Source organism: Cytobacillus sp. C11.1 (genome assembly GCF_058145115.1).
Genome location: NZ_CM176935.1, coordinates 4027916 through 4085586 on the forward strand (window position 1 = coordinate 4027916; position 57671 = coordinate 4085586).

Genomic DNA, 57671 nt, shown 5'->3' on the forward strand with positions numbered 1-57671 from the left:
TTGCTTATACAAACTCTATTATTAACGGAGGTGAACAACATGGCTAAAAATCGAAATGAATTTCAGAACAGCGACACTCATCAGGAAGTGTTAATGAATCGGGTAAATCAGACCTTTGAAAAAATGACAGCAGACGTGAAGAATATGGTGGGTGAAAATGAAAAGAGGAAGAACAATAAATGATGTAAAAAAGAAGCTGGCATAAATACCAGCTTCCGCTCATTTTTATTTTCGGGGTTATCTTAAAACCCTGATGCCCCAACAGGAACAATACCGTTATAATCCGTCCAGTAACCTGCTAAAGGATAGGCAGGTATATCATTCCAATGGTCAGGATCAACTTCATTGACCTCTCCTGTCACATATCCATAAACAAGGGATTTTAAGGCTAAATAGTTTTGTTTTGTTAAGTATCCATTCGATTTTTGGCCGAGGCTGCCATCGCTTGAATTTCCTTTTGTTTCAAAAAATACTGCCGGATGGCTGTGATGGTCAGGGTTCAAACCATTATAATTCAATCCCATCATCATGGCTGATACAACTCCGCCTTTAATATCAATATCGTAGCCAACCTGTTTTTCGCTATCTACAATCTGATAACGGTCGATATGAGTATAGCCATATCCGCTCATTTCGTCATAAACGTATGCCAGCATCTGTCTGGTTACATCATTGTAATTCTTATAACCAGGTAATGTTGGCCCATTTGGAGCAAGAGAGACTCCAAGGGAGAAAGAAGTCGCTTCATTCGTACCATAAACCTGTTTCAATCCCTGATGATGCAAGTCAATGGCGAAGTCCGGCTTCAATTCAGCCCAATAGGAATAAACCACTTCTGATTCTTTAGCTTTAAAGCCGCCTTCCACCCAATCACGATTTAAATCCAGTAATTGTCCAGTTTCCATAATCTTCGTGCCGCGGGTATTCATTTCCGCCCCATCCGGATTATACATTGGAATAAAGTATAGCGTGGACTCTTCAAGGACTGTTTGAACTTCCTTGGAATTGTTGCTTGCATAAGTTTTTAACAGCTGCAGCGCTGCCTCTGTTACCAATTTTTCGTTCCCATGGATTTGTGCCTGGATCCAGATCTTTTTTTCACCAGTACCAACCTTTGCTGCATAAATGCTTCTGCCCTGCTCTGATTTTCCGAATCGATCCAAAGTAAAAACTTCTACTTTCCCGTTGCTTGTCTGTTCGATGCTTTTGAGAGTTTTAACAACCTCCTCATAAGAAAGCATGCTGTTAATGTTTGTGTTACCTTCTGTTGATGGTCCTCCTGGAATTGTCGCGGCGAAGGAAAGCGTGGAGAACAGCAATACAAATATGGCTGTCAGCATGCTGGTTTTCCCTGCAATGTTCATCTTCTTCATATGTATTCACCCCTTTAATTTAGTCCCGTTTTTATTCGGGACTCTAAAAGAATAGTATAGAAAGACCTTGGCTTTTAATAGAGTTGAAAGTATGAATTTTCAGCTAATTAAATGGACAGGATTTATGTTTTTCTCCTATTTTTATAGTACAAATATAGGGAAATAAACGCTTTTTTCCTTTAAATCGACAAAGAATCAGAAAATATAACAACCGATCATCCTCCCTTTTTCCTATATTAAATGAATGCCTTTATTAAAAAAATAACTATTTCGCCTTCCGAAAAAGATGCTATAATACTATTTATAAAAAATTAAAAAGAAGGCGAAGATTTGAAAAAGAGATTATGGGTTACATATGGAATGCTTACATTAGCAACTGCCACCTGGGGCAGTGCGTTTATTGCCGGAAAGTTTGCCGTGCAAAGTTTTGAGCCGGCTACGGTTGCTTTTTTGCGATTTTTGGGAGCTGCTCTCCTGCTTTTCCCGCTTATGTGGATTATGGAAAAAGATCGGAAGAGACCTTCCTTAAAAGACCATGGCTTGTTTGCCGTTCTTGGCTTAACTGGAATTGCCCTGTATAATATCTGTTTCTTTTTAGCTACCAAACATGCACCGGTTATTAAAAGCTCTTTATTTATTGCTTCAAATCCAGTTCTTATCGTGCTTTTATCAGGGTTATTTTTAAAAGAGAAGATTACAAGAAACAACATCATTGGGATGGGAATTGCTCTGACAGGGGTTGCATTTATCATTACGGACGGTCATCTTCTCACCCTTTTCCAATATGGTTTTGAACCGATTGACTTTGTATTGCTGGGAGCTGTTGTGAGCTGGGCCCTGTACAGTGTCGTGGGTAAAATCGTACTCAAGAAATTTAGCTCTGTTGAATCCACCACTTATGCAGTTGCATACGGAACAGTCTTTCTGCTGCCATTTGCTTTATCTGAGACATCATGGCAGGATGTCCAGCAAGCCAGCATGACAACTTGGACTGCTATTGCCCATATGAGCATTTTCGTTACAGTCGTATCCTTTGTTATGTATTACAACGGAATTAAAGAAGTGGGTGCAGCCAAGGCTTCTATTTTCATAAATGTGATGCCAGTTTCAGCAGTTATTATGGCTACCCTCTTTTTGGGTGAAACCTTCACATTGGCTCATGCCATTGGGGCAGGCTTCGTTTTAACAGGCGTTTATGTAGGCACGAATACAACATTATTTAATAAAAAGCATCGAAATAATATCCTGAGAAATAAGACTGCTTAGATTACTAACCAAAGCTGAAAAATGTACATAATAAACGATTAAGGGGAGAACATCTATGATTCATACACTTTCAATAAAAGACCAGCATCTGCACGGTTCATTCAGCAATGTATACCAGCCTATTTTAACCATAGATTCGGGAGATTCCGTCCGGCTGCAAACGCCAGATATCCAATGGGGGTATTCAGGCACAATGGATGAAGAGCGCGTTGTTTTTCATTCAAAAGAGAATGAGGAGAAGCCGGGACATCCGATGGTAGGACCTATCGAAATCAAAAAGGCCAAGCCTGGAATGGTTTTGGAAGTAAAGCTTAATGATGTAGTGCCTGGATGGTATGGACGAAATTGGGCTGGAGGCAATAAAAGCTGGCAGAACGATCAGCTTGGTTTAACTGGCGGAGAGCGAATTCAATTGGATTGGGAACTGAATCCGGTCACCATGACGGGGACCAGCCAGATTGCTGGCCGTCCAATTCATGTAGCCCTTAATCCATTCATCGGATTGATGGGCGTTGCACCTGCAGAGCCAGGGGTTCATTCAACTTCTCCACCTCGCTATTGCGGCGGGAATATTGATTGCAAAGAGCTTGGTAGAGGAAGCACCTTGTATTTGCCGATTTCAGCAGAAGGAGCTCTTTTCTCCATTGGTGATGGCCATGCGGCACAGGGAGACGGGGAAGTATCCGGGACAGCCATCGAATGTCCAATGGATTTAGTTGATATTACGTTAACGGTTAGAGAAGATTTGCAGTTAAAGCTGCCAAGAGCCAATACTCCAGCAGGCTGGATTACATTTGGTTTTAATGAGGATTTGAATACTGCAGCAGCCGATGCTTTGAATGGAATGGTGGAATGGATCCAGGAGACACATAGGCTTGGAAAAGCTGAAGCACTAGCATTAGCAAGTGTAACGGTTGATTTAAGAATTACACAGGTGGTAAATGGGGTAAAAGGAGTCCATGCTGTGCTGCCGCATGGGGCGATAAGGTAAAATACAATAAAGGCTTGTTACCGGCTGACATCGGTGAACAAGCCTATTTTTCTAGTCATAATCATAGTAGCTTTTTTGCTTGCCAATAAACGAGCTTGCCAATTCCAATGCTTTTTGGTCGGCTCCCTTTTTAGAGTAATAATGAAATAGCTTTCTCTCGTAATGGTCGATTAAAATGCCATAGCCAATTTTCTTAAAGAAAGGAAGGGCTGATTCTTCTCTAAAGTTGATAGTAATTTTCTTCTTCATCTTTTAGCAAATGAAGATGCAGCTGAAAATTGATCAGCGTGTAAGAATCTATTTCCTTTGCCTGCTTCAGCCCTTTTTCCGCTAGTTCGATTAATGTTGCACGGGATTCCAGGCTGCCTTTATAGCAGGTATGTATATATCCATCCAAGGCTGTTAAGTAATGAGGGGCGTTTTTATCCGTTAATTTAAGTGCTTCCTTATAGAGAGCAGCTGAATCCCAATATTTCTTTCGACGAAAGTATTCAAAACCAAGATTATAATAGAGCTTGGATTTCCTGTCACCCGAATTGCAGGCATCACATAATTTAATGAGCTGTTCATATTTTTCTTTTGTCTCAATGAAATCATGCAGCTCCTTTGAGTTGAGCTGGATGATTAAAAGCATTTCTGTATCAATAATGCGCAGGATGTTTAAGGTTCGCTGAAAATATTGAAGAGCCTTTTTACCATAATAGTAGGCTGTAATATTCGAATGGATTGAATGGTAAGCAATTGCCAAATGATAATAATATTCTTCATGATGGTAATGGTCTTGGTCGATTGAGGTTAAGCTGCTGATGCAATCACGATATTGCCCGGTTAGAAAATAATAGATTCCCAAAATATGCTTTAACATATTATGGTCATAAGCTGAAAGTGCCGTATCGTTCTTTTGAAGTCTCTGTATGATCTTATAAGCTGAATCCAACTGATTCACAGATAAATAATATCTTGCTGAGAGCATGCAATATAATAGTTGAAATTCTGGCATATGGATAAGTGATTCTTCTTCCAGTTCGTTTTTAAGTGTTTCTGATTCATGAATACGCTGCATAATCATGTGTTCATGCCATTCATTCAGCCTTTTGGAAAGCTCATCATAACGATTCATTTCACCTTCGGGATTAATGTTAAGTTTCTTGGCAAGCAGATGTGTAATTTCCCCTGAATATTCTGTGATTCCCCGTTCAATTTTACTTAAATGGGTAACGGAACAAATCCCTTCCCCCAGCTGCCCCTGTGTAAGGCCTGCTTTTTCTCTGTAAAATTTAATGATTTTCCCTAATATTATGCTGCACCTCGGTTGAAATATTTCTATTATTATAGTTAAACACCAAACAACTTTCTATAGATTTTTAGAAAAAAGCAGGAGAATCATTCTCCCGCATCCAGCACTTTCTCCTTTAGGAAACCAATCATCTTTTAGATAATTGTTTGTGAGGCACCTGTTTCCTATTGACATGATTTGTGAATTAATATGAGACCCTTTTTCTGTCCCGGCTTCCGTTTTCGTCGTCCTGAAAGCTCCATGAAGACCTTTCTTCTTTCCTGACATACATTTTCTTCTTCATAAGAGCTCTATGAAGACCATTCTTCTTTCCCTGCTTCCATTTTCGTCGACATGACAACTCCATGGCGACCTTTTTCGCTTGGCTTGGATCCCTGAAATCCTTTTTAACAGCTTCACCGAGTTTTGTCTAAAACTTTAAATTATCTCCTCTACAAAAACCAAAAGAAAAGGACACTCCCCGAAATGAAGTGTCCTTCCCTTTCTATTATTTAGACGCAACACTGCCTTGAAAAATCCGATTCAATGCATCTGCCGCCTGCTCAATGGATTTTCTTCCCTGCTCCAGCACACCCGGCATCCAGAAGAAGCCGTGTATCATGCCGTCATAGCGTTTCGCTTCGACTGGTACTCCTGCTTCTTTCAGGCGTTGTGCATAGGCTTCGCCTTCATCACGGAGCGGGTCGAATTCCCCCGTGAGAACCAATGCAGGAGGTAGTCCGCTCAGGTCTTTTGCCTTCAGCGGAGAGGCATACGGATTCTTTCCGTCCTCTTCATTTCGTAAATAATGGTTCCAGAACCAGACCATGCTGTCTTTCGTTAACAGATAGCCATCTGCATTTTCAGTATAAGACTCAGTTGCATAGGAGTGATTGGTTACTGGATAGATTAGCATTTGATAGGCCAGTGAAATTTCACCTTTATCTCTGGCCATCAAGGCAACAACGGCTGCAAGGTTTCCGCCGGCACTGTCGCCGCCTACTGCAATCCGGCTCGGATCTACAGCAATGGAAGCTGCATTTTCCGCCACCCACTTGGCTGCTGCATATGAATCATCTGCCGCTGCCGGGAATTTTTGTTCTGGAGCCAATCTGTAATCCACTGAAACTACCACACAATTGGCCAGATTTGTTAATAGCCGGCATGGCACTTCGACTGTTTCCAGGTCACCAATGACCCAGCCTCCGCCATGATAGTAAACTAGTGCTGGAAATGGTCCTTCCCCTTTTGGCGTATAAATCCGGACCGGAATGTCTCCGCCTGGCCCCGAAATTTTTCTGTTTTCAACCTTTCCTACTTCCTCAGGCTCTCCTGCCAGCGCACTAAAATCTGTTGTCTGCCTTGCTTCTTCTGGTGTAAGAGAGCTCATTGGCGGTGCACCCATTGCCTCCATTTGTTCCAATAAAAATTTTGCCTGCGGATCTAATGCCATATTCTTTTTCCCCCTTAAATATTTTAATAGGTATGTGTAAGGCTAAAGCTTGCCCTATCCATGATTCCCTTAGTTCACAACGCTTTTCTCTGCGCTAGTCAAAGTGAAACCTTCATAGCCTTTTTCTGCCACTTCATCACAGATGTTCCGGTATGTCCCAACTCCGCCAAGATAGATTTGGAAGCCCCGTGCTTTTCCTTCAATATTGGCCCCCATGTACCAGGAATCTGTTTTGGTGAATAGGGTTTGGTCGGCGATTTCCCGGCAATGCTTGCTCCAGGTATTTTCCGCTTCTTCCTTAACCTCAATGACCGCCTGGTTATGATCACGCAAATAGTTAATGCAATCTGATACCCATTCCACATGCTGCTCAATGGATACCATCATATTGCTCAGAACGGATGGGCTCTCAGGTCCAGTCAGCATGAACATGTTTGGGAAGCTTGCTGTACCAAGCCCGAGGTATGTCCTTGTCTGCGATCCGCCCGCCCATTTTTCTTTCAGGGAGACGCCATCTTTTCCGCGGATATCCATTTTAAACAGCGGGCCGGTCATGGCATCAAATCCTGTTGCAAACACAATCATATCAAGCTCATATTCTGCATCTGCAGTCCTTACTCCAGAAGCAGTAATTTCCTGGATCGGCGCTTTTTTAACATCAACCAGCGATACATTATCACGGTTATAGGTTTCAAAATAATCAGTATCAATGATCGTGCGTTTCGTGCCATAATAAAATTTCGGTAGAAGTTTTTCCGCCACTTCCGGCCTTTTAACGGTTTCACGGATCTTCAAGCGAATGAACTCAGCCACAATTTCATTTGCTTCAGGAGATACGGACAAGTCATTATATGTGTAAGTCAGGGAAAGAAGTCCTCCTTTTTGCCAGGCTTCTTCAAACACCCGATGCCGTTCTTCTGGGGTTTCGTCAAACACTGAGATATTTCGAGGGGTTTCAGGAATGCCGGTTATGGAATGACGCATTTTTTCTCTGATTTCACTGTAATTTTCACGAATATCATTTAGGTATTCAGGATCGTTCGGCGCATTTCTGGCTGGGCTGCTATACTGCGGGGTTCGCTGAAATACTGTAAGGTGCTGCGCTTTCTTTGCAATGACTGGTATGGCTTGAATTCCACTGGAGCCGGTTCCAATAATGCCCACACGCTTTCCATTAAACTCAACTTTTTCATGAGGCCAGTGGCCGGTATGATACCATTCACCCTTAAATGACTCCAAACCTTTAAATTTAGGTACATTGGACGCTGACAAGCAGCCTACTGCTGTAATAAAATATTGAGCAGATACAATTTCACCGTTATTTAACTGTACATCCCATCTGTTTTTCTTTTCGTCAAATTGGGCTGAAAGTACGCGTGTATTGAACTGCACATCGCGGCGAAGATCAAACTTATCTGCTACAAAATTTATGTAGCTCAAGATTTCAGGCTGTTCTGCGTACTTGGCGGACCAGTTCCATTCCTTCATGAGTTCCTCAGAAAAAGTATAATTATAATAGATGCTTTCAACATCACAGCGTGCACCGGGATACCGGTTCCAATACCATGTTCCGCCTACATTATCGCCTGCTTCAAACACACGCGTTGAAAAACCTGCCTCACGCAGACGATAAAGCATATACAATCCTGAAAAGCCTGCCCCTACGATTACTGCATCAAGATCCGTAAGAGAGTTCGATTTTTGATTGGATGACATACTTTCTACCTCCTCATGTTTTTAAGCGAGCTTGTTTCCATCTTTAAAAACCGTACTTTATACAACCCTCACCTTTGTAAACGTTTACATTTTTTCGTGATACTTGCCAGTACCCTGCGATCCTCCTCTCGAAGAATTAATTTAACTCTAGTTAAAGCTTACTATTTAATTTTTAATTTGAATATTCATAATTTTCTATATATAATACCCCTATAAAGAAGGTGAAAATATGACAATTGACTCTACCTTTTTGGACTATATCCAGATTTTAGAAGAGGTGGACACGCATGAAGAGAAGCTGTATAAAATTCTCGAGGTTTATATGAATACCTTCCCCGTTAAAAACGCCTATTTATTCAGGTACTCCCCCTTAGGGTTCATAGGAGAAGGAATTATTGCAATAACTTCTATCGGTTTATTGCATATCAGGGATATCCGGGATGATATCCGTTCGCTGCCGCTCATCTACTCAGCTCTTTATGAGAGAAAAGCCAAATATTGTTCAGGGATTGAGTACCTCAAGCAAGTAAACATTAAATACATAACCACCTCTAATGTGAATTCATTCCTGGCCGTCCCCATATGTTTTGGCTCTGTGGCGATCGGCTATATCTGCACAAATGAGTTTCAGGATAATGTAAACATAACGGATCAGCTGGTTGCCTCTTTTACCGAATATGGGCGCCAGGTAGGAAAGATACTCGAAAAAACAAATGGCCCGGAAGGTTCCCAGCTTTTAAGCCGAAGAGAAATGGAAGTGATGAAAAGAATTTCCTGGGGTGAAAGCATAAAAGTTATGGCAGATTCCATGTTTATCAGTGAAGTTACCATCAATCAATATATTAAAACAGCCATCAAAAAGTTAGGGGCGCAAAACCGTACACAAGCAATTGCGGAGATGTTTCGGAGAGGGATAATTTCCTGACTTATATGCAATATTTCCTTTGCAAAATTAATACGGACAAGAAAGAGGCCAGCATACTCTCCCCTCCTAACAGCAGTCAGCCAGGTCCGCCCAAAAATAACTGTCAAAAATCTCATCTCCATGCATATATAGATATAGATGCATTGGTGAGGGAGATGTGATGCGAATGAATGATCGTTATATCGTTCAGCCCGGAGATTCGTTATATACAATAGCGCGAAAATACAAAACAAATGTTGATGGTATTAAATATGCTAATCGCCTACCGACAAATACGATTTATATCGGCCAGTCATTGGCGGTTCCAGTTCACAATCAGCGAAATACTTATATGGTTCAGCCTGGAGACAGTTTGTCCACAATTGCAGCTAAATTTGGTGTTTCCATCGAGGAACTAAGAAAAGCGAATCAATTGCAGTCCCATTTCGTTTATATTGGAGAACATTTCGTTATTCCAGAAGTAAAAAATGATGAGGAAAGACAAACGGAATATGTGGTGAAGGCGGGAGATTATCTCTATGAAATAGCCCGAAGATACAATACAACTGCTGAGAGCATTATGGTTTTGAATAATTTAGAAAGCCCGGATCTGTCAATCGGGCAAAGACTCAGTATCCCGGTATACTCTGATGTGGTCGTCAACGCAGATAATGCAAATATCCGGCAGCGGCCAGGCACTGCTTTTAATACAATCGCCCAGATGGACCGTGGAGCAAGGCTTCCGCTAATTGGTGTTCAGGGAGATTGGTATAAAGTTGCGTTATTCAATGGAGATCCCGGATGGATTTCCAAGACTGTATCCACCTTAAGAGCCTTTGATGGCTCTGTGCCAACTTTACAAATTTTAGGTTATTATACATTATCAGAAGGCCCTACATTGCCAAGTTCTTATGAATCCTTTGTGGCAAACACAGCGAATATCTCGCAAAATGGATTATTCCTATTTAGAATCAGCAAAGATAATCCAACAACCATTGAGAAGTTTGGGGAATTCACGGATGAAGAAGTACGGCAGCTCGTCCGAATCGGCCATCGCAATAATGTAAAAATGCTGGCTACTGTCCACAACCTTTTATATGAAGAAGGAGTTGAACTGGCAAAGCAGGTTGTTCATGAACTGGTTTCATCTGAACAGAATATGAATGCTTTTGCTTTAAATTTAGCCAGATTAGTTGAAAGATATGGCTTAGATGGTGTCGATATTGATATCGAGGATGTCCTGGAAGAGGACCGAAATCGCTTAACGCGGTTATACCAAATCATCGGCCGCGTTTTTGATGAACGGGGGTATTTCTTCTCAACCGCTGTGCCATCCAAAACAGGACCAGAGGATCCGAGTGTTTTTGCGAAGCCGTTTGATTATCCAAATCTTCATAAGCCAACTGATCAATTTGTCATTATGCTTTATAACGAGCATGGCTGGCCTGGAAGCGGGCCGGGACCGGTTGTGTCTATCGGGCGAATGGAGAGAGTCCTGCGCTATGCGATGACCGTCATGCCAAAAGAAAAAATCGTGGCGGCTGTGTCTGTATTCGGTTTTGACTTTAATCTTGAAACAGGCCGTGCTGCCTATGCATCATTTGATCGTGCGATGGCACTGGCGGAGCAATATAATAAAGAAATTATATTTGATGAAGAAACACAAACCCCGATGTTCGCCTATACAGATGCAAACGGGGTTAATCATGAGGTATGGTTTGAAAATCGGTCAAGTATTAAAGCCAAAGCTGAACTTGCAGACCGCCTTGGCATAAGAGGCCTGGCGCTTTGGAGATTAGGAATGGAAGATGAAGGCATGTGGGATATGCTTGAAAATGAAGCAGTCGTTAGAAAACATGGATTAGAACAATGATTTTTTAGCAGTACTTTATGAAAGGTGTTTTTACAAATCTTTGAGTGGTTTTTGGCCTTCAGTAACCTTATGATGGCCCTTTCTTTAACTTTTCGACTATATTTTGGCCTTCATTGACCTTGTTAAGACCTTTTCTATAACTCTTCGACTGGTTTTTGGCCTTCATTGAACTTATGATGGCCCTTTCTTTAACTTTTCGACTATATTTTGGCCTTCAGACCTTGTAAGACCTTTTCTATAACTCTTCGACTGGTTTTTGGCCTTCATTGAACTTATGATGGCCCTTTCTTTAACTCTTCGATTGGTTTTTGGCCTTCATTGACCTTGTGAAGGCCTTTTCTATAACTCTTCGACTAGTTTTTGGCCTTCATTAACCTTATGATGGCCCTTTCTTTAACTTTTCGACTATATTTTGGCCTTCATTGACTTTGTGAAGGCCTTTTCTATAACTCTTCGACTGGTTTTTGGCCTTCATTGACCTGATGATGGCCTTTTCTTTAACTCTTCGATTAGTTTTTGGCCTTCAGTAACCTTATGATGGCCCTTTCTTTAACTTTTCGACTGGTTTTTGGCCTTCATTGACCTGATGATGGCCTTTCCTTTAACTGTTTGATTAGTTTTTGGCTTTCAGTAACCTTATGAAGGCCCTTTCTTTAACTGTTTGATTAGTTTTTGGCCTTCAGTAACCTCATGAAGGCCTTTTCTATAACTCTTCGACTGGTTTTTGGCCTTCATTGACCTTGTGAAGGCCTTTTCTATAACTCTTCGACTGGTTTTTGGCCTTCATTGACCTTGTGAAGGCCTTTTCTATAACTCTTCGACTGGTTTTTTGCCTTCTTCGACCTTATGAAGGCCATTTCTGGTTTTTGTCCATCAAAAATAGATCAGCCTCATGAGTTGGCTGATCTATTTTTTGTTAGGGACTGTATGTTTCGCTGCTTTTGCTATTTCTTAAAAATCTGTAAAGGATGAGCTAAGATTTTTTAAAGTATATATTCTCCCTGTCACCATGAATAGGTCATTGTAGTTTCTTTCTATAAATTCATCGATAATGCTCAATCCTTTTCTAAATCGATCAACCAATAAATGAGTGTACTTTTCATCCCAAGTGAACCGATTAATTCTTAAAAGTTCAGCTGCAAGTATGTGAAACTTATAATCCTCAACAATAAGTTTTATTTGATACAATTTATTCCTATCCAAATTGAAGATATTGTTATCAAGATTTTTTTCAACAAAATTGATAAAATCATTTATATTTTCAGCCAGCAGATTCGCTTTCTGCATTTCGAAGTTCACGGCATCCTCTCCTCATACTCCTAAAAATCTAAACATGATTAAGAAGAATGTATGTTTTTGGCGATGCTTTAATACCGACAATTTACCAATCCTTAAATATGAACATCTGATGCCAGAATCATGGGTGATACCAAGTCAATAAATAATAAAAACCGTCCGGAAATGTTCATTCCAAACGGTTTTCTCCATTCTTATTTAAGAAATCCCTCTTTCTCTAAATACTCTCTGGCTGTCTCTTCAGGACTTGCACCATCAACATTTACTTTATAGTTCATTTCACGCATTTCGTCATCGCTTATTTTCCCGCCCAGCTGGTTTAAGGCTTTTACCAATTCCGGATAATTTTCTGCAGTTTCTTCTCTTAACATAGGTGCACCTTGATATGGCGGAAATAGATTTTTATCATCCTCTAATACAGTAAGGTTATACCTAGCAATTTCACTATCTGTAGAGTAAGCATCCACCAGGTTTATTTCACCTTTTTCAATCGCACCATAACGAAGTTTAGGTTCCATTGTCAGTACGGTTGGAAAATCAAGGCCATAAAGCTTTTGAATGCCTCGATATCCGTCCTCCCGATCGGAGAATTCAAGTGTAAAGCCTGCTTTAATATTTTGCTCGACAGTCTGGAGATCCGAAATGGTTTGAAGCTGAAACTCACTGGCCATTTGATCAGGTACTGCCAATGCATATGTATTATTAAAGGCCATTGGTTTTAGCAGTTCCATATCAAACTGTTCCTGCATTCCCTTTCTTGCCTGCTCATATACCTCTCCCCGGTCCGTGCTCACGGCTGTTTCTTTTAAAAATTCAGCAATGGCTGTTCCGGTAAACTCGGGATAAACATCGATGCTCCCAGACTTCAGAGCATTAAATACAAACGAAGTCTTCCCTAGCCCAGGCTTTAGCTCTACGTTAAGATCTGTTTCATTTTCAATCAGCAGCTTATACATATTGATAAGGATTTCCGGTTCAGATCCCATTTTTCCGCCTATGACGATATCCTCTTCAGGTTCTTTTGCCAGTAACGGCATGGCCATTACCACTATCATCGCTGCGATGAAAACACCCAATGCAGTTAGAGACTTTTTAAAGGACATATGCTCAAATCTGCGCAGAAGCATATCAAAAAGAATGGCCAGTAAGGCGGCTGGTATCGCTCCAAGAATGATAAGGGTTGTATTATTTCTGTCAATTCCAAGCAGTATGAGTTCCCCTAGGCCGCCTGCCCCAATAAGGGCTGCAAGAGTAGCCGTTCCTACAATTAACACCATAGCCGTGCGGATTCCGGCCATAATGACTGGCATGGCTAAAGGAAGCTCTACCTTCATGAGCCGTTTTCGCCTATTCATTCCCATGGCACTTGCCGCCTCTATGATGGAGGAATCAACTTCCTTAATGCCTGTGTATGTATTTCTTAAAATAGGCAGCAGCGAATATACGACCAGTGCAATAATGGCGGGCACTTTGCCAATTCCAAACAAAGGAATCAGCAGTCCAAGCAACGCTAACGAAGGAATTGTCTGTAAAACGGCTGTAACCCCAATGATCCCCTCTGCGATTTTTTTCTTTTTTGTTAGATAAATCCCAAGCGGAATTGCTATTAACACGGCGAAAAATAAAGCAATTAAAGAAATTTGAATATGCTCAATCAGAACACTAAAAAGCTGGCCTCTTCTTTCATTAAAAACAGAACTGAGGGTACCCATTTATCTCACCTCTTTTTGCATTCCGCCAGCCAGCTGGCGAATGATTGCCTGCCTGTTGATGATTCCGATTACTTTTCCATCGTCTTCAACAACAAGCTCATCATATTCTGCTAATTCTTTAAGTGTCTCATCCATTGAAGTGGATGCGGAAATTGTACGGTCAATTTGAGAAATTTCATACTCTGATGCTTGCAGAATGAGATTATGTATATTAAAACCTGACATTGCGATTCCCTGCTCTTCCCCAACGAAATTTCGGACAAATTCATTTACAGGATTGGCAAGAAGTTCCGCTGGAGTACCAATTTGTATGATTTCTCCATCCTTCATCACACATATCCTGTCACCAAGCTTTAAAGCTTCCTTCATATCATGTGTTACGAAAACGATCGTTTTTTTAATTTTCTGCTGAAGATGCAATAGGTCATCCTGAAGCTTTTCCCTGCTCAATGGATCCAGCGCACTAAAAGGCTCATCCATTAGAACAATTGCAGGATTGGCTGCTAACGCCCTCGTCACACCCACTCTTTGCTGCTGTCCTCCAGAAAGCTCGTGCGGCATGCGATTTCGATAGATTTCCGGCTCCAGTCCAACCATTTCCAGCAGCTCATCGATCCGCTTTTGAATTTTATCATGATCCCATTTTTTCAATTCCGGAACGATAGCGATATTTTCCCCAATCGTCATGTGCGGAAAAAGAGCAATTTGCTGGAGGACGTATCCGATATCCCAGCGTAATTCATGAATATCATAATCGCTTACCCTTTTGCCATTGATCAGGATTGTCCCCTCTGTTAGAGGAATAAGCCTATTGATCATTTTTAACGCAGTTGTTTTTCCCGACCCGCTTGGTCCGATAATAACAAAAAACTCTCCTTCCTTTATGTTTAAATTTATTGAATGAACAGCATGAGTACCATCAGGATACCGTTTTGACACATTTTCAAACTGAATCATTACTCCACCCCTTTTTTAAATCACTCCTGAAATATTCCCAAATAGCACTTATGGTAAAACCATTTTAGATCTATTATTTTTCACAGTTAGACGTGTAACTATAATACATATAGAAAATATGTTTTTCCACTATTAAAGGTTAGTGAATGTGCTGGCTGGCATGATATTAAATAAATGGGGTGCTTTTATGCAGAATCCCTCATGAGAAGGTGGCATTCTATATGTTTCCTTCTATAGATGAATGATAGAGCTTAGCACAAAAAAGGACAGTCTCACTAATCGAGAGACTGCCTTTTTATCCTCTTTTAAAGCTTTCTATAAAATTGACTTGTCACATTCATTTTCACTTTAAAAGCAGCCAGAGGGCAGGTGCTTATTTATTGTATAATCCTTTTCAACTGGCAAACTGAACCTTTTTAAATAAGCCCGGAAAGTCATTTACGATAATTTTGCGAATATTTCTTATGTCCTTAATAGGGTATGTTTTAACTTTTTGTAAAGTGGAATTAGAATTTCCTTTATATATATTAATGGTCCTTACAACAAAGCTCTCCTTTTGAAATAGATAATTATCTTTCGTTTCAAAGACCTTATTCTCTGTTTGTTCATAAATGATGTAATAGTCTTCCATGATCTCACCACAGAACAATTCCTTCGTTTCAATTACTTCGTATACTTTCATCGTTATCATTCTCCCTTATTTATAGACTATCAATGCTAAATGTTAATTGACGAAAGCAAGTAATCTATGTTCGTTCTGGCCTGGACACCAAGCCTAGACATCCCAACCGCGGGCAAAAAAATTTTATTATTATTGGTTTACCAAATCACTCTTTAAGATTTCCTTACTGGCAACTCCTGTTTCCTGGGCTGCCTTCACTACAGCATCTCTAACAGCTGGAACCACTCTGCTATCCAGCGGTCCCGGTATTACATAATCCGGGGACAATTCATTGCAATCAATTAAACCTGCAATAGCTTCCACAGCAGCCATCTTCATTTCATCATTAATATCGGTAGCCCTTACATCTAATGCACCTCTGAATATTCCTGGAAATGCAAGAACATTGTTTACCTGGTTAGGCAAATCAGAGCGGCCGGTTCCAACAACTTTAGCACCCGCCTCTTTGGCTTCATCTGGCATAATTTCCGGTATAGGATTGGCCATTGCAAAAATGATCGAGTCACGGTTCATCGTTTGCACCATTTCCTTTGTTAATGCCCCCGCAGAAGAAACCCCAATAAATACATCAGCACCTGCAATGACATCCTCCAGCAGCCCTTGGCGTTTCGCTTTATTTGTGATTCTGGCTACAGATTCTTTGATCGGGTTCATTCTTACTTGCCGGCCATCATAAATGGCTCCCTTTGTATCGCACATAATGATATCCTTGACACCCATTGTTATTAATAGTTTTATAATTGCAATTCCGGCAGCGCCCGCTCCATTAACTACTACTTTGATTTCGTCAGCCTTTTTATTTACCAGCTTTAACGCGTTTATTAATCCAGCGGCGGTTACGATTGCTGTTCCATGCTGATCATCATGAAAGACAGGTATGTTCATTTCTTGCTTTAGGCGTTCCTCAATATAAAAGCAATTTGGTGCAGCAATATCTTCTAGATTAATGCCACCAAATGATGGCTGCAGCAGTTTCACCGTTTTTATAATTTCATCAGGATCCTTTGTATCAAGGCAAATAGGAACAGCGTCAATCCCCGCGAAAGCTTTGAAAAGAGCAGCCTTCCCTTCCATAACAGGCATGGATGCCTCTGGGCCAATATCTCCGAGCCCCAATACGGAAGTTCCGTCAGAAACGACCGCAATTAAATTGCCTTTAATGGTATAATCATAGACTTTCTCAGGAACATTATGAATCTGCCGGCACGGTTCTGCCACTCCTGGGGAATAGGCTAAGCTTAAATCCTTCATACTATTCAGTGGCATTTTCACGTCGATAGATAATTTCCCTTTAAATTTCTCATGAAGTAATAGTGATTCTTTTTGTAAATCCATCTTAACCAGCTCCCTTTATTATTGATTTGAACATTGATAATTTTCAGTATTCTGATATTGTAGTTTATTATATAATGAGAGTTACCTATAAATGAAATACATATAATCTATATACTTTATTCCTTTTGGTTATAGGGATAACATAATTAAAGGAGAGAGTTCTGTTGGACATAAGGCATTTAGAGTATTTTGCGGAAGTCGCCCAGCATTTAAGTTTTACAAAAGCATCGCAAACACTGCATGTAACACAGCCTTCTATTAGTAAAGCCATAAAAAATCTGGAAGTCGAATTAGGAGTTCCATTGTTTTACCGCTCTTCGAAACAATTAGAATTAACCGATGCAGGTAAAGCGGTTTTAATCAATGCAAAGAAAGTACTTCACGCCTTTAAAAATCTGACTTTGGAGCTAACAGATATTATGGAGCTTAAGAGCGGAGAGATAAGGATCGGCATTCCCCCAATAGTAGGTGCGGCCTTCTTTTCTAAGTTGATCAGCCAGTATAAAGAGAAATTTCCGCTCATAACGTTTACATTAACTGAAGTAGGAACGAAAAAAATCAAAAAAGGCGTTGAAGACGGTTCTCTGGATATTGGCTTGATTTGCACAGTGCCGGCACAAGGCAGCAGTTTTGAAATCATTAATGTCTTAAAGGATCCATTAAAGTTAATTGTCCACCGAGAACACCCTTTGGCTTCACAAAAAGAAGTCCACTTCTCAGAATTAGCAAATGAGCCCTTTATTTTATACCGAAAAGACTTCACACTTTACGACCTGATTATAGAAGAATGCTTGAAAAACAACTTCCAGCCCAATATCGTATGTGAAAGCTCCCAAAAAGACTTCCTGCTGGGAATGGTCGAAGGAAAACTGGGAGTCGCATTATTGCCCAGTAAAATATGCAATGATATTAACAATAGAGAACTTATTGTGCTCCCTATCTCTGAATCTGCGGTAAATTTGGAGCTAGGCATGATTTGGAAAAAGGATAAATATTTATCGTTTGCAGTTAGGGAGTTTATAGCAGTATCTGAGGAGTATTTGGATAGTGAGGTTTAATTGATCGATCAGCCAGGGAATCGGGCTGGTTATAGTAAGAAACTATGTAACGAAGAACCACTCCCTCTTTTTTAGGTCTTTGGAACAGGTCTCTATTTCTGTTATTGGTGATATTTAACGCATTGGGGATCAGTAACATCTGATCAAGGACATGAAGCGGGTAAAAATAAAGGGCTGCCCTTCAGTCAGATTTACTAACCTTCGGGATAGCCCTTGCATCTTTAGATTACGTTAATAAGGATCAGTTTCGTGGCTTTTCTCCACAGCTTCTTTAGTTGCTTCGTTCTCAGCGATTGAACCCTGTCCATATTTCGATTTACCAGCTTCACGGCCAGGAATTTTACTTTCTGCATTCATTTCCTGCAGTTCGTTCATTACTTTTTCGATTCCTTCCTTCACACGGCGGCCATAATTTTCATCAGCCTGTGTGAAGTGCTCAATCATGGCATCTTGAATTCTTTTATCACATACTGCCAATGCTTCGGATAGGTTTTTGATTAGTTCATCGTGCTCCCAATCATCAAAGCTGCGGTATGTATGTCCCGCTTGATCGTAGTTGTTTGGACGATCAATTGGTGCACTCAAGGCTTCCGCATTATACGTTGGATGATGAGGTGAATGGCCTTCTTCAGGAGCTTCCTTAAAGCCGCCTTTCATTGATGGTTCATAGTTAATATGCGGATTCTTTCCAGACTCTTTTGGATCACGAATATCCATTTGGCCACGATGCTGGTTCGTGCGAACAGGTGCTTTCGGTGCGTTCACTGGCAGTTTCAGATAGTTAGCACCTATGCGATAGCGCTGCGTATCGGAATAAGAAAAGGTACGGCCTTGCAGCATTTTATCATCAGAGAAGTCCATTCCATCGACAAGAACCCCTGTACCGAACGCGGCCTGCTCAATTTCTGCATGGTAATCCACTGGATTGCGATCAAGGACCATACGGCCAACTGGCAGCCACGGGAACTTATCCTCCGGCCAAAGCTTAGTATCATCGAGCGGATCAAAATCAAGTTCAGGATGGTAATCATCCTCCATGATCTGCACAAAGAGCTCCCATTCCGGATAGTCTCCACGTTCAATCGCTTCAAATAAATCCTGAGTTGCATGACCGACGTTCTTGGCTTGAATAGAGTTTGCCTCTTCCTGTGTTAAGTTTCGTATCCCTTGCTTCGGCTCCCAGTGATACTTCACCAGCACTGCCTCACCTTTTTCATTTACCCATTTATATGTATTTACACCGCTGCCCTGCATGTGGCGGTAAGTTGCTGGAATTCCCCATGGTGAGAACAAGAATGTAATCATGTGCGTAGCTTCGGGTGTACGGGATACAAAGTCGAACATCCGCTCAGGATTAGGTACGTTCGAAACTGGATCGGCTTTAAACGCATGAATCATATCAGGGAATTTCATCGCATCACGGATAAAGAAAATTTTCAGGTTGTTCCCTACCAAATCCCAATTGCCATCTTCTGTATACATTTTTACTGCAAAGCCACGAGGGTCTCTTGCTGTTTCCGGTGAATCTTTCGCTCCTGCTACGGTGGAAAAACGAACCATTAACGGTGTTCTCTTCCCTGCACCAGAAAAAACTTTCGCCCGGGTGTACTTCTCAGCCGGTTCATCTCCAACTTTTCCATACGTTTCAAAATAACCAAATGCTCCAGCACCTCTTGCGTGTACCACACGCTCCGGCACTTCTTCTCGATCGAAATGGGAAATTTTTTCAATAAAATGATAATTCTCTAATGTCGCTGGGCCACGGTTTCCAATCGTACGGATGTTTTGATTATCTTTTACAGGATGACCCTGCCGCGTTGTCAGTGTTTCACGTTTCGCATCTTGTTCGTTTGAGGTATCCAAATCTTTGTTCTCTGCCATAATTAAACCTCCTTAATTTGACTATCCATATTTTCCCTCTGTTTTAGAAGTCTATACCCGGGTGCTTTCGGTTTTACCATAGCTTCCTTAATTATTTATACTTAGAAAGATCAGATGGTACGGTTGTCCATATAGACAAATAATTTCCAGTGTTATCATATCCTTTGGAATGGTAATTAAACAAAGGCCCTTTTCGCAAACTTTGTTGCTTTTCGAACAAGTAATATTAACAAACCTGCACCAAAAGTCACAACTTGAAAAAACCCCAGTGATTATCTTGACTATCTGAAAATGTCCCGTTATTCTTAGTCCGTTGCAAGGGACACTGCGGACTGGTTTTACGTGGGGAAGTTCGCATTTACAAGACTCGGAGGTTTATTTTGAAAAAAGTAAAAAAAATACCTTATCATCAATATTATTTGTACATTATTCTGGCACTTTGTATGGCAGCATCGGTTCTATTTGTATATCACAATGAACCTTTCTATGACAGGCCAATTGCTGAAGTGGTGGAAGCTGATCTGATTCACTCGGAAGAGGTAATAGATATTTACGATAATGAGGACTGGCTATATGAACAGAAAATAATAGCCGAATTAATGAATGGTGAAAAGAAGGGGCAGCTAATTCATTTAAAGAATCAATATTCTGCATCTAAAGCTTATGACCAGGAATTTCAAGAAGGACAAAAAATATTTGTTTCAATAAGTAAGAATAAAGAAGATCGGAAAGATTTAACTGGAACGATAATAGACCTTAAACGGGATCATTACTTACTGATGGTAGGATGGATTTTTATCCTTATCCTGCTCCTGGTTGGAAAAAAACAGGGGCTGTTTTCGATAATAAGCTTGGCAGTCAATGCCCTATTGCTCTCTTATGCATTGGATGTTTATCAGGATAATCCTGAAACAAGCCTCTTACTTATATGCAGTGTAGCGGTTATTATATTTACGGTCCTTTCCTTGCTTCTCGTAAACGGTTTTAATGAAAAGACCTATGCAGCCATTGTCGCAACCTTGCTGGCTACATTTATTTCGCTGTTGATCACCTATCTTGTCATTTGGGTAACCTCTGGAAAGGGTCTTAGATATGAAGAGCTGCAATTTATCACACGCCCCTATCAAATGGTTTTTTTAGCAGGATTATTTATCGGATCTTTGGGAGCGGTTATGGATGTAGCCATTACCATGTCTTCTTCCCTGTTTAGCTTGTATGAAAAGAATCATAACATTCCGGTAATAGCACTTAAACGGTCTGGAATGGAAGTTGGCAAAGATATTATGGGCACCATGACAAATATCTTGTTTTTTGCCTATATAAGCGGTTCCCTTCCTTTGCTTGTTTTGTATATAAAGAATGATTCACCATTAGGGTTTACGCTTTCCATGAACCTTTCATTGGAATTAGCCCGGGCGCTGGCTGGCGGCATCGGAATCGTACTAACCATTCCAATAGGCCTTTATATTTCTATATTTTTTATTAATAGAAAGAGGTCAAGTATATGAATGCATTAGTTTTGCTGGCTGCCATATTATTTGTTTTGATGACCCTGATCGGCGGAAAAAAAGGAGCAAGATCCTTTTTTGCTATATTCTTCAACTTTGGCATGATTATTTTTGTCCTGTTTTTTATGAACGACCCAAAGATCAATCCGATTATCGTCACATTGATTGCATGTGCTGTGATTAGCTGCATCAATCTTTTTTATATAAACGAAGTGAACATTAAAACCAAAACAGCATTTATGTCTTCGATCATCACTATTTTAATCTTGATCCTGTTTATTGTCATCGTTACTGAAAAGGCGATGATCCAGGGATTTGGTGAAGAGGAAGCAGAAGAACTGAGTGTGTTTTCCCTTTATATTGGAGTCGATTTTGTTAAAATTGCCGCTTCTGTCATCATCATGAGTACAATCGGAGCCATTACCGATGCTGCCATGGCCATCTCCTCTCCGATGCGGGAAATCCATTATCATCATCCGGACATTAGCAGGAAAGACTTATTTCAAGCTGGCTTAAGCATTGGAAAGGATATCTTGGGAACAAGTACGAACACGTTATTTTTTGCTTTTTTCGGCGGATACCTGGCACTGCTTATTTGGTTTAAAGATCTATCCTATTCTGCCGGAGAAATCGTTAATTCAAAAATCTTTAGTGCCGAGATGCTTACAATCCTTTGTGCAGGAATTGGGGTAACGCTGGTTATTCCAGTCACTGCCTGGATTACTGCAGCATTTTTAGTGAAAAATAGAAATAAAAATGGAACCGTTGAATAGACTTATGAATAACTACAAACATCCCTTATTTCCTTAGTTGAAATAGGGGATGTTTTTTATTCTAGTTCGATTAAGTGTCTCTCTGACGCCTGTCTACTGTCCTTTCTATATACCAATTAAATGTGGACCTGCCCTCTTTACGCCACTCCCAGCAATCTCCGGCAACCATCCGGGAGTTATTAGTATGTTTATATGCCGCTCAAACTTTCCTCTATTTATCTGGGTTAAATTCGGAAATTATAGTCCAGTCATTGCATTTGCATTTTCCCTGATTTGAAGGACATCATGTTCGCAATTAAATTAGACATTCTAACTTTTTTAATAGTTTAGAAAGATTTTGTTCATAGTTTGTTAATATTTACGCATTATAATAAGGTTTGTACCCAAAACATCATACAGCCCTTTTTCTTTACCCCTTCAGGTCCGGCCGTGTATTTGGCCGGATTTTTTATTTTCCCTTTTTCTTTATCCAGGTTTTGTCCTTCCAGAAGCAAAAACAAAAAGTAATGCCAACCTCTATTTGATAGAGATTGGCACTTCTTTAATTCGTTATATGTTTAGCGCGACGCTTTTGGCGGTTGGCACACGTCACATTTGCGTTGATTATTATTTTTAAATTTTGTAAATGTTTTTTCAAAATTGCTGCCACATGCACATTTAAATAATAACTTTTGAGAAAAACCGTGATATTCGGTCGTAAGTAATTTACTTTCCGAATTTTTCTCAACAAACTCATTAATTTTGCCGATTGTCCATCGTTTATTCATTCTCTTACACCTCAATTTTTTATCGCTAGGCGGAGGCTTTTCTTGGCATCCGTTTCAAATATGGGCTAAAGTCGAAATTCACTAAGTTTCTCATTATAACATGCATTAGCACACAATTAAACAGATTGTTATTTTGAACGCTTACCAGGTTATTTCAAACTAGCATGTTCGATCTACCTATTCTTTTTTTGAATCACATGAAATACTTTTAAAAAAGGGTTTGTAACAGTTATAAAAATAGCATTTATCTTAAAGGAATTATTTCCCTTTACCTGTTTTAACGTTGCCACAATAAGAAAGCTAACAATCACTAATAAGAGCCACGAACTCACCTTTCCTAGATGAACGAGACTCCATGCATCGGTTTGGTTTGGATATTCCCAGGCTCCAAAGAACGTTGCGATATTTTCGGCTATCCATATAAAGAATCCGATGAGCGCAAAAGAAAGTGCAATTGGCATACGGTAACTAGTCCCATCAACCTTGTATTTGACCCATGATTGCCAAAAGACGATGATGACTAGTCCAGATAACCACCAGCGAACATCAATCCAATAATGGTGGGTGAAAAAATTCAAATAAATCGCAGCTGCAAGAGGTACAACCACCAAAAACGGCGGCCACTTAACCAGTTCAACCTTTAACCTCCTCCACGCCTGGCAAAGATAACTTGCTACACTTGCGTACATGAATCCACTAAACAAAGGCACTCCAAAAATCATGAAATAACCTTCTTCTGGGTAAGACCAGGAGCCCATATGTACCTTAAAAAGTTCAAGAGCAAGTCCAATAAGGTGGAATACTGTGATTACCTTTAGTTCATCCCGTGTTTCAAGCCCGGAACGGACCATCCACCACTGCATCAGAAGGCAGATGATTAGCAGCCAGTCATAACGCGGCAGGAAGGGAAGCGGCATGAATTGTGTAAAAGCCAAAGAGGCAAAAATAACGACAGGAAACAAACAGGATAGGGCCTGCTCCCAGCCAAAACGAACGAGTTGTTTTATTGCTCTCGTGATTTTTGCCTCCATTTTTTGCATGGTTACATTCATATGTAACTCCCCTTTTATCAAATATCGGAGTAAAGTTCCTTTTGCTATAAAAGTTAACTATTCCTGCTTATTCATCTTGGGCGTCACTTCGGTATTCTAAAATATCTCCGGGCTGACATTCTAATGCTTTGCAAATTGCCTCTAAAGTTGAAAACCTTATTGCTTTTGCCTTTCCATTTTTCAAAATAGAAAGGTTCGCCATTGTGATTCCAACCCTCTCCGAAAGTTCTGTTACGCTCATTTTCCTTTTAGCCAGCATCACATCAATATTGATAATAATAGCCATTGTTTTCACCTCAGACCGTTAAGTCATTTTCTGATTTTATATCAATCGCTTCTTTTAACAGTTTTTGAAGAACAGCAGCAAAGACTGCAATCACCATTGAAGCAAAAATAACGACCAATCCGATTAATATGATACCTGGGGCGTCATCTCTCTCGGCCATGAGATAGAAGAGAGGCATGCCTGCCGTATACAGGATACTGATGGTAATTGCATAGTTTTTTATATTCTTTAAAGATTTTACAGATAAGTCGGAGAAAGCTTTATTCTTGTCAATATAGCTTAAAAGTTTAAAGGCTTGATAAAGAGCTAAGTAAAAAGGGATCGCAGAGGCATACAAATCGATTAAAACGAGATATTTCATATATGCATGTTCTGGATACAGCTCTGCTGCAAAATTAGCTATTTCAGGTACAACAAAAATGCTCAAAGCAAGAATCGGAATTCCAATCAGAATAACAGCTATCTTTAAAAAGAGTGTTGTTCCTTGTTTCATAAAATGCACCTCATTCATTTATTGTACATTGATTATAAAATGGATTTTATCGTTTTTCAATAAAAAATTACTGATTATAGCTATATTTTTATCGATGCTTAAACCTCCCTTTTAATTTATGCTTTGCGATTGGTTCCAATGATTACAATGCTATTTATATTTTCTCCCCTCTAACTGAACCCGTTAACATTTTTGCAGGATTTCTTAATACACTTCTTTTAGAGGTGATAAAAAGTGCCAAGAGTACAATATACCGACAGTGACGTAGCTTTAATGGCAAGGATGATGAGGGCAGAGGCCGAAGGTGAAGGAAAACTGGGGATGCTTATGGTTGGTAATGTAATTGTAAATCGACGAAAAGCTAATTGTCTCGATTTTGAAGGGTTAAGGACAATACCACAAGTGATTTTTCAAGTGCAAGGAGGAAATTATTCTTTTGAAGCGGTACAGAAGGGTAATGTTTTTTATAACAGAGCAAGAAGTGTAGAAAAAAGATTAGCCAAACAAACCTTAGACTATTGGAGACAACATCCTTCCAAGTATGCTCTTTGGTATTTTAATCCGTATGCTCCATGTCCACCTACATGGTACGATCAGCCATTTGCAGGACAATTTAAACTACATTGTTATTATGAACCTAAGGCAAATACATGTGAGAGTGCTTATAGGTGGTAACAAAAAGAGGGTGTCCCAAAAGTCTAGACTTTTGGGACACCTTCTTTTTTCCAAGGCAAATAGCTCAATAATTGGTATGTTATCACTGTGAGACCGAGCTGTACTTGTCTACATTCTACATATATGATTTCCAAATTAAGCATAATATTGGTAGAATCTATTTAAAGGATGAACCTCAATGGAAAAAGAACGGATCGAACAATTCGATAATATTGTAAAAATGGGAAAAGAGGGGCAAAAGGCATTAAATGAATATTGGCTGGATTACTCCCTCTACACTTCTTTTGAATATTGGTTGATGGTCTCTTTTCTTGTTGTTCCGCTAATTATTCTGTTTTTCAAAATTGACAAAAGCAAAATCTTTTTTATAGGCTTTTATGGGTACAGCATTCATGTTTTATTTGGTTATATTGACTTGTACGCAAAAAATTCAGGCTTTTTGCATTACCCTATTCCAATAATTCCAATGATACCAGGATTATCCCTTGATTCGAGCTTTATTCCTGTAACCTTTATGCTTGTATACCAATGGACATTAAATCATAAAAAAAATTATTATGTTTTTATGATTTTGACATCAGCAGTTTTGGCATTTATTTTTAAGCCGCTTCTTGTTGGTCTGGGACTTTTTAGATTATATGGAAATGCAAATTATTTATATCTTTTTCTTGGGTATATCATCATAATCATCTTAGCTAAGTTCATAACTAACGTATTTTTATGGACAGAAAAATATTTTCGTAACAAAGGTACAAAAGATCCTGTTTAATGGAAAGAAGCTGCCAGTTTTACTGCTGGCTCTTTAAATCCCTTAGTTCAATTATAAAACTTATTTTTTCTAATTAACCTATATATGATTAATCCAGAAACTAAAAATAGGGCTAGACCAACCAAGATCCTAGTAAATGAAACACTAACCGCGTATGTATCATAACTGGTTTGTTCCCCTTTAAGAACACTCCACCAATCATTTTCTGCAGAAAAATAAATAGAGACGAAAAGCCAAGTGAGAAAGGTTAAAAAAGCAAAAAAAATCACACCTATTTTTCTGTTCAAATTTATCCACCTAATTCTCATGTTTTCTATTCCCTTTTTGGAAAGGAGAGGAGCGTAACCACCCAGGTATTTGCCAGTTAAGTAGAAGCTCCGACTGGAGTTTTTACCAGAAGTATTTTCTCCCATTAATTCAATCGTGTAAAGTTCTTATGAAGCTCCTTTTCATTAATCGTTATCCTGATCGATAAGTCTTTAGTACGTAAAACAAAATCTTTAATTCCAATAAATTCAGATTCAGCAATCAAATAGAATTCTGTTCCCTTTTTTAAATCTTTAAAATTATTCTTCAGCTTATATCTCTTCATTATCTTACCTAGTTACTCCAATACGTTTATTTCAATCTGGCACTTACTCAGGATTTATTGCTTTTACGATTCTGCCAGCTCCTTAGTACTGACTATTGCCAAAAATCCCGGTAAAATCCTTTACCATCAGCTTCTCATAAAAACCTTTTAAAATCTATTTAAAAAGTGTGCCGATAATAGCTGCAATTCACAACATGATCCAACTACTATACCAATCAAATGACTGAGGATGAAAACAATTTAACAAAGCCAAAAAAATAAACCGCACGAGTAAAAATCACCGTGCGGATAACTATGAAAAATAGGTGTACGCATCTAATTGACTAATGCTTTAATGAAGTTGAAGAAAGGCACCACTATAAGCTACCTGAATTAGACCGATCTCTTCTTTCCAGGACTGCCTAGTGGATATCATGCTTTCACCTATCAACAGTTCTATTTTGCATTCGCATCTGGCTGGTGAATGCCGAAAACATTTCCTTCTGTATCAATATAGTATCCCTGCCACGCCATTCCGGGCAGGGCATATTTAGGCATGGCAACTTTTCCGCCATTCTCAAGAATCTTAGCTTCCGTTGTATCGTAATCTTCCACTCCCATTGTACAAGCAAATCCATTTAAAGCTTGGTTGGCTTCAGGCGGAGGACTTTGCCGCTGCATCAAAGCACCATTGATCCCGGGTGCATTCTCATCGCCAGTCACTGCTCCAAAGTAAGGCATTCCTGCATAATCACTCCAATCTTGAAATGACCATCCGAATACCTCTCCATAAAACTTCTTTGCCCGCTCCATGTCATCCACATGAACTTCAAAATGTACCAATCTTCCCATGATTACCTCCTAGTGGTTTATTAAATATTTAATCTATATAATAGAAATTGGCATGGTAGTCGATTCTTAATTCGACAACTACTAGAAAAAACCTCCCTCCCTATTAGATGAAAAAAAGCCTTTTCCCTTCAAAAGAAATAGGGTCAGGCCATTTATGTTCCTACTTATATGAACGGTGCTGAAAAATATCCTATCCTTTCCCCGCCTGAAATCCAGGATATTGAGTCATGCCTCCATCAGCGTATAACGTTAGCCCGGTAACATAACTGGCTTCAGTCGAAGCAAGCCACACAGCGCATGCTGCAATCTCTTCCGGCTTGCCAATATACCCCATCGGAATAAGCTCAATGACACCCTTCTTCAGTTCAGGATCAGCGAACTTTTCCGCATTGATCGGCGTATCAATGGCACCTGGAGCAATGCAATTTACCCGAATACCTTGCGGCGCGAACTCAAGTGCAAGTGTTTCTGTCATCAGCTTGACACCGCCTTTGCTTGCTGCATAATGGACAAAATGCGGCCAAGGAATCTCCTGATGGACGGATGACATATTGATGATTGAGCCTTTTATTTTATGCTCGAGCATGTAATCAATCGCTTCCCTGCATCCTAAAAACTGCCCTGTCAGGTTTGTTGAAATAACTTTGTTCCAATCCTCGAGGGTCAGGTCTTCAGATGGGACTTCGTTTTCAATGCCAGCATTGTTGATCATTACATCGAGCGAACCAAAAGTTTTAACAGCGTGGGAGACCATTCTTTTAATATCCTCTTCCTTCGTTACATCCCCCTGGATGGCAGTTGCACTCCCTCCTGCTTTTTCAATGGTTTTAATAATTCCTTTAACTTCCTTTTCTTCTTTAAAATAATTTATTACTACCTTCGCTTTTTCGGCACCGAACCTCTCAGCCATCGCCTTTCCCAGGCCAGTGGCACCGCCTGTAATGACTACGACTTTCCCTTCAAGACTTGGATACATAAGATCACTCCCTTATCTTTTCGTAAAACCTAACAAAACTCCGCCTGCAATAATGAACAAACATCCAAGAAGGACCATAAAGACCTGCTTTTTGCTTTTGCGTTCATTTAAAAAGAAAAGCCCTCCAATGGTCGAGATGACAATGCCTGTTTGTGAGAGTGAAAAACTCGTGGCCACCCCAACTAACGGCAATGCCAGCAACAGACCCAGATTTCCCGTACTCCAAATAAGTCCTGTTAACATATTGCGAACCGCATATTTGTTATAAGCCTTGCGGCGCAACGTAATAAGGAAAGCACCCGTAACCATCCCAATCGCCTGTGGCAGGATCGCAGCCCACCCGTCAATATCAAACCAGCGAATTAAAACTACATATCCGACAAAGCCTGCAGTTGATAACAGCAAAACAAGAAGCCCTTTCTTGAGGCTCTTCCCCTGATCCTTATCGTCCCCCTGATTGAGCGAGGTTAGCACGGCACCCACGATAATGCAAACCAGTGAAGAGATTCCTATCATTATGCTCATCGTGGTTTGCCATTCATTAAAAATAAAAACGCCAAAAAAGGTTGTCCCAATCAGCTGCAAGCCGGTAGACATCGGCCCAGTCTTGGCAACCCCCAAATAACGGACAGCTCCAAACTGATTTTTCTGTCCAACCGACCAAAATAAACCTGATATGAATCCAACTGACCACACGACATTCGGCATATCCGGCCTCTTAAAGAGATATACCACAATGGCAAAAAACAAGGCACCAAGTGTTGTTCCAAGTGTTTGGCTGTCTTCGTCCCCGCCAAGTTTATTGCTGACAAATACGATGCTGCCCCACGAAACCGCTGCAACCAGAGCTAATAAAATTCCTGTCATTGGTGTGTACCCCATTTTTGATTTTATGTAAACGGTGAATACTTTTTAGATTGTGGCAATGGCCAAACTCTTATTCCTTATGGTTAAAAGAATGCCTTATTTTCGAACGAAAAGTTCCGCAGGCACTGAATGCATTGAAAAAAGCGAAGATTCCAGAAAATTTCTTGCTGATATCTTCGGGTATTTAACAAATATTTCAATATAATAATTAGTTATACAATTTATAATATTCGTGTTAAAATATCCATTGTTACTGTAGTAATACAGTGATGCAATTATATTCTCTTTTATGATGCACTTATCCTAAAAAGGTCGGAGGGTATTTCAATGAAAAACGCACTTCTCAAGTGGAATCAAGTAAGCCTGGTAAAACGAATACTTGTAGGTATTATTATGGGTATTGTCTTGGCTGTAACGATTCCTGATGCAGCAAAATGGGTTTCAATATTTGGTTCATTATTTGTAGGTGCTTTAAAGGCTGTTGCACCGGTATTAGTCTTCTTCTTGGTTATGCATGCCATCTCCAAACATAGGAGCGGCCATAAAACAAACATGAAATCGATCATTGCCCTTTACGGTTTAAGCACGTTCCTGGCCGGATTTGTAGCAGTTGTTGCAAGCTTCCTTTTCCCGGTTACCTTATCACTTGCACCAGGCGCGGAAGACGTGACTCCTCCTGGCGGTATTGTAGAGGTACTTAGGACTCTGCTATTTAACATTGTGGACAATCCGGTAAATGCCCTATTAAACGGCAACTATATCGGTATTCTGACTTGGGCGATCCTTCTGGGCATTGCATTAAGAAATGCTGCGGATTCAACCAAAAACATGCTGGGCAACTTCTCAGATGCCATCTCTAAATTGGTAAAATGGGTTATAAACCTTGCTCCGCTTGGAATTATGGGCCTTGTTTTTGAAGCCATTGTTACCAGCGGGCTTTCAGCTTTGCTTGACTACGGAAAATTACTTGCCGTTCTACTTGGATGTATGTTTTTTATTGCTTTGGTTATAAATCCAATCATTGTATTTATCAATATCCGTAAAAATCCTTACCCGCTCGTTTTAAGATGTTTAAGAGAAAGTGGCATTACAGCATTCTTTACACGAAGCTCAGCTGCAAACATTCCAGTAAATATGAGCTTATGTGAAAAACTAGGTTTGGATGAAGATACTTATTCAGTATCAATCCCACTAGGCGCTACCATTAACATGGCGGGTGCAGCTGTTACCATCTCTGTCTTAACACTTGCTGCTGTTCATACACTTGGCATTCAAGTGGATTTTGGCACTGCACTGATTCTTAGTGTTTTAGCAGCAGTATCTGCTGCAGGTGCTTCCGGTGTTGCAGGCGGATCTCTCCTGCTTATTCCTTTAGCATCAAGCTTATTCGGAATTCCAGATGATATTGCCATGCAGGTAGTTGGTGTTGGTTTTATTATTGGAGTGCTTCAGGATTCTTGTGAAACGGCACTTAACTCTTCTTCTGATGTAATTTTTACGGCTACTGCGGAGTATGCTAAGAAGCGTAAGGAAGGTAAGGTTGTTAAGATTAGTGCGTAGAAGAAGGTTTAAAAAGAAGGAGCGTGTTCCCTTGTAACCGGGGACAGGCTCCTTTTTTAGAGTGTTCTAATAAAAACCGCACAGTATCCCTCACTGTGCGGTAATATATTTGACTGGCTGCCTGGAACTAGAACCCGCCAGACCTTTTTTCCTATCATTATTTCTCTCTATCGAAAGATTAGATATTCTCCTCCCACCACCCGAAGGCAACGCGACCGGATGCTTGAGATTGGGGCATTTCGGGATTGGATAAAAACAGTAAAAATAAACTTCCCGGCGGGAAAATGAATTTCCCCTCTTCCTCACTATTAACCGTTGTTCCTGGTGGTATTCTTCGAACAAACGCCTTTACTCCTCCATAGGGGTCACCGATAACATTACTTGCCTGTATAATATTCACTCTGGGTTTGGGCAATGGTGAAAGAGCCATATTAGTGGAGGTAAATAGCGGCGAAATAATAGGATTACCGGGTGGTGTGCTATTGAACCAGATTTGGGCACGGATCGTTGACCCAATTATATCGCTTACCGTCCATACATTAACATATAAGTTAACTCCTGAATGGGGTGGATTATATAAACCCGCCCAGGCATTGGTGCCTCTTCCAAATTCCAAATGGTCTGCATATCCGACAAAATACTTTCCTTGCATTGATTTGAATAATGAAATGGGAATGTTCACAGTTTCCATAACATGTTTATTGTCTTTCAAATCAAACAACCTCTCTACTGCATTTTATAAACTGATAAAACAGTATATGGGCCATTATTTAGGAAAGTGCTTATCTTATAAATCACTTTCTAGAAGCCCTGTGGTGTTTATTAAAATCCTGAATATTTCCTTCATCGTAAAAGTTGGGGATGGCTATGGGTTAATTACAGCCTAATGTGATATGTGCTTAAGCAGTTTAAGGATATCTCTAGAGAATTAATAGCTACTATGGAAAGGCTAAAATCTATTATGAAATTCTCAAACGCTTATTAATGCGTAAGTTAAATGCTTCAGTTTATTAAACGCAACCTTTACCAACATATTAACAAAAAAAGGTGCCTGTCCCTAGCTCACAGCCTTTATAGCCAGCAGGAATCAGACACCTTTAATTTATATTACACCAGGGACTATAAGGATTATTATTGTTCAAGAATGGCTTTGATTTTTTTCAAATCCTTCATGTTTGCTCTTCTCATAATTGGAGCCATGAAAAGGGACATGATCCTACTAAAGCCATTTGGGTTCCCTATATTTCTTAAAGTCATGCGAGTATGGTTTTCATTGATAGCTTCCCATGTATAGATGGTCTCCATTGGAAATGGCCCATTAGCTGTTTTCATCACAAATTTCTTTTCAGGAATAAATTCGGCAATTTCATAGACATATGCTAGTTCCCGGCCTAGAAACTCCGCACCGAAAGCTATTTGGGAACCTAATTTGAGTGGTTTTGGTGTTTTCCACTCAACTGACTTTATATTTTCATACCATTCAGGAGCATGATCAGGGTTTGCTGCATATTCTGAAACTTGTGAAATAGGGCTTTTAATTGTTATTCCTGTTAAAACATCTACCATCTTGGCCTCCTATTTACTTTCCACGTATTTTTTCAGCAGGGTTCCAAGCAGATATTCCCAGCCCTTAGAATGGTCCTCTTCCCATTGCTTCTGAATAACACCAGAGGCTGTATGGGAAAGCTGGAGCAGTGTTCCTCCTTCTTTTTCAAGAAGTCGATACGTATAAGCACTGTTTACCGCTCCCTGCATGCCAAGATGGCCATGCAAGCGAATTTCTTCAGGAGCATTTACATAATAGACATTTCCCCAGATTGCCCCTTCTTTTTCTCCCCATTTTTCAATAAATTGCCCGCCCGGGACAGGATCAAAAGTAAAGTGGGATGTTACTCCATTTGGAGCTATCCGAAACTCCCACCAATCTTCCACCTTTTCGGTTAATGCTTTGAATACTTCTTCGCGTGGTGCATCAAGAAATAACTCCTGTTCAATTCGAAAATCCTTTGTTGATTCCATCGATTCTCCTCCTTTTTCTTCTACAGCCCTCCGTAAATTCAACAGCGAGCTGGCAGTGGATTGCATGTATTTACCTACCCAGCGCTCATGCATTTCCTGAAGCGGCACTGCATTAAGAAAATGCCTTTTATATTTTCCTTCACGCCGTACCACGACTAAATGACCTTCCTCTAAAATATTTAGATGTTTCATAATGGCATACCTTGTGACTTCAGGAAATTGGTCGTTTAGTTCTCCAGTCGTTTTTGGTGATATCTTTAGAATATCGAGAATTCCCCTTCTGATCGGATGTCCCAATGCTTTAAAAACGGTGGATAGTTCGTCGCCCATTACATCGACCCTTTCGTTAATATGTGACTAAAAAGTAACATGTTTTAGATGTGACCTTATGGTAACACATCGGATGTTACCGGTCAAGATTATTAGTTTTTACCTCCATAAAAAAAGGTGCCTGTCCCCTTACACGCTAACACTTTACACAGCCGGGGTCAGTCACCTTTCTTTTGTTATTTTTTCTTTTGCCGATACAAATCAACCGATTTATATCCTTGCGATAAAATATCGACCATTTGTGCTTGCCGTTTATCACGTGTTTTCTGCTGCTTAACAGAAAAGATGTAGCGAGCCCAATCCCTTTGGTAGCCTGGAGTAAGTTCCTGATAAAATGTTAATTCTTTTGGATATTCTTCTAAAACCTTTTCTATGTCCTTCACGTTATCTTCGTAATCAGCCACACATTGACTGGGAGCAGGTGACTTTTTCTCCTTCTTCTTTTCACGCTTCAATCCAACAACCGTAAAGACATCATCCATACTGACCATCCGCGAGAACTTTATATCGCTATTATCCACATACCCATCTTCGCCCACTTTCATCGCTGGGAAAATCTCATCTCTATGAACGAAGGAATCATACCGTTTATTCCCTTTCTTCGGATAGGCGAAAAATAAATATCCTTTTTCAAGCAGCTGTTCCTCATCGATCACTTTTCGGGTATGCTCTGCCATTTCATCAATGGTTTCTACAAAGATGAAGATTGCATCTTGCTCGCCTGATAACGTGGTCTTATATCCATTAAATAAATCGTAATCACTTGGCTGATTAAGCACTGCCATATTTTTATATTTACTTAGTTTTAATTTTTCAATAATTGTCATAACATACTCCTTTGGTTAACCCTTTTTTAAGATATATCACTTAAGAATTGTTAACTGATCTTAAAGCATGATTAATAGATTTTACTATCGATGTTCTTGTGTGAGCCGTCACAGTTGGGCTTTTTTTGAGATAGTCCACAAGTGCAATCCTTTAATCCCTTTCCATCGAGAATTTTCGGCATACATTTTACAATCCTTGATTCTCGCGTTTTGGATTGTTTGGGCTGAGAAAAATGAAGAATGTATGCTCTTTGCCGCCCTGGCGTCAATCCTTCAAAAGCAGTTTTCAAGGCAGGGATATCATTGAATTTATTGTGAAGTTCATCAGGAATTATGTATTCTTTATGCTCTTTAGTTTTCACTTCCAAACCGGCTTTTTCAACTTCAATGGCTTCATAAATATAGGCTTTCAAGATACTTTCCATTTCAGCTATTTCCTGGACATTGGTGAACCGAATCTGGCGCGCGGCCTGTACATTCTCCGTTTGCTGGATTAGAATCCCATGGGCATCCTTTAGCAATGCACCTTTGTGAAACAGAAGCGCACAATAATCTTTAAATCCATGAATTAAAACGATGTTTTTATTCTCAAACGTGTAACAGGGATGCATCCACTTATACTCTTCGGTCAACTCACAGTCAAGAACGATATTTCTTAACTTCTCATATTCTTCTTTCCACTTTTCGGCTTTACTTAAAAATTCATCAACCTCAGAATTCAATCTGCTGGTTGTCATCAAGAACACCCCTCTTCAATTTTTCGATCTGCTGAAAGTTAAGAATGATCATTCTCAGTTTCTCCAATTCTTTTCGTCACTTTTTGGCTTTGTTTGAGTATTCATCAACCTTGAATCATTTACCAAGATCCGCTTGGCAAGCAACGACGTTCCCCAATCTGCGAATCCCCTCTGCAATTTCCTTTTCATCCTCAAAACTAAATGAAAGCCGAAGAAATTCCGTCCCATCCGATTGGTCCAAGAAAAAGTATTTACCAGGAATAAAAGATACACCCTCCGCTAGCGCTTGTGTCAGCATTTTTGATGTATCGGTACCAGGAATTTTCATCCAAACGAAATAACCGCCTTCTGGCACATACCAGGAAGCTGATTCAGGCAGGTACTGTCCCAATGCCGAGAGTAGAACGGCACATTTGGCCCGGTATGTGTCTCTCATGGTTAAGAGTTTTTTCTCAAAATCCGTGTTTGCCAGATAGACAGCCATGGTTGCTTGAGCAAACGGATGATTCAGATCTTTTTTAAACCAGGCCGATGCATGAATGATTTCCCTTGCTCCTGCTATCCATCCAATACGCATTCCTGGTGCCACGATCTTGGATAACGAACCGACATGCAGAACTCTAGACTTTTTATCCATAGCTTTCAATGTTGGCACATTTTGATTAAATGATAATTCCCCGTAGGCATCATCCTCAACTATTAAGAAATCATAGCTGTCGGCCATATTTAATAGGTGCTGCCTGCGTTCTTCTGTCATTGTCGTTCCTGTTGGATTTTGAAACGTTGGAATCGTATATAGAAAACGCGGCAGAGCTAGCCCTCTTCGTTTCCTTTCTGCTAAAATTCCTTCCAGTACATCAGTTTGAAGTCCATGCTTATCTACAGGAATACTGATTATACGCTTCGTATAATTTTGAAAAATTTCTAAAGCCTCCATATAGGTGGGAGACTCTACTGCCACGATTGACTCCTCATCCAGGAGAATGCGGGCAATTAAATCGATCGCCTGGCAAGCGCCTGAAGTTATCAAAAGCTCTTCTTCCGAAACAAAAATATCCCGCTCTTTCAATCTTTTTAAGATCTGTTCCTTTAGCTTTAATATTTTGGGACTTCCAATATAGTGGAGCGGCAAATCCTGCTCCTCTTCGAATAAACTGGTAACAGCTGCCTTTACCTCTTCGACAGGCACAAGGGCAGGTGCTGGATAGCCGCAATGCAGTCGTATACAATCTTCAGGAATCTCCGGAATCCACTCCCCAGGAGGATTATTCTGGAGAGCCCTTTTGATATTCTCAGGAAAAAAAGAAGCAGCATTCACTTCTATCCACACCTTTCTAGTAGCTTTTACTATCGATTATAAACTTCTTGCCTGGGATGCTCCACCAATTCAACAATACCTTAATAAAGCAAGTGTTCTTCGAATTGTCTTTTTACTTTGTCCCACTCTTCCTTTATGACACTATATAGGACAGTATGACGGATAGTCCCTTCTTTTCGTATCATATGATTTCTAAGGATGCCTTCTTTAACCGCACCGATTCGTTCTATCGCTTTTTGCGAACGGATGTTTTTATGTCCGGTTTTAATTTGTACACGGTTAAGGGAAAGTTCTTCGAAGCAATATTTTAACAATAAATATTTACAGTTTGTATTAATATTTGAGCGCCAATAAATAGGGTTCACCCAAGTTGAGCCGATTTCAAGCCGTTTATGTTGGTTTGAAATATCGAGAAACCAGGTTGCACCGATGATATTCCCTGTATTTTTATTTACAATGACATAAGCAAAATCGGTGCCTTGCTCACGTTTTTGTATAGCATCCTCAACATATTGAATAACCCGGCTTTTGTCAGTTAAATCGACAGACACATGCTCCCATATTCGTTTATCCTGAGACGCTTCATAAATCCCTTCTATATGCTCAAGTCCCATTGGAATTAACTGTACAAAATTGTTTTCTAATTTTTTCATAATATCACTCTCCTTGAATCTATTAAAATTGATTTCTGGTATGATTTAAATAACCAAAAATGATTTTTAATATAATACCAGGAGTGATTATATGGAACTTCAAATTCTGCTTTCGGATCATAAAACAAAATATAAGCAAATCTATGAACAAATACAAAAAGCGATTTTAGATAGAAAATTGCCAGCTCATGCTAAACTTTCTGCAAAGCGGCGTTTGGCTGAACAATTAAACGTAAGCATCATGACTGTTCAAATGGCTTATGAACAATTGCAGAGTGAGGGATACTGTTATTCAGTGGAACGCAAAGGATATTTTGTTTCGGAAATTCAGGATGAATGGCACTATAGTGAGAATGATACAGCTGCTTTTGAGAAAAGAGTTCAGGATGAGTATCTTATCAATTTTAAAAATGGGCAGATTGATGCCTCTGCCTTCCCCTACAAACATTGGAACAGACTATATCGAAAAGAGCTTAGTGAATCCAATGGCAGCAATGCACCGTGGCAGGGAGAATATTCTTTCCGTGTACAAATTGCACAATACCTGCAACAGGCTAGAGGGCTGGCCTGCCAGCCGGAGCAAGTGTATGTATTCAGCGGTTTTCAGCAGCAATTACTAAACGTATGTTTGTTTTTTAACCGGAGAGCCATCGGAACAGAGGATCCTGGTTTTATTCGGGCAAAATCTGTTTTTGAACAATTACAGCTGCCATGTCATCCGATTTCTGTGGATGAAGAAGGATGCCGTGTGCCTAATGAGCCAGTAAAACTATTATATTTGACACCAGCTCATCAATATCCGACCGGCACGATAATGTCTATTGCTAGAAGGGCTGAGTTATTAAATTGGGCAGATAAAGAGGATGCTCATATTATCGAGGATGACTATGATTCTGAATTTCGCTACAAAGGAGCACCTATCCCGACATTATCCCATCTGGATTCAAAAGACCGTGTGCTTTACTTTGGCACCTTTTCAAAAACATTGCTGCCGTCCCTTCGAATAAGTTATCTTGTTATGCCAGCTTCTCTTCAACAAGACTTTGAAAAGTTTAATACTTATCAAAAATCGACTGTTTCAAGAATTGATCAGCGGGTTGCTGCAAATTTTATGGAAGAAGGAAATTATATATCCCATATAGCAAAAATGAGAACTCTATACCGAGCCAAAAGAAACTGTTTAATAGAAAGCCTATCAAACCATTTGGGAGAACAATTTGAAATCATAGGGGATACAGCAGGCTTACATATCATCGTGACATTACCCGAAGGATTGAATGAATCAAAAGCAATCGAACTGGCAAAGTCAAGAGGAGTTGAAATTGATGCTGTTTCACCTATGTATCTGCTTCACAAGCCAAACCATCAAGTAATGCTTGGATATGGTGCACCCACTATGCAGGAAATTCAGAGAGGGGTCCATTTAATCGCTAATGTATGGAAAGATTACGTAAGTAATTAGGATTTCTTACGATTCTTATAAAAAACCCCGAGGCATATATTCAAATATTTTCGCCCTTTTTAATTTATTAAAACCAATACCTAAGTTGAAAAGAGCGCTTATCTTACAGGATAACGCTCTTTTGTTGAAGTGGAAAACAAGCACATCTTCTCCTTAACAGCCACCATAAAATCAAACATATTCATGCCCTGAATTTGCTGGAATTTGTACAAGTCTTGATTATAGTACAAATGAATATGCTTTCCTGTGATTCCTCTTTTTTCTGAAAGGGAAGCGATATTCCTATACTCAAATTCTTCAACAAATTCCTTGTTTGTGTCTGATACCTGGATTCCACAGAATAGCAGTCTTTTGTTCGTTGCCGCAAAGAAGCCTGCCTGCGGTGCTAAACAGTAATGTGCTACTAATGAACAGCTTAAACATTCAATAACGTTTTCACCCTCATGCAGTACATGTTCAACCTGATTTTTCACAAGATTCATGAACGATCCCCCAATTCTAGTGATAATTTCATTCTATAAATTAACCCCAGTCTTAACTGCCAATATCAGCCCGGTAGACCAATCTAATTCTGTAATGTCCAGGTCAGGTCTGTCCTGCAAAGTTTTTAAGAGTTTAGTTGCTTTGATTCTATATTTTTCTGGTAATTTCGATTGCGGAAACACATCATGAATCACATAAAAACCGCCAACATTTAAATGGTCCAACGTTTTGTCCAACAGCTCGAATTTTCCCGGCCACGTATCGGCAAAAATAAAGTCAAACCGTTCTGATAGGTTTTGAATAAAGGCTGCTCCGTCCTCGCAGCAAAATGATACTCTCCTGTCATTCCCCAGGTGCCTTCTTGCGATGGACTGAACTCTTGAATCAATGTCAACCGTTGTAAGCGTGCTGATTTCATCCATTCCATCGATGATCCAGGAAGCAGACGCTCCTGTACCTGTTCCCAGCTCTAAAAAGCTGCCCCCTGGTTTTGAGGCAGCCAATCCCTTTAGTAAAAAACCTGTTTTTCTATCACATGACTGCTCAAAGCCGAGCAGTTGCGATTCCTGTAATATCTTTACGTAAGCTTCCGGTACCTGTATAACGCTGCTTTCCATTATGTCAATTCCTCCTCTTCCATAGCTCGTATCTTTATATCCCATTCATTTGATAAAAAGGCAACAAAAAAGACCTCTTATCATAAGAGGCCTTTGTACTTTATTAACGACCTCTTATCTCCCAGAGCGTTAACTCTGTTGGAATTAGCACCTTCCTGAAATAATCAGGGGTTGCTGAGGCTTCGCAGGGCCAGTCCCTCCACCTCTCTGGATAAGAATTTGATTATAGAATTATAATTAATTTCGAATAAAGTATTGCATAGTTTTAGCAAAATGGCAATACTTTAATACCTCTCTTCAAAAAACCTATTCCTTTTTAGCAGGGTACGAGGTTCTATTGAACAACTTCCTCCCCCTGATAAATACGAAACGCCGGAACAATCGTATCCGACACGACCTCTTTTCCTTTTTCCCGAATAAAGTCCAATTTATAATATGCATCAAACCTCTGGCTGATTTCTGTTTTCACCAGTTCAGGCGGCGTGACGACGATGAATTGGAACTTCAGTTTATCGGCAACAGCGAAGATTGGGTCAAGCACATGGGCCGATGCCGCTTGGCCAAACGGATTATCACAGACTAACGGAACCCAGCTTTGGTCAGTTTCACTCTTAACAGATAGAAGCATCATCATCATGACCATTCGGGCAGATAGCTTTTGGCCGCCGCTGCCATCGGATTTCGTTTTCGAACCCTGGTTGATCGTCTGCCAGGTTGAATAATGTTCGCGCTGTGGCTTTCCATACATAAAGGCATTGTCTGTACGCATGTTATAAACCAAAATCTCTGGGTATCGATTTCTGAGGGAGACAAATAAAATCTGCTCATCACTGATGAGCTGCTTGATTTCCTGATCCAGCTCCAAATTACTGTCGTCAATCAACTCGAATCGCTTCGTAATTTTGTTAATGGCTGAAACAAAATGCTGTTTCAGCAGCGGTTCGACCTCTTCCGCTTTTTTAGGCAGGATGTCTTCTTTTAGCTGAACAAGCGGGAAAGATCCCCGTTCATTTTTCAGCTTCATTTTCGCAATCATGGAACGAATCGCTTCTGCAATGCTCATCACCTTCATGCTTGCACGGCTTGCCCAGAAGTTTTGCGCTTTTTCTGCCCGTTCTTTGTCACGTTCCAACTGCTCTAAGCCGCTCTGTGAAAAACGCTTCATGTTTTGAACGACACTTTGAATATGAGCATAATGCCTTGTATCCATATGATCAAGGGTGGTTAAGACTTCATTCTTAAAGCGGACCTCCCAATCCTTTCCTTCAATTGAAAGCTTTAAATTGCGCAGGGATTGTTCAATTTTCGCGTGCTTCTCCTGGCCTTCTTCCTGAATATCCTGGTGTTTTTCACTCCAGAATATAATACTTTGCCTTCCTTGGCTCTTAATTTTCTCGACATCCTCTTCCGTAAAGGCAGCCGCTTCCTCTTTCAGGATAACGGATAGAGTTAACAAGTCGCCTTCGAAACCAGCAATGTTTTGTTCGGCTTCTTTTTTGCGCTCTTCTGTTTGCTTCATTTCTGCCTTCGCCTGTTTTGTCTGGTCCGTAATTTCAACCGTCTTTACTTCCAAATCAAGTTCTTCCCATTCTTCCGGCTGTTTGTCATGCTTGTCCACTTTTTTAGCTGACTTTTTACGCTGATCAATGGCATGCTTTAATGACGTTTCAGCAACGGTTACGGCCGTTCCCTGTTCGCGTTCCTCTTTCTCAGCTGCCTTTGTTTCCTTTGCAGCCGTCTGGACCATGTTTTCTAAAATGCTCATTGGTTCATCCGGTTCTGAAGCTTCCTTCCACTCTTCATTAAGAGCTTGAAGTTTTTTCTCCAGCTTCTTTTGCTGTTTCTGTTCGGAATCTCTTGTCGCTTGAATGGCCAGTAATTCACTGGCTTGTTCTTCTTTCGATTTTTGAAGCTGTTTTAGTTCATCGATACTTCCGTTGATCTCTTCCAACATGTGCGAGGATAAACGCGGTACCTCTTCAGAAGCTTCAGCTTTCTCGGCTGCAGGAAAGGCTGCACTTTCAATAAAAAATCTGATCTCCTTAAGATTTTGCTCGGTTGATAGCTTCCATTCCAAATACGTTTGACTCCACTTTTCCTGCAGGTCAACAATGGTTTGGTGCTCACTGCCAATCTCTTTCTGGGCGGCAGTAAATGCTTCCTTTTGTTTCTCTTTCTCTAGCTTTACCCGCTTATTTTCCTGATGCAGCGACTTTTCATGGTCAAATCCCTCTAATGTTTCCACATCTTTTGATAGTTTTTCAATCTTTTCTTTAGTCTTCTCCAACTGCTCTCTAAGTCCCAGCTGCAGTTCTTTTTCTTTTTGCTCCTGCACGATGATTGAGTGTAATTCGGTCTTCTTGGCAATCATTGCTTCCTGTTCCTGATTCAGTGCACGATCGATCTCATTGGCCAGCTCATTGGCCAGGAAGCGGTCGATTTCTTTTAAAATTCGCCGTAAAGAGGTTTCCGTTTTTTCGATCTCTGCAAGTGTATCTTTCTTTTCTTCTATTTGTTTCGCAATCTTAATTTTCCAGTTTGTGAATTGATTTTTATCTGTCAGCAATTCCTTCTCCGTGCCGGTAATCATCACAAAGGTACCCTGCTGGTTATCGCTCGTCATTTCTTCCCGCATAAAAATCGGAACCGGGCTTTTAAACATTCTTCCTGACAAAACCTGTTGATTAATTTTTTCCCATTGCGGCCTGCTAACCACTAAACCATAAGGAAGAAGCGGATGCGCAAGCAAATGATTCGCCATTTCGTCAGGTTTTAAGGATTGGATAAATTGGGACCCGTAAAACACGTCAATGCCCGTCTTCTCATCAATCCATTCTTTTAATTCCTTCACGTCATTGTTCGCAATCCAGAAGTGCTCATCATTCAAGGCATAATCCAGCTGCGTTTCCCAGAGCGATTTTTTAACTTCTTCCCCCTGCTCCCGATTCTGAACAAGGAGCTCCTCCACTTGCAGGGCATACTTTGATAAAAGTGCATTCGTGAATGGAGCTGCGACTTCATCCAATAACCCATGAAGTTTATCGGCCAGCTTCGCTTCATTACGATGCTGCTCTTCACTTTTGAGCTTTAACTCTTCACATTTTTCTTCAGAAAACTGAATGGATTGAGCGAGCGTGCCATGTGCTGATGCAAGCTGATTCTGCTTTTCATTTGATAGTTTATCCTTTGCCTGCAAATCTTCCAAACTAGCTTTTTTGACTTCAATCTGCTTTGACAAATTCTCGATAAAGCCCTGCAGATCATAGGTTAAGCGATCGCCGAATTCTTTGATGAGCTTTTCTTCTTTCGCCTCAAATTCATGAATTTGCGTATACAGAAAATCAATTTCCGTATGAAGCTGGGCGATCTCTTTTGTTTTTTGTTTATCCTGTTTCGAGAGATCGTTCGCTTTTTTCTTCAGGAATTTTTGATACCCCGCATACTGTTTAACCGCTTCCCCAATGGCTGCAGAAGACTTCTCCCATTGCAGCTTCGCTTCTTGTTTGACTTCTTCCATTCTTTGATTCACTTGCTCTAAGCCGCTGTTTTGCTCCAATTTCGCAATCTGCTGGGAAAGCGCGCGAATGCTCTGTTCCCCTTCATGCCATTCTTTTAATAAAAGCTGAAATGCCAGCTCGTCTTTTCGCTCCTGCTTTTCCTTTACAGCTTCCTGCAGGATATTATGCTTCTTCTGTTCTTCCGCTAATTTCTTCTCCCAATCCATCACTTCCCGATGGGCTTTTGCATACTCGAGGTTGTCTTTCTGAAAGCGTAAATCCACCTGCTTACCGGTTAATTTTTCGATTTCCTTTTCCAGCTCAATTAGTGTTTCTTCTTCCGTTTTCTTCAAATGTTCCAAAGCGCCAAGCAGCTGCCTTCCCACCTTGATGCTGTCCTCAACGATCTCTTTATGCTTGACACCCTTAGCCAGGCTTTCTTCAAAAGGAGGAATATCTTCCAGGAATTCCTTGTGGGCCTGCTCTCTTTTTAATAGAACAGGCAGGTCCTTCGCGATGCTTGCCTGACTTTTAAAAATCTCCACCAAATCGTTCTTTTGATGCTCTGTCCGGTGCAGGACCTGACTGACAGTAGGAATAATTCGCTTCTGAAACAGGGAATGATCATCCTCAGCGCCTTCAAAGAATTTTCCAACGCCGCCTTCATCCTTGTTAATATCTTTCATAATATCCCAGTCTTTGCGGTTAATGCCGTATGTATCAAGGATGCGGTAGTGCTTTTTTGTATCCCGGTAAACATCATACCCATTCCATTTTAAATAATCCTTCAGGCCTTCCGTTTCAGCCAGTTCATCATCTTCATAAAGTGGAATATGATCAAGCGATGCTTCTTCTTTCCGTTCAAACTCCCTTGTATAAAATGTAATATTCGGGACAATCTTCGCTTCCTGTTCAAGCGTTTTGCTTTCTCCGCTTTCCTCGTTCATGGAAATCCGCTGTTCAGCTGAAAACATCCCGCCTGTCACTAAGTGCCTGCGGTCAGCACCGTCGAGCTCCCATTGAATGAGCACATGAAAGGTATAAGGAATGAATTGCTCTTTATTATTAAAAAAGAATTGCTGATAATAGCGATTGTTCTGTTTTCCCCATGCCGTTCCAGGCTTGAGGATCTGGAAGATGGTTTGCAGGAAGACCCCTTTTCCTCCTCCATTCATCATGGAAATGAGGCCATTTGTAGAGATTTCCTCATTATGGAAGTTAAATGTGGTATCCTTATACTGTTTTTGCATGCCATCATATTTCAGGCCGGCAATTCTAATTCGATGGATTTTCGGCATGCTGATCCTCCTCTGTCTTCATTAATTCCTTGAACATTTCATATCGGTCATAATCGTGATACAGGTATTCAATCCGCTCAAATAACTCCTGTTTCGGGATCGCCTTCGGAATATCCTCCCGGTCAAGGATCACAATCAGACCCTCAGTTTCCAATAAACGCATGCTGCTTGTAATCAAGCCGATACGCGTCCGGCGGTTTGCTTTTCTGGCTCCATAATCATCGGTGTCGACCTCCATGTACTTCCACGTTGTCACGACATCCTTCATATCAATTTTTTCATCTTCTCCGTATGCGGGATTTGCCTTAAGCATGTGATCCCAGTTCATGATCACATCATTAACTTGCCGCTCCAATGAGTAGAAGCTGATTCCTTCCCGCTTCGTGCGGATTTTAGCCGCCTGGTTACGATCGATGCTTGCCAAAAAGGCCATAATGACAACGCTCATCAAGTGAAAATGTTTCTTTGTCTCAACCTGCTTATGCTTGTCCTTCATATGAGTAAAATTCGTAGCAAAAACAGAGCCGGTCGGCTGCACAACGAGCTGAATCCGTTTTGGCGACTCAATGATATAGGTACCGGATTCATCTGCCAATAAAAGAACCGTCTGCCTCACATCGGGATCAAAATACGCCTGAAAGTGCTCGCTGTTTTCGTCGATGACTTTGTCTTTTAAAAGTGTAAAATAAACAGCTGAGGCTTTTTTGATACTTTCTCCACTCATCATTTCTCCTCCTGTACACAAATTTTAAACGGGGTGATTTTCATTTGATACCAGAGGAAAGGTTCCGCCCGATGATCAAACTCGGTATAGATCTTCAGTCCTTCAAACACCTGAAATTGGGGATACTCCTGCATAAGCTTATAAAGAAGAATTTCCCGTTCATCGCTTAACGCCTCTTCCTTCCGATGCAGCACTTGAACCTTCAACGGCTTTTTATCAAACATCATCCATAAATCAATCGTTTCCGATTCTTCAAACCATAGATCCTGAACTTCGAGCGGCAGTGCTGATAAATCGGCCAATGAAAACTCTCCGTATGTCTGTAAATATTGAAACACATAGCTCCAGGCCTTTATGACAGAATCCCAGTTCGTTACCCGCTGATGGGTAATGCCCTCATCTTCCTCTTCTTCTTCGATTGTCTCTGTCAGCTGTTTTTCATCAAATTCCTGTTCGCCCCAAACCCAGTCCAAGGGCAAAATAAATTCATTCTTTGGCGAAAATAAAGGTGATAACACCTTTTCCACCGTATCGAAAGAAAAAATGCCTTCCTTCATGAACCAGTTTTCATAAATATGTTCCCGAAATGAAACCAGGCTGGTTTCCCAAAACAGCGATGGGTTTTCTGCTTTTAATTTCATTTCATAGGAGATATTTTGAATAACAAGCTTCGCAAAACGGTCATGCAGCTGCCTTGTATGGCCAATCTTCTCCTGGAGAAGGATTAATTCCTTTTGAATAAGATCATCTTCTTCATTTCTTCGTTTCGTTTTCTCAATCATGCTGGTGATGGTGCGGAAGTGATTTTTCTCTTCTTCGAATTGCTTTTCAATTTCCGCACGGTTATCAGCCCTTTGCATTTCTTCTTCCATCAATAAGATTTTGGGATTGTTAATCATTTCTTTTTGAAAGGAGAATTCTTTTGCCATTAAGCGGTTTACCCGTGAAATGAGGTGATCGAGGTTTCGAGTAGCTTTGCGGAAATTGCCGTTTTTAATCAGCTGCATACTGTAAAGCTGTTCAATCGTTATTGAAAATTCCTCTGCCATTTCCCTGCTCATAAAAATCATTTCCTGTGAGACATCGGTGAGTTTGTACACAATGGACCCGCCCATCTCCAGGTTTGTATATAATTCATCCATAGTCACGTAGCGGAAAACCTGAGTCTCCCATGACTGCCTGATTTCATCGTAATAAAGGGCCTCAAACGGTCTGCTGTACTCTTCTTTACCCTGATACAGAAGGCCGCTCGTGATCCGTTCAATCTGCTTCTCATCGGCCAAAAGCTTCATTTGCTTTATCGAATCCTCGACCATATACTTGATATCCGATTTCCTCCGATGATCATCATCATTCAATTCCCGATAAAAAATGGTGAGGAGCACCTGCATCAGAATTGTTTGGATATGAGGCTTCAGCTCTCCGACTTCCATTCCTCTCCCAAGCTCAAACAGTGGGTTTAATCGCTGCATCCGCTGGGCGAACCCTTCCCATGATTCGTTCAAATCCATCTCCTCCATGTTTCAATAGTTAAGACTTCCTGAGGAATCCGTTTATTTTCCTGCCATAATTGCCTTAATACTTCCTGCTCATCTTCCGTAAACCACTCTAAGAACGCATCGCGATATTTCAGATTTTGTATCTGGCCCGATTTCTGTTCATTCCTTTGGTCCATACAATCGAGCATTTTACGATATATTTTTAATGCAGGCTGAATGCAGCAATCCCGATATTTTTCGATCAGCCGGGTAATGATCCCGTATCCTGCCGCATCGAGATCTCCTGCATAATAGAATAAATACGATTTGGTCGGGAACATTTGAAAGAAAAACGAAAAGCTCCGTTCAATTTTAGTGCCTTCCCCATAAATGATGAGTTCAGGCTCATAATCGAGCTGATCCCTTTCCAATAATTGAATGGAAGTATGAAAGAAAGATAAATTCTCCACAATCAGTACCCTCTGAACGTCATTGATTTCTTTCCCCTGCTTCATCCAAAAAACAAAAGGCTCCCCGTACTTCATCACTTTAAGCTGCTCTTCAGATACGCCAACTCGAGCTAAAAAGCCTTTCCCTTCCGGAAAACTAATCCCATCCAGCAAGAATTTTTCATGGCCAAACAGCTCCAGGCTTCTTTCCTCGAGTGAAACAATTTCCCGCTCCTGACTGGATCGTAGGAAATCATATAAATTCTGGATCCGGTTCCATTCCTCTTTCGTCTGCCATTCCGGGTACCTTTCATAAAACGAAAAATCAAACAGATCACTTAATTTCATCATCTCGAACCGGTCCCATTTATTTGCATGAACCTTTAGATTAACCCAGTAATATAAAGGCAGAGATGGTGTCCTGCCATTGTATTGACTATTATGTATAGGCGTCAGCTGCCCTTCATTTTGCAATGATTCGATGGCTTGATAAAACAGCGAATAACCATCCATTTCGTAATAATCATCTAACAGCTTCCGCAGCTGAAATTCTAAATCGTTTATATTTAATTTCTTTCTTTGCTTCGGGTGTTGAATATCTTCTATAAAACTTCTCACCCTTGTTTCAATGATGTTGATTTTTTTCACCTTCTTAAATCTAACTGTGAATAGACTCCTGCTATTTAACTTGCGCCATCCTTAATTATAACGAATTGCGTAATTCTTGGTAAGGGAATTACGTTTAATAAAAAGGCATTTACTCTTATGCCGAACTATTGTCTTGACGCTAGCTAATCTTTCCCTCCTTTTTTTGTGACTGAGACGGTTATATGTACTATTTTAGCTAACAAATAAAGTAGGCGCATGAAAAATTACATGCGCCTCTCACAGATCCGAACGTGCAGGTCATCGCATACGGCTCCTCCATGATTATCCCCGTTGGGGATGCAGGTTCTTATAGATGTCTGTAAGAAAAATTAAATTCCTTTCTCGGAACCATTCGTTAGGCATTGCAGTGTGAAAAGGTTTAGTTAAAGAACTTCGCCAACTGGTCATCTTAGGCCTGAAGTTCTCCCTTCTATTTCTTCCTTCGCAATTCTTTGTGTAGTTTGGCCATTTTCCTCTAGCTTCTCAGCTGAATCTGTCTTAATCTTCTTTATCCATTGATCTAGATCTCTAAAAAGCCTTGCTGAACATCCAATACCAAAGTATCTTCCCCAGCCTCGAATAAGGCCATACCCAGTCTGATATCTCTCTTTTATATATCAATACTACCCGGGAGAAACAAATATTGCAGCAGAACTGTTAGACCAACGTAGAAATTGAGATTGATATATTTTTGTCTTATATAAGAAACACTTCTTTAACAAATTTAAGTTATAATAAATATGTCTTATGATTTTTCATTTAGCCGATCATTACTTAGTGGGAATCTTTTTTTGTCCCTTGAAAAATCATACTCTTTTTGAGAAGCATATACTTAATAGCTGTTATAAAATAATAATGTCGTTTAATAGATAATATAGTTGTTTGAGGAAAGTGATGGTATAAATGAAAAAATAATGACAGTAAATTAGTTTAAGGAGGAAAGTGGTGGATAAGTTATTACAAGAAATCATAAATTGGGTCAGAATGACTGAAGAGCAGATTGTTGTTTATCCGATTTGAATCCCATCCCTTTTAGCCTGTATATAGTCTTTTATCAGATCTTCTTTGGCCGATTCAATGAAGGGGTCAATGACCAGACACTCTTACTAGAGAGCTGCTAATATTATTCTAAATCTAGCAAAAATAAGTTCATTTCACTCTTTTCCAAGAAAATCCCGATTTAAAAACAAAAAATTTGAGCATCAAAAACTAATGCATCATTTTCTTGTTTGAGCTTGAAATCTTTTTAGCATTTTAAACTCCAGGTGCTGAAGCAATTGGCACAGCATTTTTATTTTTAGACAGTAGACATCTTCTCTAGTTCTTTAACCACCTCCATAACTTCTTCTATATTTTCTACTACTGGTAAAATAATTCCATTGACTTTCCCACTGAGTAAACTCAAATCATAGTTCAACATCTTAAGCTTAGGATGATTAATCCGTATAAAAAACTTTTCATTTTTGACAAAAATCTCTCAAAAGATTCTTGAATTATTTCGCGGGAGATGCTTTCGGTAAATAGCAGGGACATCTGCAATGTCCCACACTAAAGCATTCGCCCCTAAAGTTACCGATTGTAAAATCATACTTTTTTTTAGGACCAGGTACGATATGGTAAACACCATATTTCTCCTCCGTAGATAATGTCCCTTTATTCACCGCTAATGATTTGATTTTTAAGTGTACCAATCCCATCTATAGTAACCGAAACCTCATCACCGACCTTCATTGAATCGATTCCTGGGGGAGTTCCAGTGATAATCACATCACCAGGTAAAAGAGTCATAACTTGTGAAACATATTCCACTATATACGGTATATCGAAAATTAACTGACTGGTGTTTGACTTTTGTTTAATTTCTCCATTAACCTTCAATGTAATATCTAAAGAAGATGGGTCCAGCTCTTGAACAATTCCCGGGCCAATTGGACAGAAAGTGTCAAACGATTTTCCCCTGGTCCATTGTCCATCGTTAAATTGTAAATCTCTCGCAGTAATATCATTTGCACATGTATAGCCTAAAATATAGTCAGTTGCCTTACTCCGGTTTATTTTATATGCGCGCTTTTTGATAACGACTCCTAATTCACCTTCAAAATCAAGCCGTTCAGTTTGCTTCGGATAAATCACATTTTCCAGTGGTCCAATTACAGATGTAGAGGGTTTTAGGAAGATTAGTGGTTCTTCAGGTAAAGGTAAATTAACTTCCCTAGCATGATCTTTGTAATTTAAACCTATACAAACTACTTTTGACGGTACTACCGGGGACTTAAGAGTAATTTCATTAAGTTCAAATTCCTCCTCAGTGACTTCTAAAGAACCAAAGGGGTCACCTTTAAGAGGTTTAACGGTGCCATTTTCTAATAAGCCATAATTTAAACAGTCATTTTTTAAAAATCTAATAATCATTAAGTAATGTCTCCTTTCCAAGTTCTTATTTTGCAATAATCGTGCCAAATGAAAATCGAATGAGCTAAAGTGGATTTCAAATCTAAAAATAGATTTCTAGATGAGGGGCTGTTCAATTTACTTCTCTTAAAATATAGAACGGGAAAAAATTATACTCTATATTCCATCACGTTCCTAATTGCATCCAAAATTCTCGGAGCTGCAGGAAGCCAGTCGTCTTCAATTGAAGGTACAGGATATGGTGTATCATAACCTGTTACTCGCAATATGGGTGAAGCTAGCGAGAATAGGGCATGCTCACTAACAAGTGCAGCAATTTCACCTCCAACACCTCCCGTTTTGACCGCTTCATGAACGATGATTAATCTACTTGTTTTTTCGACTGAATCAACAATGGTATCAAGGTCAATCGGTTGAACGGTTCGAAGGTCGATGACTTCGATAGAAATGCCGCTTACATCCGCTTCTTCTGCTACTTTTTGAACCAAGGGTACTGTAGCTCCCCAAGTCACAATCGTAACATCTTCACCTTCTTTCAAAATATTGGCTTTTCCAATTGGTATTTCGTAAGCTTCTTCAGGAACTTCCATTCTAAAAGCCCGATAAAGTCTCATAGGTTCTAAGAATAGTACGGGGTTATTGTCTCGGATTGCTGAAATCAACAGACCTTTCGCGTCATATGGATTCGAGGGTAAGACAACTTTAAGACCTGGGGAATGAACAAATAATGCTTCTAAACTATCAGAGTGAAGTTCTGGTGTTCTCACCCCACCGCCATATGGACTCCGAACAACAATAGGCGCTGAGAATCTCCCTGCGGAACGAAAGCGTATTCTAGCAGCTTGTGCTGAAAGCTGATCCATCGTTTGGTAACTAAATCCGAGAAATTGAATCTCAGCTATGGGCAGTAGGCCGTTAACTGCTAGTCCGATTGAAGTTCCTATAATGGCGGATTCAGCTAAGGGTGTATCCATCACCCGTTCTTCACCAAATTTCATCTGCAAATTTTCAGTTGCACGAAAAACACCGCCGTTTCTGCCAACATCCTGCCCGAGGATGACAATTCGCTCATCTCTCTCCATCTCTTGTGTCAAAGCCTGATTTATAGCTTGTATCATTGTAAGTTCTGCCACTGTTATTGACCCTCCTTTTTCAAGAGATATTTCCGAACTTCAGTTTGCTGTTTAGAAAGGAGTTGGTGCGGTTGGTCATATACATAATTGAATGCTTCTTCTACTGTAGCAAGCTTAAATGCCTCAGCTTCTTTAATAGCATTATCAATTTCAATTTTGCTCTTATCAATTAGTTGGGCTTTTATTTCTTCGTTAATGAGGCCTCGATTTTCTAGAAAGACATGGAAACGATCTATGGGGTCATTCTTTGTTACCCAATCATTGACTTCTTTCTGATTTCTGTATTTTGTTGGATCATCTGCCGATGTATGCGGACCTTGACGGAAAGTAACAGCTTCAATTAATGTTGGACCCTCACCGTTTCTGGCACGGCTTAGTGCGTCTTTCATCACTTGATAAACGGCCAAAATGTCATTGCCATCCACTTGTATACCTTTCATACCATAGGCTAGAGCTTTTTGAGCAATCGTTTGGCTAGCTGTTTGTCTGTGTCGGGGGACGCTAATCGCCCATTGATTGTTTTGGCAGAAAAAAACAGCAGGCACTTTATACACTGAAGCAATATTAAGAGCTTCATGAAAATCCCCTTCAGAAGTTGCACCATCTCCAAAATAGGAAATGGATACATCACTTTCCCCCTTCAGTTTTGAAGCAAGCGCACATCCAGCCGCATGGAGTATTTGGGCAGCAATAATAATCTGTATAGGAAATATATTTAATCCCTCAGGTATTTGACTACCAAGCAAGTGTCCTTTGTAATAAAGGATGGCCTGTTTCATTGGAAGGCCATGAACCATTGATGCTGCAGTGTCACGGTAGCTTGAGAAGATCCAATCATTTTTTTCCATAGCATAGGCGCTGCCAATTTGTGCCGCTTCCTGTCCACTAAAGGGTGCGTATGTTCCGATTCTTCCTTGACGTTGCATTTTTAGCATTTTTTCATCAAATAGACGTGCTTTTACCATCCAATTATACATGTCAACAAACTGGCTATCACTAAGATGGATTCCGTATTTATTTTGGTAGCTTCCATCCTCACGAAGAAACTGAACTCTCTCGAAATCTAGATTCTTTTGGTCGTACATGATAATCCTCCTTATTTCGTTGCAACCTATTTGACATCTAGCAGCAGCATCTCGGGATGTTCAAGAAATCTCGTAACGGTTTTCATGAACCTTGCTGCCGGCTCCCCGTCAATGACTCTATGGTCAAACGTGATCGTAACCCCCATCATTTCACGAATGACGATCTCATCATCAATAACAACCGGACGTTTCTTAATAGCATGTGCGCCAAAAATGGCAACTTCAGGGTAATTGATGATTGGTGTGGCAAACCAGCCTCCCCCCATTCCTGTACTTGTGATCGTGAATGTTCCATCTTCAATGTCGGATAGCGCTAATCTTTGTTCATGGGATTTTTTGACTAGGTCTTCGATTTCAACCGCAATTTGAATTAGGGATTTTTTGTCGGTATGCTTGATGACTGGGACTACCAATCCTTGTTTTGTTGCAGTTGCAATTCCAATGTTGTAGTGTCTTTTTAGGAGAATTTCTTTCTTATCATCATCGTATGAGGAATTAAAGTAAGGATGTTCTTTTAATGCTTTTGTTACCGACTTAATAATGAATGGCAAATAGGTCAATTTTATTCTTGGATCAAAATGTTCTAAAAGCTGTTTTCTTAATTGAACGAGCTTTGATACGTCAATCTCATCCATACTGGATACATGGGGAGCAGTGTATGCAGATTGCACCATTTTCTCTGCAATCTTTTTACGTAAGCCCCTTACAGGGATGCGCTCCACTTTACTGCTAACAAACCCTGTGCTTGCCACTACACTGTCACTGTTTTTAAGTGGGGGTATTTCTGATTTCTTTGTCGCATCGGCAGTCTGATTATTTTTGAAGTTCACCAGGTCATCGATTGTAATACGTCCACCTTTTGCAGATCCGGTAACCTCAGAAAGGTCAATACCAAGATCACGTGCTCTTTTACGTACAACTGGTGCAGCAATAATCCGCTTAGTCAATGTTTTTTTCTCTTGGACCCTTTCCTTTTTTTCCTGAGTTTCTTCATATGTTTGCTTAACCGTGTATTCTCTAGTGTATAAGGCAGGCGTTTCTTCATTAGCCTGATTGAGTGTAATTAATGTTTCGCCAACCATTACTATAGTTCCAACCTCACCTGCTTTGGAACTTATTGTACCTCCAACTGGTGTAGTCATTTCGACCACAGCCTTATCTGTTTGTACCTCTGCAATCGTATCATCCGGCTTTACGGTGTCTCCGACATTAACAAACCATCGAACAATTTCGGCTTCGTTAAGACCTTCGCCTATATCAGGCAATTTGAATTCGTATGGCATATGTACCACCCTCCAATCTCTCAAGAATGCTATTGGCTATGAAGTTATTATTTATAGCTATTAACACTTGTAAAAGATTAATTAATAAATTCCTGTATCATGTTCATTATTCTTGTAATGAATCAGACTATTTCATTTCAGGTGGGCAAATAGCTTGCACATTCGAGGCTTGCTCCTCTAGTTCTCTAATAAATTTTTGTGCAGCCTTTGAAAAGTACCGATTTTTCGAATTCAACCATCCAATATTAGAGTATTTCGTGTTACAGCTAATGTCGAGTGGGATTAGTTCCCCATTTGATACATAAGGGTCATTTTTCAAGATGAGATCCGAAAAAAAACCAATGGCAACTCCTTCCATAATTACCTTTTTTAAAAGCTCAGTATTATCTGTTGTAAACAATATATTCAGATCCCCATAATCACTTAATAAGTCAATGGTGAATTGACGAATTATATAACTAGACTTTAACATGACAATTGGATATTTCACGATTTCTATTGGTGAAATACTTTTATTATTGGAAATCGGAAAGTTTTTCCCCACACATGCTTGAACTTTAGTTTCTAATAGTTCGTTAAATTGCAACCTGCTTTGGGTAACATATTCAAGGTTTGGAATCGAAACCACCCCTATTTCAGCGTTTCCGGCTCGAACATCGTTAATTACTTCCAAGGAACCTTCCTCGATAATTTCAACCTGAACCAAAGGATACTTTTTTGTATATATCGCTAATGTTTTAGGTAACAATGTTGAACATACGCTCGGCACGATTGCCAATCTTAAGTTGCCTGTAATCGATGACGAATGAATATTTACCTCCTCTTTTAATTCATCTAATTTTTCCAATACTTCCTGAGCTTTTCTGATAACAATTAATCCCTCGTCTGTAGGTTGTACCCCGTAACGGGTCCTATAAAATAATTTGATGCCTAGCTCTTCTTCTAGATTTGTTATTGCTTGGCTGATGCTAGGCTGTGAAATATGTAATTTTTCCGCCGCTAAGGAATAAGACCCGGCATTTACAATACCAATTAAATAATGCAGTTGTTCAATTCTCATGGAACACCTCCTTATCCTTCTATTAAGTAATTAAGAAATATGTTTTCTTGGTAATTAGTTCGTTCGATTAGATAAATTTACAATAATTCCTTCTTCAGCTTACAGATTAATATCGGCGATAATACTGAAGAAGGAATTTTCCTAGATGTTCAAACACCAGGTTTATATTTTTCCTTCTTTCATTCTATAGGTCCGCTTTTGTTTTGTGATAATAACAACAACCATAACTGCTGCTGCGAAACCCAGAATTAGTGCTAAATACCAAAATGTATAAAAATAACCCGCTTTTTCAATCATAAAGCCTGAGATAGGGACTCCAATGATTGTTCCTAAATTCCCTATTGCATAGCTTATACCTGAGGCAATGCCGGCATATTCCATTTCTACTTCCTCTACAACAATGGTTATCATCACACCATTCCAACCGGTTATATTCATACCAAAAAAAAATAGAGTTAAGATTATTACCCAATTCGGTATCATATAACCATAAATACTATACAAACCTAGAATAACAAAAGAAACAAAACCTATTAAAGAGTTTATAAAAATGACATATTCTCTTTTCCTTAGAAAATAAAAGTCACTTATCCAACCCCAAGAGAGTCGGCCGAATATTCCGCCTATTAGAAAAACAAATAATCCAGTTCCAGACCAGAAGAGTGAAAAAAGTAAAGTATCTTTTAAAAAAAGTAATAGATATGTGGTTAAAGAAAATTGACACCAAAGAAACAAAGCCATTATTAGGCATAAAAGCAAAAAGACTTTATTAGTTAATTGTACTAGGAGATTTCTCGAAAAAAAAGTACGATTAGGCAGGGTTTCTGCTTGTTGATCTGATGGGTCCCTGTACAAAAAAAAGATTATTAAATAAAAAAATAAAAAGACCCCACCTAATAAAAAAACTGTTATCTCCCAGCCTATTTTACTGCCAAAGTAGACAATGACAATGGAAGAAAAAGCCCCACCTCCTACCACCCCTGTTTGTTTGATACTCATTGCGAAACCTCTTTTATTGGGAACGAACCATTGAACAACGCTTTTAGTTGTAATGGGAGTCATTGCTCCATAGGATATCCCAATAAACAGCATTAGGATCAAGGTGCAAAGGTAGTTATTCAATAGCCCCAGCAGACTATACGATATGGCAAACAGTAAACCGAAAAACAACAATAAGTTTTTAATGCCTAATTTATCAACAAGCCACCCGCCCGGAATTGCAAAAAGACAAGCACCTGTGGAAAGTACAGATGTCAGGAAACCAATTTGAACATGAGTAATTCCGTAGGACTCTTGAAAAAAGGGTGCCAGCGGAGCTACACTTAAATTTCCAAAAGCAGCTATTAACTGTGAGGTAAACATCAAAGCTAACATAAACCATGGAGATAAATATAAAGTGTTCTTCATCCTAAATCACCATTATCCTGATCTTATTTTACTAAGACAAGTGTAAGCTGTGGGAATATCCAAACCAGGATAAGTACAAAAACCACCATTAGCAGGAGTGGGAGTACACTTTTAATAATGTATCCCATCGATTCATTTGGGACAAGGGATTTTAATGCGAACAAGTTCATACCTACTGGTGGAGTAATTACTGCCAATTCCATATTGATAATCATAATAATACCAAACCATATAGGGTCAAATCCGAGCGACATAGCTATTGGGAAAAAAATAGGAGTTGTAATTAGCAAAATGGAAACCACTTCTAAAAAGAAACCTAAAATTAACCAGATAATATTCATAAGAAGTAATATTACCCATGGTGCTACTGATAGATCATTAATAATATTAGCTAAATATTGAGGAAGTCCCAGTAATGTTAAAGCTGATCCGAATACTAGTGCACCAATAACGACTGTTAACAACATAGCAGTTGTTTTAACAGCATCTACCAGGACATTACCAAGTAGTTTAAAACTTAAACTGCGATAAATAATAAAAGAGACAATGAAAGCATAAATTACTCCGACTGCTGCAGCCTCAGTAGGCGTGTAGACACCTAAGTATATTCCCCCTAACACAATAACCGGCAGTAATAGATCTGGTAATGCTTTTAATGTAATACTTTTTCCTGTATACGTATTTGCTCCAGTTTCTAAAGTTGCTGACAGTTCCTGATTTTCAAGGAATAAATTCGAATTATTGGCAATCTTCGTTTCTTCAAGCTTAGGAGCTTTTATGAAAGCATAAATTGAAAGCATTATTGCCAACAAAACTCCTGGTATAATTCCAGCAATAAACAGCTTACCAGGTGAAGCCCCACTTAAAGATGCGTACAAAATCATTGGTATACTAGGCGGTATTAAAATACCCAGTGAACCTCCAACTGCTGACAAACCATAAGTAACTTTTTTAGAATAATTTTGTTTTAACATTTCGGGAATAGCAATTTTCCCAATGGTTAGAACCGATGTCATGCTGGATCCAACAATTGCAGCAAAGAACGTATAGGCAGAAACACCTGCGATACCTGTACCACCTTTTATTTTTCGCAGCCAATGGTTAACAACCATAAAAATTCTTTCTCCACTTTTTCCATGAAAAAGAATTTCTCCCATCAGAACATATAGGGGTATTGCAACGAATACAAATTCTGATAACGATTTAAATAAAGTAATAGGTACTTGAATCATAAACTGGCTACTAGCTGCGAATAATATGGTTACAACCCCAGATAATCCAAGTGAAAAACCGATCGGAACTCCTAAAAATAAACAAACGAACAGGACACCTAACAAAATAATAATTGCACTTGTGCTTATCAAATTCCTCCCTCCTTTTGTATCGTTTTTGAATCTTCATTTAATATTTTAAGTACTGAGCAAACACTTGCCAGTATAAGCAACACTCCTCCGATTGCAATGAAGGAATAAGGTATCCACAATGGAAATTCAAGCAGCGTCGGTGAGACAGATCCTAAATTTAAGGAATTACTGGTAAAGATAAACCCATAATAAACCAATACATAAGCATATGGAATTACTAAAAGGGTCCTTACAACCTTAAGTATTTTTTTTGCTAAGCCACTTATTTTCTCTTCAATAAAAGTTACTCTAATATGACCATCCTGAATTAACAAGTATCCCATTGAAAAGAAAACAATAAATTGCAGCATATAAGTGGATAATTCATTTGCCCATATAGTAGGGGAATCAAATACATATCTTGCTACTACTTCATAGAATACAAAAATAGAAAGCAATCCCATGAAAACAGCAGATATATATATA

Annotated in this window: 53 protein-coding genes, 1 pseudogene and 1 riboswitch (1 of these 55 cut by a window edge); of the genes and pseudogenes, 12 read left to right on the forward strand and 42 right to left on the reverse strand. The window is 39.8% G+C overall.

The genetic code is table 11. The annotated features are described in order from the left end of the window. The first annotated feature begins 39 nt into the window (after positions 1-39). The gene (locus AC3ZVC_RS19980) at positions 40-183 is read left to right on the forward strand and encodes a hypothetical protein (RefSeq protein WP_490064925.1); all 144 of its coding nucleotides are present in this window, start codon (positions 40-42) and stop codon (positions 181-183) included. Between the two features lie 59 nt (positions 184-242). Here the strand turns inward: AC3ZVC_RS19980 and AC3ZVC_RS19985 are convergent, their stop codons facing one another. Then, positions 243-1373 (reverse strand): M14 family zinc carboxypeptidase, encoded by a 1131-nt coding sequence (locus AC3ZVC_RS19985; protein WP_490064926.1) that lies wholly within the window; start codon positions 1371-1373, stop codon positions 243-245. 330 nt (positions 1374-1703) lie between these two features. On the opposite strand from AC3ZVC_RS19985, the gene AC3ZVC_RS19990 reads away from it, so the two are divergent. Next, positions 1704-2639: a DMT family transporter gene (locus tag AC3ZVC_RS19990; RefSeq protein ID WP_490064927.1), complete on the forward strand. Its 936-nt coding sequence runs from the start codon at positions 1704-1706 to the stop codon at positions 2637-2639. 55 nt (positions 2640-2694) lie between these two features. After that, the gene (locus AC3ZVC_RS19995; protein WP_490064928.1) at positions 2695-3630 is read left to right on the forward strand and encodes an acetamidase/formamidase family protein; all 936 of its coding nucleotides are present in this window, start codon (positions 2695-2697) and stop codon (positions 3628-3630) included. Positions 3631-3681: 51 nt separating this feature from the next. On the opposite strand, the gene AC3ZVC_RS20000 is transcribed toward AC3ZVC_RS19995, so the two are convergent. The 5 genes and pseudogenes from AC3ZVC_RS20000 to AC3ZVC_RS20020 all read right to left on the reverse strand — a co-directional run bounded on the left by AC3ZVC_RS20000 (position 3682) and on the right by AC3ZVC_RS20020 (position 8075). Then, entirely contained in the window at positions 3682-3879 is a 198-nt protein-coding gene (locus AC3ZVC_RS20000; RefSeq protein WP_490064929.1) for a hypothetical protein, read from the reverse strand. After that, positions 3851-4750 (reverse strand): helix-turn-helix domain-containing protein, encoded by a 900-nt coding sequence (locus AC3ZVC_RS20005; protein WP_490064930.1) that lies wholly within the window; start codon positions 4748-4750, stop codon positions 3851-3853. The genes AC3ZVC_RS20000 and AC3ZVC_RS20005 overlap by 29 nt, the downstream gene beginning before the upstream one ends. A gap of 66 nt (positions 4751-4816) precedes the next feature. Further along, positions 4817-4963 (reverse strand): annotated as a pseudogene (locus AC3ZVC_RS20010) (helix-turn-helix domain-containing protein); the annotation flags it as partial. Positions 4964-5414: 451 nt separating this feature from the next. After that, positions 5415-6359: an alpha/beta hydrolase gene (locus tag AC3ZVC_RS20015; RefSeq protein WP_490064931.1), complete on the reverse strand. Its 945-nt coding sequence runs from the start codon at positions 6357-6359 to the stop codon at positions 5415-5417. 69 nt (positions 6360-6428) lie between these two features. Next, positions 6429-8075: a flavin-containing monooxygenase gene (locus tag AC3ZVC_RS20020; RefSeq protein WP_490064932.1), complete on the reverse strand. Its 1647-nt coding sequence runs from the start codon at positions 8073-8075 to the stop codon at positions 6429-6431. Positions 8076-8304: 229 nt separating this feature from the next. Between AC3ZVC_RS20020 and AC3ZVC_RS20025 the strand changes: the two genes are divergently transcribed. Further along, the gene (locus tag AC3ZVC_RS20025) at positions 8305-9000 is read left to right on the forward strand and encodes a response regulator transcription factor (RefSeq protein ID WP_490064933.1); all 696 of its coding nucleotides are present in this window, start codon (positions 8305-8307) and stop codon (positions 8998-9000) included. Positions 9001-9166: 166 nt separating this feature from the next. Next, a complete protein-coding gene (locus tag AC3ZVC_RS20030; protein WP_490064934.1) occupies positions 9167-10852 on the forward strand; it encodes a LysM peptidoglycan-binding domain-containing protein in 1686 nt (561 codons plus the stop codon). Between the two features lie 951 nt (positions 10853-11803). Here the strand turns inward: AC3ZVC_RS20030 and AC3ZVC_RS20035 are convergent. From AC3ZVC_RS20035 to ystJ, 5 genes are all read right to left on the reverse strand, one after another. Continuing rightward, positions 11804-12151 (reverse strand): hypothetical protein, encoded by a 348-nt coding sequence (locus AC3ZVC_RS20035; protein ID WP_490064935.1) that lies wholly within the window; start codon positions 12149-12151, stop codon positions 11804-11806. A 191-nt stretch (positions 12152-12342) separates the two neighbouring features. Continuing rightward, positions 12343-13860: an osmoprotectant update ABC transporter permease/substrate-binding subunit OpuFB gene (opuFB, locus tag AC3ZVC_RS20040; protein WP_490064936.1), complete on the reverse strand. Its 1518-nt coding sequence runs from the start codon at positions 13858-13860 to the stop codon at positions 12343-12345. After that, a complete protein-coding gene (locus AC3ZVC_RS20045; protein ID WP_490064937.1) occupies positions 13861-14817 on the reverse strand; it encodes an ABC transporter ATP-binding protein in 957 nt (318 codons plus the stop codon). Positions 14818-15211: 394 nt separating this feature from the next. Continuing rightward, on the reverse strand, positions 15212-15499 hold the full coding sequence (locus tag AC3ZVC_RS20050; RefSeq protein ID WP_490064938.1) for a hypothetical protein: 288 nt from the start codon (positions 15497-15499) through the stop codon (positions 15212-15214). A gap of 129 nt (positions 15500-15628) precedes the next feature. Next, positions 15629-16834 carry an NADP-dependent malic enzyme gene (gene ystJ / locus AC3ZVC_RS20055; protein ID WP_490064939.1) on the reverse strand — a complete coding sequence of 402 codons (1206 nt, stop codon included), beginning with the start codon at positions 16832-16834 and terminating at the stop codon, positions 15629-15631. A 164-nt stretch (positions 16835-16998) separates the two neighbouring features. Here ystJ and AC3ZVC_RS20060 point away from each other — a divergent pair, with 164 nt between their 5' ends. Beyond that, a complete protein-coding gene (locus AC3ZVC_RS20060) occupies positions 16999-17892 on the forward strand; it encodes a LysR family transcriptional regulator (protein WP_490064940.1) in 894 nt (297 codons plus the stop codon). Positions 17893-18123: 231 nt separating this feature from the next. Here the strand turns inward: AC3ZVC_RS20060 and AC3ZVC_RS20065 are convergent, their stop codons facing one another. Next, the gene (locus tag AC3ZVC_RS20065) at positions 18124-19773 is read right to left on the reverse strand and encodes a catalase (protein WP_490064941.1); all 1650 of its coding nucleotides are present in this window, start codon (positions 19771-19773) and stop codon (positions 18124-18126) included. Positions 19774-20216: 443 nt separating this feature from the next. Here AC3ZVC_RS20065 and AC3ZVC_RS20070 point away from each other — a divergent pair, with 443 nt between their 5' ends. Both AC3ZVC_RS20070 and AC3ZVC_RS20075 read left to right on the forward strand, forming a co-directional pair. Next, positions 20217-21281: a YibE/F family protein gene (locus AC3ZVC_RS20070; RefSeq protein WP_490068970.1), complete on the forward strand. Its 1065-nt coding sequence runs from the start codon at positions 20217-20219 to the stop codon at positions 21279-21281. Further along, positions 21278-22054 carry a YibE/F family protein gene (locus AC3ZVC_RS20075; RefSeq protein ID WP_490064942.1) on the forward strand — a complete coding sequence of 259 codons (777 nt, stop codon included), beginning with the start codon at positions 21278-21280 and terminating at the stop codon, positions 22052-22054. Before AC3ZVC_RS20070 ends, AC3ZVC_RS20075 begins: the two co-directional genes overlap by 4 nt. Before the next feature lie 557 nt (positions 22055-22611). On the opposite strand, the gene AC3ZVC_RS20080 is transcribed toward AC3ZVC_RS20075, so the two are convergent. The 4 genes from AC3ZVC_RS20080 to AC3ZVC_RS20095 all read right to left on the reverse strand — a co-directional run bounded on the left by AC3ZVC_RS20080 (position 22612) and on the right by AC3ZVC_RS20095 (position 24652). Beyond that, the gene (locus AC3ZVC_RS20080) at positions 22612-22821 is read right to left on the reverse strand and encodes a hypothetical protein (protein WP_214726577.1); all 210 of its coding nucleotides are present in this window, start codon (positions 22819-22821) and stop codon (positions 22612-22614) included. A gap of 173 nt (positions 22822-22994) precedes the next feature. Continuing rightward, the gene (locus AC3ZVC_RS20085; protein ID WP_490064943.1) at positions 22995-23873 is read right to left on the reverse strand and encodes a DUF817 domain-containing protein; all 879 of its coding nucleotides are present in this window, start codon (positions 23871-23873) and stop codon (positions 22995-22997) included. Positions 23874-23940: 67 nt separating this feature from the next. Then, positions 23941-24159, reverse strand: a complete 219-nt coding sequence (locus AC3ZVC_RS20090) for a helix-turn-helix domain-containing protein (RefSeq protein WP_490064944.1) — start codon at positions 24157-24159, stop codon at positions 23941-23943. A gap of 10 nt (positions 24160-24169) precedes the next feature. Then, entirely contained in the window at positions 24170-24652 is a 483-nt protein-coding gene (locus AC3ZVC_RS20095) for a DUF2975 domain-containing protein (RefSeq protein ID WP_490064945.1), read from the reverse strand. A gap of 234 nt (positions 24653-24886) precedes the next feature. Between AC3ZVC_RS20095 and AC3ZVC_RS20100 the strand changes: the two genes are divergently transcribed. Further along, complete coding sequence (locus AC3ZVC_RS20100; protein ID WP_490064946.1) at positions 24887-25327, forward strand: cell wall hydrolase; 441 nt, start codon at positions 24887-24889, stop codon at positions 25325-25327. Between the two features lie 178 nt (positions 25328-25505). After that, positions 25506-26096 (forward strand): hypothetical protein, encoded by a 591-nt coding sequence (locus tag AC3ZVC_RS20105; RefSeq protein ID WP_490064947.1) that lies wholly within the window; start codon positions 25506-25508, stop codon positions 26094-26096. Between the two features lie 412 nt (positions 26097-26508). Here the strand turns inward: AC3ZVC_RS20105 and AC3ZVC_RS20110 are convergent, their stop codons facing one another. The 4 genes from AC3ZVC_RS20110 to AC3ZVC_RS20125 form a co-directional block, all read right to left on the reverse strand. Then, positions 26509-26688: a hypothetical protein gene (locus AC3ZVC_RS20110; protein WP_490064948.1), complete on the reverse strand. Its 180-nt coding sequence runs from the start codon at positions 26686-26688 to the stop codon at positions 26509-26511. Between the two features lie 435 nt (positions 26689-27123). Continuing rightward, positions 27124-27519 carry a VOC family protein gene (locus AC3ZVC_RS20115; protein WP_490064949.1) on the reverse strand — a complete coding sequence of 132 codons (396 nt, stop codon included), beginning with the start codon at positions 27517-27519 and terminating at the stop codon, positions 27124-27126. 190 nt (positions 27520-27709) lie between these two features. Then, positions 27710-28495, reverse strand: a complete 786-nt coding sequence (locus AC3ZVC_RS20120) for a glucose 1-dehydrogenase (RefSeq protein WP_490064950.1) — start codon at positions 28493-28495, stop codon at positions 27710-27712. A 12-nt stretch (positions 28496-28507) separates the two neighbouring features. Further along, positions 28508-29362, reverse strand: a complete 855-nt coding sequence (locus tag AC3ZVC_RS20125) for a GRP family sugar transporter (protein ID WP_490064951.1) — start codon at positions 29360-29362, stop codon at positions 28508-28510. A 327-nt stretch (positions 29363-29689) separates the two neighbouring features. Here AC3ZVC_RS20125 and sstT point away from each other — a divergent pair, with 327 nt between their 5' ends. Beyond that, positions 29690-30922, forward strand: a complete 1233-nt coding sequence (gene sstT, locus AC3ZVC_RS20130) for a serine/threonine transporter SstT (protein WP_490064952.1) — start codon at positions 29690-29692, stop codon at positions 30920-30922. Between the two features lie 178 nt (positions 30923-31100). On the opposite strand, the gene AC3ZVC_RS20135 is transcribed toward sstT, so the two are convergent. The 7 genes from AC3ZVC_RS20135 to AC3ZVC_RS20165 form a co-directional block, all read right to left on the reverse strand. Continuing rightward, positions 31101-31634 (reverse strand): DUF6143 family protein, encoded by a 534-nt coding sequence (locus AC3ZVC_RS20135; RefSeq protein WP_490064953.1) that lies wholly within the window; start codon positions 31632-31634, stop codon positions 31101-31103. A 419-nt stretch (positions 31635-32053) separates the two neighbouring features. After that, complete coding sequence (locus tag AC3ZVC_RS20140) at positions 32054-32488, reverse strand: SRPBCC family protein (protein ID WP_490064954.1); 435 nt, start codon at positions 32486-32488, stop codon at positions 32054-32056. Positions 32489-32497: 9 nt separating this feature from the next. Continuing rightward, positions 32498-33271 carry an SRPBCC domain-containing protein gene (locus AC3ZVC_RS20145; protein ID WP_490064955.1) on the reverse strand — a complete coding sequence of 258 codons (774 nt, stop codon included), beginning with the start codon at positions 33269-33271 and terminating at the stop codon, positions 32498-32500. A gap of 176 nt (positions 33272-33447) precedes the next feature. Then, a complete protein-coding gene (locus AC3ZVC_RS20150) occupies positions 33448-34098 on the reverse strand; it encodes a YdeI/OmpD-associated family protein (protein WP_490064956.1) in 651 nt (216 codons plus the stop codon). Between the two features lie 71 nt (positions 34099-34169). Continuing rightward, entirely contained in the window at positions 34170-34835 is a 666-nt protein-coding gene (locus AC3ZVC_RS20155) for a YdeI/OmpD-associated family protein (protein ID WP_490064957.1), read from the reverse strand. 115 nt (positions 34836-34950) lie between these two features. Beyond that, positions 34951-36153 carry an aminotransferase-like domain-containing protein gene (locus tag AC3ZVC_RS20160; protein ID WP_490064958.1) on the reverse strand — a complete coding sequence of 401 codons (1203 nt, stop codon included), beginning with the start codon at positions 36151-36153 and terminating at the stop codon, positions 34951-34953. A gap of 80 nt (positions 36154-36233) precedes the next feature. Then, complete coding sequence (locus tag AC3ZVC_RS20165) at positions 36234-36806, reverse strand: GNAT family N-acetyltransferase (RefSeq protein WP_490064959.1); 573 nt, start codon at positions 36804-36806, stop codon at positions 36234-36236. Positions 36807-36897: 91 nt separating this feature from the next. On the opposite strand from AC3ZVC_RS20165, the gene pdxR reads away from it, so the two are divergent. Further along, entirely contained in the window at positions 36898-38268 is a 1371-nt protein-coding gene (pdxR, locus tag AC3ZVC_RS20170; protein ID WP_490064960.1) for a MocR-like pyridoxine biosynthesis transcription factor PdxR, read from the forward strand. A gap of 98 nt (positions 38269-38366) precedes the next feature. Here the strand turns inward: pdxR and AC3ZVC_RS20175 are convergent, their stop codons facing one another. From AC3ZVC_RS20175 to AC3ZVC_RS20245, 15 genes are all read right to left on the reverse strand, one after another. After that, the gene (locus AC3ZVC_RS20175; protein WP_490064961.1) at positions 38367-38750 is read right to left on the reverse strand and encodes a PH domain-containing protein; all 384 of its coding nucleotides are present in this window, start codon (positions 38748-38750) and stop codon (positions 38367-38369) included. A 33-nt stretch (positions 38751-38783) separates the two neighbouring features. Then, positions 38784-39368: an O-methyltransferase gene (locus AC3ZVC_RS20180; protein ID WP_490064962.1), complete on the reverse strand. Its 585-nt coding sequence runs from the start codon at positions 39366-39368 to the stop codon at positions 38784-38786. A 111-nt stretch (positions 39369-39479) separates the two neighbouring features. Beyond that, a riboswitch (SAM riboswitch) is annotated at positions 39480-39586 on the reverse strand. 116 nt (positions 39587-39702) lie between these two features. After that, positions 39703-44163, reverse strand: a complete 4461-nt coding sequence (locus AC3ZVC_RS20185) for a coiled-coil domain-containing protein (RefSeq protein WP_490064963.1) — start codon at positions 44161-44163, stop codon at positions 39703-39705. Next, positions 44141-44890: a DUF6063 family protein gene (locus AC3ZVC_RS20190; RefSeq protein ID WP_490064964.1), complete on the reverse strand. Its 750-nt coding sequence runs from the start codon at positions 44888-44890 to the stop codon at positions 44141-44143. Before AC3ZVC_RS20190 ends, AC3ZVC_RS20185 begins: the two co-directional genes overlap by 23 nt. Next, positions 44887-46398: a hypothetical protein gene (locus tag AC3ZVC_RS20195; protein WP_490064965.1), complete on the reverse strand. Its 1512-nt coding sequence runs from the start codon at positions 46396-46398 to the stop codon at positions 44887-44889. Before AC3ZVC_RS20195 ends, AC3ZVC_RS20190 begins: the two co-directional genes overlap by 4 nt. Continuing rightward, a complete protein-coding gene (locus AC3ZVC_RS20200; protein ID WP_490064966.1) occupies positions 46389-47462 on the reverse strand; it encodes a Wadjet anti-phage system protein JetD domain-containing protein in 1074 nt (357 codons plus the stop codon). Before AC3ZVC_RS20200 ends, AC3ZVC_RS20195 begins: the two co-directional genes overlap by 10 nt. A 404-nt stretch (positions 47463-47866) precedes the next feature. Next, positions 47867-48076, reverse strand: a complete 210-nt coding sequence (locus AC3ZVC_RS20205) for a group II intron maturase-specific domain-containing protein (RefSeq protein WP_490068971.1) — start codon at positions 48074-48076, stop codon at positions 47867-47869. Positions 48077-49115: 1039 nt separating this feature from the next. Then, positions 49116-49874 carry a fumarylacetoacetate hydrolase family protein gene (locus AC3ZVC_RS20210; RefSeq protein WP_490064967.1) on the reverse strand — a complete coding sequence of 253 codons (759 nt, stop codon included), beginning with the start codon at positions 49872-49874 and terminating at the stop codon, positions 49116-49118. Positions 49875-50023: 149 nt separating this feature from the next. Beyond that, on the reverse strand, positions 50024-51007 hold the full coding sequence (locus AC3ZVC_RS20215; protein ID WP_490064968.1) for an alpha-ketoacid dehydrogenase subunit beta: 984 nt from the start codon (positions 51005-51007) through the stop codon (positions 50024-50026). Between the two features lie 2 nt (positions 51008-51009). Next, positions 51010-52092, reverse strand: a complete 1083-nt coding sequence (gene pdhA / locus AC3ZVC_RS20220) for a pyruvate dehydrogenase (acetyl-transferring) E1 component subunit alpha (protein WP_490064969.1) — start codon at positions 52090-52092, stop codon at positions 51010-51012. Between the two features lie 26 nt (positions 52093-52118). Beyond that, the gene (locus tag AC3ZVC_RS20225; protein ID WP_490064970.1) at positions 52119-53375 is read right to left on the reverse strand and encodes a dihydrolipoamide acetyltransferase family protein; all 1257 of its coding nucleotides are present in this window, start codon (positions 53373-53375) and stop codon (positions 52119-52121) included. A 127-nt stretch (positions 53376-53502) separates the two neighbouring features. Beyond that, positions 53503-54435 (reverse strand): LysR family transcriptional regulator, encoded by a 933-nt coding sequence (locus AC3ZVC_RS20230; protein WP_490064971.1) that lies wholly within the window; start codon positions 54433-54435, stop codon positions 53503-53505. Between the two features lie 162 nt (positions 54436-54597). Beyond that, positions 54598-55842, reverse strand: coding sequence for an MFS transporter (locus AC3ZVC_RS20235; protein WP_490064972.1), 1245 nt, complete (start codon positions 55840-55842; stop codon positions 54598-54600). A 23-nt stretch (positions 55843-55865) separates the two neighbouring features. Further along, on the reverse strand, positions 55866-57206 hold the full coding sequence (locus AC3ZVC_RS20240; RefSeq protein WP_490064973.1) for a TRAP transporter large permease: 1341 nt from the start codon (positions 57204-57206) through the stop codon (positions 55866-55868). Further along, a protein-coding gene (locus AC3ZVC_RS20245; protein WP_490064974.1) for a TRAP transporter small permease subunit crosses the window boundary here: on the reverse strand, positions 57203-57671 show its 3' portion. Its footprint extends 44 nt past the window's final position; 469 of the gene's 513 nt are visible here — the last part of the coding sequence; the start codon falls outside the window, past its right edge — the gene reads right to left on this strand; the stop codon is at positions 57203-57205. The genes AC3ZVC_RS20240 and AC3ZVC_RS20245 overlap by 4 nt, the downstream gene beginning before the upstream one ends.

Excerpts from the sequence above, each read along its gene's own strand:
- AC3ZVC_RS19980 (WP_490064925.1), top strand. The coding sequence starts at position 40 with ATGGCTAAAAATCGAAATGAATTTCAGAACAGCGACACTCATCAGGAA.
- AC3ZVC_RS19985 (WP_490064926.1), bottom strand. The coding sequence starts at position 1,373 with ATGAAGAAGATGAACATTGCAGGGAAAACCAGCATGCTGACAGCCATA.
- AC3ZVC_RS19995 (WP_490064928.1), top strand. The coding sequence starts at position 2,695 with ATGATTCATACACTTTCAATAAAAGACCAGCATCTGCACGGTTCATTC.
- AC3ZVC_RS20000 (WP_490064929.1), bottom strand. The coding sequence starts at position 3,879 with ATGAAGAAGAAAATTACTATCAACTTTAGAGAAGAATCAGCCCTTCCT.
- AC3ZVC_RS20005 (WP_490064930.1), bottom strand. The coding sequence starts at position 4,750 with ATGAATCGTTATGATGAGCTTTCCAAAAGGCTGAATGAATGGCATGAA.
- AC3ZVC_RS20015 (WP_490064931.1), bottom strand. The coding sequence starts at position 6,359 with ATGGCATTAGATCCGCAGGCAAAATTTTTATTGGAACAAATGGAGGCA.
- AC3ZVC_RS20020 (WP_490064932.1), bottom strand. The coding sequence starts at position 8,075 with ATGTCATCCAATCAAAAATCGAACTCTCTTACGGATCTTGATGCAGTA.
- AC3ZVC_RS20025 (WP_490064933.1), top strand. The coding sequence starts at position 8,305 with ATGACAATTGACTCTACCTTTTTGGACTATATCCAGATTTTAGAAGAG.
- AC3ZVC_RS20030 (WP_490064934.1), top strand. The coding sequence starts at position 9,167 with ATGAATGATCGTTATATCGTTCAGCCCGGAGATTCGTTATATACAATA.
- opuFB (WP_490064936.1), bottom strand. The coding sequence starts at position 13,860 with ATGGGTACCCTCAGTTCTGTTTTTAATGAAAGAAGAGGCCAGCTTTTT.
- AC3ZVC_RS20045 (WP_490064937.1), bottom strand. The coding sequence starts at position 14,817 with ATGATTCAGTTTGAAAATGTGTCAAAACGGTATCCTGATGGTACTCAT.
- AC3ZVC_RS20050 (WP_490064938.1), bottom strand. The coding sequence starts at position 15,499 with ATGAAAGTATACGAAGTAATTGAAACGAAGGAATTGTTCTGTGGTGAG.
- ystJ (WP_490064939.1), bottom strand. The coding sequence starts at position 16,834 with ATGGATTTACAAAAAGAATCACTATTACTTCATGAGAAATTTAAAGGG.
- AC3ZVC_RS20065 (WP_490064941.1), bottom strand. The coding sequence starts at position 19,773 with ATGGCAGAGAACAAAGATTTGGATACCTCAAACGAACAAGATGCGAAA.
- AC3ZVC_RS20070 (WP_490068970.1), top strand. The coding sequence starts at position 20,217 with ATGGCAGCATCGGTTCTATTTGTATATCACAATGAACCTTTCTATGAC.
- AC3ZVC_RS20075 (WP_490064942.1), top strand. The coding sequence starts at position 21,278 with ATGAATGCATTAGTTTTGCTGGCTGCCATATTATTTGTTTTGATGACC.
- AC3ZVC_RS20080 (WP_214726577.1), bottom strand. The coding sequence starts at position 22,821 with ATGAATAAACGATGGACAATCGGCAAAATTAATGAGTTTGTTGAGAAA.
- AC3ZVC_RS20085 (WP_490064943.1), bottom strand. The coding sequence starts at position 23,873 with ATGAATGTAACCATGCAAAAAATGGAGGCAAAAATCACGAGAGCAATA.
- AC3ZVC_RS20090 (WP_490064944.1), bottom strand. The coding sequence starts at position 24,159 with ATGGCTATTATTATCAATATTGATGTGATGCTGGCTAAAAGGAAAATG.
- AC3ZVC_RS20095 (WP_490064945.1), bottom strand. The coding sequence starts at position 24,652 with ATGAAACAAGGAACAACACTCTTTTTAAAGATAGCTGTTATTCTGATT.
- AC3ZVC_RS20105 (WP_490064947.1), top strand. The coding sequence starts at position 25,506 with ATGGAAAAAGAACGGATCGAACAATTCGATAATATTGTAAAAATGGGA.
- AC3ZVC_RS20110 (WP_490064948.1), bottom strand. The coding sequence starts at position 26,688 with ATGAAGAGATATAAGCTGAAGAATAATTTTAAAGATTTAAAAAAGGGA.
- AC3ZVC_RS20115 (WP_490064949.1), bottom strand. The coding sequence starts at position 27,519 with ATGGGAAGATTGGTACATTTTGAAGTTCATGTGGATGACATGGAGCGG.
- AC3ZVC_RS20120 (WP_490064950.1), bottom strand. The coding sequence starts at position 28,495 with ATGTATCCAAGTCTTGAAGGGAAAGTCGTAGTCATTACAGGCGGTGCC.
- AC3ZVC_RS20125 (WP_490064951.1), bottom strand. The coding sequence starts at position 29,362 with ATGACAGGAATTTTATTAGCTCTGGTTGCAGCGGTTTCGTGGGGCAGC.
- sstT (WP_490064952.1), top strand. The coding sequence starts at position 29,690 with ATGAAAAACGCACTTCTCAAGTGGAATCAAGTAAGCCTGGTAAAACGA.
- AC3ZVC_RS20140 (WP_490064954.1), bottom strand. The coding sequence starts at position 32,488 with ATGGTAGATGTTTTAACAGGAATAACAATTAAAAGCCCTATTTCACAA.
- AC3ZVC_RS20145 (WP_490064955.1), bottom strand. The coding sequence starts at position 33,271 with ATGGGCGACGAACTATCCACCGTTTTTAAAGCATTGGGACATCCGATC.
- AC3ZVC_RS20150 (WP_490064956.1), bottom strand. The coding sequence starts at position 34,098 with ATGACAATTATTGAAAAATTAAAACTAAGTAAATATAAAAATATGGCA.
- AC3ZVC_RS20155 (WP_490064957.1), bottom strand. The coding sequence starts at position 34,835 with ATGACAACCAGCAGATTGAATTCTGAGGTTGATGAATTTTTAAGTAAA.
- AC3ZVC_RS20165 (WP_490064959.1), bottom strand. The coding sequence starts at position 36,806 with ATGAAAAAATTAGAAAACAATTTTGTACAGTTAATTCCAATGGGACTT.
- pdxR (WP_490064960.1), top strand. The coding sequence starts at position 36,898 with ATGGAACTTCAAATTCTGCTTTCGGATCATAAAACAAAATATAAGCAA.
- AC3ZVC_RS20175 (WP_490064961.1), bottom strand. The coding sequence starts at position 38,750 with ATGAATCTTGTGAAAAATCAGGTTGAACATGTACTGCATGAGGGTGAA.
- AC3ZVC_RS20180 (WP_490064962.1), bottom strand. The coding sequence starts at position 39,368 with ATGGAAAGCAGCGTTATACAGGTACCGGAAGCTTACGTAAAGATATTA.
- AC3ZVC_RS20185 (WP_490064963.1), bottom strand. The coding sequence starts at position 44,163 with ATGCCGAAAATCCATCGAATTAGAATTGCCGGCCTGAAATATGATGGC.
- AC3ZVC_RS20190 (WP_490064964.1), bottom strand. The coding sequence starts at position 44,890 with ATGATGAGTGGAGAAAGTATCAAAAAAGCCTCAGCTGTTTATTTTACA.
- AC3ZVC_RS20195 (WP_490064965.1), bottom strand. The coding sequence starts at position 46,398 with ATGGATTTGAACGAATCATGGGAAGGGTTCGCCCAGCGGATGCAGCGA.
- AC3ZVC_RS20210 (WP_490064967.1), bottom strand. The coding sequence starts at position 49,874 with ATGATTATTAGATTTTTAAAAAATGACTGTTTAAATTATGGCTTATTA.
- pdhA (WP_490064969.1), bottom strand. The coding sequence starts at position 52,092 with ATGTACGACCAAAAGAATCTAGATTTCGAGAGAGTTCAGTTTCTTCGT.
- AC3ZVC_RS20225 (WP_490064970.1), bottom strand. The coding sequence starts at position 53,375 with ATGCCATACGAATTCAAATTGCCTGATATAGGCGAAGGTCTTAACGAA.
- AC3ZVC_RS20230 (WP_490064971.1), bottom strand. The coding sequence starts at position 54,435 with ATGAGAATTGAACAACTGCATTATTTAATTGGTATTGTAAATGCCGGG.
- AC3ZVC_RS20235 (WP_490064972.1), bottom strand. The coding sequence starts at position 55,842 with ATGAAGAACACTTTATATTTATCTCCATGGTTTATGTTAGCTTTGATG.